At 60.3% G+C, this 57125-nt stretch carries 54 protein-coding genes and 3 pseudogenes (2 of these 57 only partly in view); 14 read left to right on the top strand and 43 right to left on the bottom strand.

Features of this window, described 5'->3' with window-relative positions; all coding sequences use genetic code 11:
- Window positions 1–671: the 5' portion of an efflux RND transporter periplasmic adaptor subunit gene (locus BLW24_RS25010; protein WP_090387939.1), read on the bottom strand. Its footprint begins 451 nt before the window's first position; only the first 671 of its 1122 coding nucleotides appear in the window; its start codon is at window positions 669–671; the stop codon falls past the left edge of the window.
- Between the two features lie 91 nt (window positions 672–762).
- On the opposite strand from BLW24_RS25010, the gene BLW24_RS25005 reads away from it, so the two are divergent.
- Window positions 763–1410 carry a TetR/AcrR family transcriptional regulator gene (locus BLW24_RS25005; RefSeq protein ID WP_090387938.1) on the top strand — a complete coding sequence of 216 codons (648 nt, stop codon included), beginning with the start codon at window positions 763–765 and terminating at the stop codon, window positions 1408–1410.
- A 109-nt stretch (window positions 1411–1519) separates the two neighbouring features.
- Here the strand turns inward: BLW24_RS25005 and BLW24_RS25000 are convergent, their stop codons facing one another.
- Window positions 1520–2308, bottom strand: a complete 789-nt coding sequence (locus BLW24_RS25000) for a class I SAM-dependent methyltransferase (RefSeq protein WP_090387937.1) — start codon at window positions 2306–2308, stop codon at window positions 1520–1522.
- Window positions 2309–2414: 106 nt separating this feature from the next.
- Between BLW24_RS25000 and BLW24_RS24995 the strand changes: the two genes are divergently transcribed.
- Complete coding sequence (locus tag BLW24_RS24995) at window positions 2415–3179, top strand: hypothetical protein (RefSeq protein WP_244161301.1); 765 nt, start codon at window positions 2415–2417, stop codon at window positions 3177–3179.
- Window positions 3180–3207: 28 nt separating this feature from the next.
- On the opposite strand, the gene BLW24_RS24990 is transcribed toward BLW24_RS24995, so the two are convergent.
- From BLW24_RS24990 to ppc, 7 genes are all read right to left on the bottom strand, one after another.
- The gene (locus BLW24_RS24990; protein WP_090387936.1) at window positions 3208–4068 is read right to left on the bottom strand and encodes a DUF72 domain-containing protein; all 861 of its coding nucleotides are present in this window, start codon (window positions 4066–4068) and stop codon (window positions 3208–3210) included.
- A gap of 3 nt (window positions 4069–4071) precedes the next feature.
- The gene (locus tag BLW24_RS24985; RefSeq protein ID WP_090387935.1) at window positions 4072–4413 is read right to left on the bottom strand and encodes a hypothetical protein; all 342 of its coding nucleotides are present in this window, start codon (window positions 4411–4413) and stop codon (window positions 4072–4074) included.
- A gap of 133 nt (window positions 4414–4546) precedes the next feature.
- On the bottom strand, window positions 4547–5227 hold the full coding sequence (gene tsaB / locus BLW24_RS24980; protein WP_090387984.1) for a tRNA (adenosine(37)-N6)-threonylcarbamoyltransferase complex dimerization subunit type 1 TsaB: 681 nt from the start codon (window positions 5225–5227) through the stop codon (window positions 4547–4549).
- A 175-nt stretch (window positions 5228–5402) separates the two neighbouring features.
- Window positions 5403–6188 carry a 5'-nucleotidase, lipoprotein e(P4) family gene (locus tag BLW24_RS24975; RefSeq protein WP_090387934.1) on the bottom strand — a complete coding sequence of 262 codons (786 nt, stop codon included), beginning with the start codon at window positions 6186–6188 and terminating at the stop codon, window positions 5403–5405.
- Window positions 6189–6420: 232 nt separating this feature from the next.
- On the bottom strand, window positions 6421–7401 hold the full coding sequence (locus tag BLW24_RS24970) for an IS5 family transposase (protein ID WP_090375425.1): 981 nt from the start codon (window positions 7399–7401) through the stop codon (window positions 6421–6423).
- Between the two features lie 175 nt (window positions 7402–7576).
- Entirely contained in the window at window positions 7577–8224 is a 648-nt protein-coding gene (gene adk, locus BLW24_RS24965; protein WP_090387933.1) for an adenylate kinase, read from the bottom strand.
- A 245-nt stretch (window positions 8225–8469) separates the two neighbouring features.
- Window positions 8470–11106, bottom strand: coding sequence for a phosphoenolpyruvate carboxylase (gene ppc, locus BLW24_RS24960; protein WP_090387932.1), 2637 nt, complete (start codon window positions 11104–11106; stop codon window positions 8470–8472).
- A gap of 159 nt (window positions 11107–11265) precedes the next feature.
- On the opposite strand from ppc, the gene BLW24_RS24955 reads away from it, so the two are divergent.
- Window positions 11266–11607 carry a pilin assembly protein gene (locus tag BLW24_RS24955; protein ID WP_090387931.1) on the top strand — a complete coding sequence of 114 codons (342 nt, stop codon included), beginning with the start codon at window positions 11266–11268 and terminating at the stop codon, window positions 11605–11607.
- 2 nt (window positions 11608–11609) lie between these two features.
- Here the strand turns inward: BLW24_RS24955 and BLW24_RS24950 are convergent, their stop codons facing one another.
- The 7 genes and pseudogenes from BLW24_RS24950 to prfB form a co-directional block, all read right to left on the bottom strand.
- The gene (locus BLW24_RS24950; protein ID WP_090387930.1) at window positions 11610–11915 is read right to left on the bottom strand and encodes a PA3694 family proteiin; all 306 of its coding nucleotides are present in this window, start codon (window positions 11913–11915) and stop codon (window positions 11610–11612) included.
- A gap of 92 nt (window positions 11916–12007) precedes the next feature.
- Entirely contained in the window at window positions 12008–12754 is a 747-nt protein-coding gene (locus BLW24_RS24945; protein ID WP_090387929.1) for a TIGR00266 family protein, read from the bottom strand.
- Window positions 12755–12958: 204 nt separating this feature from the next.
- Window positions 12959–14254: a flavohemoglobin expression-modulating QEGLA motif protein gene (locus BLW24_RS24940; protein ID WP_208600247.1), complete on the bottom strand. Its 1296-nt coding sequence runs from the start codon at window positions 14252–14254 to the stop codon at window positions 12959–12961.
- Window positions 14255–14271: 17 nt separating this feature from the next.
- Window positions 14272–14822 (bottom strand): annotated as a pseudogene (locus BLW24_RS24935) (hypothetical protein).
- A gap of 30 nt (window positions 14823–14852) precedes the next feature.
- Window positions 14853–15566 carry a TetR/AcrR family transcriptional regulator gene (locus tag BLW24_RS24930; RefSeq protein ID WP_090387928.1) on the bottom strand — a complete coding sequence of 238 codons (714 nt, stop codon included), beginning with the start codon at window positions 15564–15566 and terminating at the stop codon, window positions 14853–14855.
- A gap of 127 nt (window positions 15567–15693) precedes the next feature.
- Window positions 15694–17196 carry a lysine--tRNA ligase gene (gene lysS, locus BLW24_RS24925; RefSeq protein ID WP_090387927.1) on the bottom strand — a complete coding sequence of 501 codons (1503 nt, stop codon included), beginning with the start codon at window positions 17194–17196 and terminating at the stop codon, window positions 15694–15696.
- 77 nt (window positions 17197–17273) lie between these two features.
- A protein-coding gene (prfB, locus tag BLW24_RS24920) for a peptide chain release factor 2 (protein ID WP_108486710.1) occupies window positions 17274–18369 on the bottom strand; the annotation gives its coding sequence in 2 pieces (ribosomal slippage) (window positions 17274–18296 and window positions 18298–18369; 1095 coding nt in all).
- Window positions 18370–18754: 385 nt separating this feature from the next.
- On the opposite strand from prfB, the gene BLW24_RS26755 reads away from it, so the two are divergent.
- The 3 genes from BLW24_RS26755 to BLW24_RS26915 are packed head-to-tail and all read left to right on the top strand — an operon-like array spanning window position 18755 to window position 20319.
- Complete coding sequence (locus tag BLW24_RS26755) at window positions 18755–19432, top strand: PDC sensor domain-containing protein (RefSeq protein ID WP_244161299.1); 678 nt, start codon at window positions 18755–18757, stop codon at window positions 19430–19432.
- Between the two features lie 48 nt (window positions 19433–19480).
- A complete protein-coding gene (locus BLW24_RS26750) occupies window positions 19481–20140 on the top strand; it encodes a GGDEF domain-containing protein (RefSeq protein WP_276326470.1) in 660 nt (219 codons plus the stop codon).
- Window positions 20113–20319, top strand: coding sequence for a diguanylate cyclase domain-containing protein (locus BLW24_RS26915; protein WP_276326469.1), 207 nt, complete (start codon window positions 20113–20115; stop codon window positions 20317–20319). The genes BLW24_RS26750 and BLW24_RS26915 overlap by 28 nt, the downstream gene beginning before the upstream one ends.
- A gap of 3 nt (window positions 20320–20322) precedes the next feature.
- Here BLW24_RS26915 and BLW24_RS24910 read toward each other — a convergent pair whose 3' ends face one another.
- Both BLW24_RS24910 and BLW24_RS24905 read right to left on the bottom strand, forming a co-directional pair.
- On the bottom strand, window positions 20323–21117 hold the full coding sequence (locus tag BLW24_RS24910; RefSeq protein ID WP_139272759.1) for a hypothetical protein: 795 nt from the start codon (window positions 21115–21117) through the stop codon (window positions 20323–20325).
- Window positions 21118–21208: 91 nt separating this feature from the next.
- Complete coding sequence (locus BLW24_RS24905) at window positions 21209–21946, bottom strand: tellurite resistance TerB family protein (protein ID WP_090387925.1); 738 nt, start codon at window positions 21944–21946, stop codon at window positions 21209–21211.
- 136 nt (window positions 21947–22082) lie between these two features.
- On the opposite strand from BLW24_RS24905, the gene BLW24_RS24900 reads away from it, so the two are divergent.
- Window positions 22083–23063: an IS5 family transposase gene (locus BLW24_RS24900; RefSeq protein ID WP_090375326.1), complete on the top strand. Its 981-nt coding sequence runs from the start codon at window positions 22083–22085 to the stop codon at window positions 23061–23063.
- A 431-nt stretch (window positions 23064–23494) separates the two neighbouring features.
- Window positions 23495–24157: a transglutaminase-like cysteine peptidase gene (locus BLW24_RS24895; protein WP_090387924.1), complete on the top strand. Its 663-nt coding sequence runs from the start codon at window positions 23495–23497 to the stop codon at window positions 24155–24157.
- 5 nt (window positions 24158–24162) lie between these two features.
- Here the strand turns inward: BLW24_RS24895 and recJ are convergent, their stop codons facing one another.
- The 12 genes from recJ to bacA form a co-directional block, all read right to left on the bottom strand.
- Window positions 24163–25875: a single-stranded-DNA-specific exonuclease RecJ gene (gene recJ, locus BLW24_RS24890; RefSeq protein ID WP_090387923.1), complete on the bottom strand. Its 1713-nt coding sequence runs from the start codon at window positions 25873–25875 to the stop codon at window positions 24163–24165.
- 70 nt (window positions 25876–25945) lie between these two features.
- Window positions 25946–26485, bottom strand: a complete 540-nt coding sequence (locus BLW24_RS24885; protein ID WP_090387922.1) for a YaeQ family protein — start codon at window positions 26483–26485, stop codon at window positions 25946–25948.
- 108 nt (window positions 26486–26593) lie between these two features.
- Window positions 26594–27928 carry a DEAD/DEAH box helicase gene (locus BLW24_RS26745; RefSeq protein ID WP_244161298.1) on the bottom strand — a complete coding sequence of 445 codons (1335 nt, stop codon included), beginning with the start codon at window positions 27926–27928 and terminating at the stop codon, window positions 26594–26596.
- A 22-nt stretch (window positions 27929–27950) separates the two neighbouring features.
- Window positions 27951–29327 (bottom strand): hypothetical protein, encoded by a 1377-nt coding sequence (locus BLW24_RS26740; RefSeq protein WP_244161297.1) that lies wholly within the window; start codon window positions 29325–29327, stop codon window positions 27951–27953.
- Window positions 29327–30013 (bottom strand): phospholipase D-like domain-containing protein, encoded by a 687-nt coding sequence (locus BLW24_RS24875; RefSeq protein ID WP_090387921.1) that lies wholly within the window; start codon window positions 30011–30013, stop codon window positions 29327–29329. The genes BLW24_RS26740 and BLW24_RS24875 overlap by 1 nt, the downstream gene beginning before the upstream one ends.
- Window positions 30014–30574 carry a rhomboid family intramembrane serine protease gene (locus BLW24_RS24870; protein WP_090387920.1) on the bottom strand — a complete coding sequence of 187 codons (561 nt, stop codon included), beginning with the start codon at window positions 30572–30574 and terminating at the stop codon, window positions 30014–30016.
- Window positions 30571–35805, bottom strand: coding sequence for a DNA repair ATPase (locus tag BLW24_RS24865; protein WP_090387919.1), 5235 nt, complete (start codon window positions 35803–35805; stop codon window positions 30571–30573). Before BLW24_RS24865 ends, BLW24_RS24870 begins: the two co-directional genes overlap by 4 nt.
- Window positions 35806–35903: 98 nt before the next feature.
- Window positions 35904–36143, bottom strand: a complete 240-nt coding sequence (locus BLW24_RS24860; protein WP_090387918.1) for a hypothetical protein — start codon at window positions 36141–36143, stop codon at window positions 35904–35906.
- A gap of 114 nt (window positions 36144–36257) precedes the next feature.
- Window positions 36258–38309 carry a flotillin family protein gene (locus BLW24_RS24855; protein WP_090387917.1) on the bottom strand — a complete coding sequence of 684 codons (2052 nt, stop codon included), beginning with the start codon at window positions 38307–38309 and terminating at the stop codon, window positions 36258–36260.
- Window positions 38310–38336: 27 nt separating this feature from the next.
- Complete coding sequence (locus tag BLW24_RS24850) at window positions 38337–38981, bottom strand: OB-fold-containig protein (RefSeq protein ID WP_090387916.1); 645 nt, start codon at window positions 38979–38981, stop codon at window positions 38337–38339.
- Between the two features lie 56 nt (window positions 38982–39037).
- Entirely contained in the window at window positions 39038–39739 is a 702-nt protein-coding gene (locus BLW24_RS24845) for a PspA/IM30 family protein (protein ID WP_090387915.1), read from the bottom strand.
- Window positions 39740–39743: 4 nt separating this feature from the next.
- Entirely contained in the window at window positions 39744–40373 is a 630-nt protein-coding gene (gene bacA, locus BLW24_RS24840) for a biofilm formation regulator BacA (protein ID WP_090387914.1), read from the bottom strand.
- Window positions 40374–40399: 26 nt separating this feature from the next.
- Between bacA and BLW24_RS26115 the strand changes: the two genes are divergently transcribed.
- Window positions 40400–40570: a hypothetical protein gene (locus BLW24_RS26115; protein ID WP_167360458.1), complete on the top strand. Its 171-nt coding sequence runs from the start codon at window positions 40400–40402 to the stop codon at window positions 40568–40570.
- A 106-nt stretch (window positions 40571–40676) separates the two neighbouring features.
- Window positions 40677–41907: pseudogene (locus tag BLW24_RS24835) on the top strand (CaiB/BaiF CoA transferase family protein).
- Window positions 41908–41989: 82 nt separating this feature from the next.
- On the opposite strand, the gene BLW24_RS24830 reads toward BLW24_RS24835, so the two are convergent.
- The 6 genes from BLW24_RS24830 to xerD all read right to left on the bottom strand — a co-directional run bounded on the left by BLW24_RS24830 (window position 41990) and on the right by xerD (window position 47716).
- The gene (locus BLW24_RS24830) at window positions 41990–42724 is read right to left on the bottom strand and encodes a substrate-binding periplasmic protein (RefSeq protein ID WP_139272758.1); all 735 of its coding nucleotides are present in this window, start codon (window positions 42722–42724) and stop codon (window positions 41990–41992) included.
- A 39-nt stretch (window positions 42725–42763) separates the two neighbouring features.
- Window positions 42764–43024 (bottom strand): ribosomal protein L7/L12, encoded by a 261-nt coding sequence (locus BLW24_RS24825; protein ID WP_090387911.1) that lies wholly within the window; start codon window positions 43022–43024, stop codon window positions 42764–42766.
- 91 nt (window positions 43025–43115) lie between these two features.
- Window positions 43116–44525, bottom strand: coding sequence for a threonine synthase (gene thrC / locus BLW24_RS24820; protein ID WP_090387910.1), 1410 nt, complete (start codon window positions 44523–44525; stop codon window positions 43116–43118).
- A gap of 58 nt (window positions 44526–44583) precedes the next feature.
- Window positions 44584–45888 carry a homoserine dehydrogenase gene (locus BLW24_RS24815; RefSeq protein WP_090387909.1) on the bottom strand — a complete coding sequence of 435 codons (1305 nt, stop codon included), beginning with the start codon at window positions 45886–45888 and terminating at the stop codon, window positions 44584–44586.
- A 113-nt stretch (window positions 45889–46001) separates the two neighbouring features.
- Window positions 46002–46727 carry a bifunctional protein-disulfide isomerase/oxidoreductase DsbC gene (dsbC, locus tag BLW24_RS24810; RefSeq protein ID WP_090387908.1) on the bottom strand — a complete coding sequence of 242 codons (726 nt, stop codon included), beginning with the start codon at window positions 46725–46727 and terminating at the stop codon, window positions 46002–46004.
- Window positions 46728–46819: 92 nt separating this feature from the next.
- Complete coding sequence (gene xerD / locus BLW24_RS24805) at window positions 46820–47716, bottom strand: site-specific tyrosine recombinase XerD (RefSeq protein ID WP_090387907.1); 897 nt, start codon at window positions 47714–47716, stop codon at window positions 46820–46822.
- Window positions 47717–47799: 83 nt separating this feature from the next.
- Between xerD and BLW24_RS24800 the strand changes: the two are divergent.
- Both BLW24_RS24800 and BLW24_RS24795 read left to right on the top strand, forming a co-directional pair.
- A pseudogene (locus tag BLW24_RS24800) lies at window positions 47800–49646 on the top strand (cation:proton antiporter).
- A 97-nt stretch (window positions 49647–49743) separates the two neighbouring features.
- Window positions 49744–50418: a cyclic di-GMP-binding domain-containing protein, MshE-related gene (locus BLW24_RS24795; RefSeq protein ID WP_090387906.1), complete on the top strand. Its 675-nt coding sequence runs from the start codon at window positions 49744–49746 to the stop codon at window positions 50416–50418.
- A gap of 73 nt (window positions 50419–50491) precedes the next feature.
- Here the strand turns inward: BLW24_RS24795 and rplS are convergent, their stop codons facing one another.
- The 5 genes from rplS to ffh all read right to left on the bottom strand — a co-directional run bounded on the left by rplS (window position 50492) and on the right by ffh (window position 54059).
- Entirely contained in the window at window positions 50492–50842 is a 351-nt protein-coding gene (gene rplS, locus BLW24_RS24790) for a 50S ribosomal protein L19 (protein ID WP_090387905.1), read from the bottom strand.
- A 40-nt stretch (window positions 50843–50882) separates the two neighbouring features.
- Window positions 50883–51635: a tRNA (guanosine(37)-N1)-methyltransferase TrmD gene (gene trmD / locus BLW24_RS24785; RefSeq protein ID WP_090387904.1), complete on the bottom strand. Its 753-nt coding sequence runs from the start codon at window positions 51633–51635 to the stop codon at window positions 50883–50885.
- Between the two features lie 5 nt (window positions 51636–51640).
- Window positions 51641–52177: a ribosome maturation factor RimM gene (rimM, locus tag BLW24_RS24780; RefSeq protein ID WP_090387903.1), complete on the bottom strand. Its 537-nt coding sequence runs from the start codon at window positions 52175–52177 to the stop codon at window positions 51641–51643.
- A 5-nt stretch (window positions 52178–52182) separates the two neighbouring features.
- Entirely contained in the window at window positions 52183–52434 is a 252-nt protein-coding gene (gene rpsP / locus BLW24_RS24775) for a 30S ribosomal protein S16 (RefSeq protein ID WP_090239277.1), read from the bottom strand.
- A 251-nt stretch (window positions 52435–52685) separates the two neighbouring features.
- Window positions 52686–54059: a signal recognition particle protein gene (ffh, locus tag BLW24_RS24770; protein WP_090387902.1), complete on the bottom strand. Its 1374-nt coding sequence runs from the start codon at window positions 54057–54059 to the stop codon at window positions 52686–52688.
- Between the two features lie 156 nt (window positions 54060–54215).
- On the opposite strand from ffh, the gene BLW24_RS24765 reads away from it, so the two are divergent.
- Both BLW24_RS24765 and BLW24_RS24760 read left to right on the top strand, forming a co-directional pair.
- A complete protein-coding gene (locus tag BLW24_RS24765; protein ID WP_090387901.1) occupies window positions 54216–55016 on the top strand; it encodes a cytochrome C assembly family protein in 801 nt (266 codons plus the stop codon).
- Between the two features lie 10 nt (window positions 55017–55026).
- Window positions 55027–56316 (top strand): HlyC/CorC family transporter, encoded by a 1290-nt coding sequence (locus BLW24_RS24760; RefSeq protein ID WP_090387900.1) that lies wholly within the window; start codon window positions 55027–55029, stop codon window positions 56314–56316.
- On the opposite strand, the gene BLW24_RS24755 is transcribed toward BLW24_RS24760, so the two are convergent.
- Both BLW24_RS24755 and purT read right to left on the bottom strand, forming a co-directional pair.
- Window positions 56282–56995 carry an SGNH/GDSL hydrolase family protein gene (locus BLW24_RS24755; protein ID WP_090387899.1) on the bottom strand — a complete coding sequence of 238 codons (714 nt, stop codon included), beginning with the start codon at window positions 56993–56995 and terminating at the stop codon, window positions 56282–56284. The two genes, BLW24_RS24760 and BLW24_RS24755, sit on opposite strands and share 35 nt — an antisense overlap.
- A 15-nt stretch (window positions 56996–57010) precedes the next feature.
- Window positions 57011–57125: the final stretch of a formate-dependent phosphoribosylglycinamide formyltransferase gene (purT, locus tag BLW24_RS24750; RefSeq protein ID WP_090387898.1), read on the bottom strand. It continues 1067 nt past the right edge of the window; 115 of the gene's 1182 nt are visible here — the last part of the coding sequence; the start codon falls outside the window, past its right edge; the stop codon is at window positions 57011–57013.

Genomic DNA, 57125 nt, shown 5'->3' with positions numbered 1-57125 from the left:
GCGACATCCTGGCCGACCTTGAAACGCTCGAAGGCTTGCTCCGGCAGATTGATCAGCACTTCACGCTCGCCGTCAGCGGCCAGGGTAAACACGGTTTGCCCAGCGGCGACCACCTGACCAACCTCAACCATGCGCTGCGCCACCACGCCGTCCTGGGAGGCACGCAGCACGGCGTAACCGGCCTGGTTGTTGGCCACGTTGAATTCGGCGCGCACCTGCTTCACCCGCGCCTCACCGGAGCGATAGGTGTTCTCGGCATTGTCGTATTGCGAACGGCTGACCAGGTTGCGTGCCAGCAGCGCCTTGTAGCGATCACGCTCGGCACGCACCAGCTGCAGGTTGGCCTCGGCCGCTGCCACCTGGGCGCGGATGGCTTCCAGCTGCAGGCGCACGTCCTGCGGGTCCAGCTCGGCCAGGGGCTGATCCTTCTTCACTCGCGCGCCGACATCGACCAGACGCTTGGCCACCTTGCCACCGATACGGAACGCCAGCTCCGGCTCCAGGCGCGCGCGCACCTCACCGGGGTAGGCATCCATCAGATCGCCCGCCAGTTGCGGCTGCACCACCATGGCCGGGCGCACGGCAACCTTGGCGGGCTCGCCATTGCCGCAGGCAGCAAGCAACAGGATAAGACTGACAGGCAACGCAACAGACAGTGCATGACGAAACATGATGACCAACCTTTGTGGAGGCTTTTGAATAATTAAACTGACAGGTATAGTAAAAATAGCAAACTCACTAGTCCAGTATTAAAAACGACCAATGCCAAACAAAGTGTTACCAACCAGCGGCCCCGGCCGCCCGAAAGACCTGGCCAAGCGCAAAGCCATTCTGGAAGCGGCGAAGACCCTATTCCTCAGCAATGGTTATGACGGTAGCAGTATGGATGCGATTGCCGCGGAAGCCGGGGTTTCCAAGCTCACGGTGTACAGCCACTTCACCGACAAGGAGAAGCTGTTTGCCGCGGCGGTGCAGTCCAAATGCGAGGAGCAACTGCCTGAGCTGCTGTTCGAGCTGAACGACGAAGTGCCGGTGGCACAGCTGCTGCTGAATATTGGCCGGGGCTTCAATGAACTGATCAACAGCCGTGAGTCGGTGGAACTGCACCGGGTGATGGTGAGCCTGACGGCGCAGGACTCCAAGCTCTCGCGGATGTTCTACGAGGCCGGCCCGCAGCGCGTGTTGCACGGTATGGAAGAACTGCTGCGCAGCGCCGACCAGAGCGGCAAGCTGCGCGTACCGGATCCGCTGAGCGCGGCGGATCAGTTTTTCTGCCTGATCAAGGGCGGCGCCAACTTCCGCCTGCTGATCGGCTGTGGCGAGGCCCTGCAGGGCGCCGAGGCCGAAGCGCATGTGCGCGATGCAGTAGAGGTGTTTCTGCGCGCGTTCCGCGCCGAGCAAGCCTCGTAGGTTGGCACTGAGCCTGCGAAGCCCAACGCCAGGACGCTGAATGTGTTGGGCTTCGTGCCTCAACCCAACCTACGCAATGCGGCGCCTAACCCGTGAACAAGCTGCAAACTTACTCGCTGGCGGCTTGCAGTTTCTTCTTCGGGTAGATGTCGTAGCGGCTGGATTTACCTTCCAGGGCATACCCCGGCTTGGCGCCTTCAATCAGCGGGGCCTTGCGCGGGCGCTTGACCACGACCCGATGACTGGCCAGGTTCAGCGCCGCTTCCAGCAACGCAGGCGCATCCAGGTCATCGCCGACAAACGGACGGAACAGGCGCATCTCTTTCTTCACCAACGCGCTCTTGTCACGGTGCGGGAACATCGGGTCGAGGTAGATTACCTGCGGGGGCTCCCCCTGCCAGGCGCGCATCAGCTCGATGGCATTACCACCCCGCAGCTGCATCTGCGCGGCAATAGGCGCCACATCACGATCCAGCGCGGCGCGCGCCAGGCCATCTTCCAGCAGCGCGGCAATCAGTGGCTGACGCTCGATCAAGGTCATACGGCAACCCAGACTGGCCAGCACAAAGGCATCGCGGCCCAGGCCCGCCGTAGCATCCAGCACCGTCGGGCGCACCCCGGACTGCACCCCTACCGCCTTGGCGATCATCTGCCCACTGCCACCACCGAACAGCCGGCGATGCGCCACCGCGCCTTCGACAAAATCCACTTTCACCGGCCCTGGCGCCTGCGGGCCCAGCTCAACCAGCTGCAAGCCGCCCTCGCCCAGCTGCAAGGCAAACTCGCTGTCGCCGCCCAGCGGTAAACCCAGGCGCGCGGCCCAGGTTTCTGCTGCCGCCTGCAGATGGGGAGCCAGGGCTTGCATACGAATTCTGGCTATTAGCCGCTCATCACTCATCAGAAAATGTGCTCAAAAATCACTCAACTGACTGCAAAAGCAGCCGATAACCTGCCTGAGCGGCATTTTGCCAGACCCGGAAGCTTCCAGCCGCACCGAGTTCGCCATGTTTGATGTGATTTCCGCCCCACGCAGCGCCGCGCCATCGGCCGCCAACACCAGCTCAATTAGCGAGACGCTGGAGGATGGCAAGCGCGCCTCCCTGGATTACCAGATTCTGCGGCGCACCCTGATGCCCGATGAGGTGGAAGCCGAAGCGCCTGCCAAGGCGCCGGAAACACCCAGCGAGCCGCCCGCTGTCACCGCCCAGGCCAGCGACTTTCAGGAAATGGCAGCCCAGCGCGAGCTGGAGCTGAACGTCAACATCAACGCCGAACCGAAGAAAACCGATCCACTGGTGCTCGATCTGGCCGGCAACGGCTTCAGCACCAGCGGCCTGGCCCGCTCGGTACGCTTCGATCTGGATGCCGACGGCAAGCTCGACCAGATCAGCGTGCCCACCGGTGACGATGCCCTGCTTGCCTATGACCGCAACGGCAACGGCCGCATTGATGATGGCCGCGAGCTGTTCGGCGACCAGAATGGCGCAGCCAACGGCTTTGCCGAACTGCGCAAATACGATGATAACGGCGACGGCCGTATCGACAGCCAGGATGCAATCTTCGAGCGCCTGAGCCTGTTGCGCTTCGATGCTCAAGGCCGGCAATCCAGCCAGTCGCTGAGTGAAGCCGGTGTCAGCGCCATCAACCTGCAAGCACGCGACGTGAAGATTGCCCTGGGCGCCTATGACGAAATCGCCCAACTCGGCCGCTTCGAATTCGCCGACGGCCGCAGTGGTCAGGCCGCGGACCTGCTGCTCGCGCAACGCTGATCAAGCACCTCTGGTTATTTAGGCAGGCTCAAAGCAGGCCCAACTGTTCGACCTCATCCTCTAGCTGTATGTGTGGCAAGGCCGGCAATCCCGGCAAGCGCTGCATCAGCTGCTGATGAAAGCGCTGCGCAAGCTGCGGTGCCAGGCGGTTGTCCGAGGTGTGCAGAAAGACGTAAGGCGTGCGACCTTCCTCGATCCAACTCGCCACCTTGTCCAGCCAGGGCGCCATAAAGGGATCATTAGCCAGCAACTCGGGATGGCCAATAAAGCGCAGCTGCGGAGCCTGGCTAAAGGCTGTGGGCCGCAGCGGCAGGCGCGGCTTCTTCGCCTGGGCATGCAATACGGCCGGGGCTGTAGATACGCAGCTGAACAGCGCCCGAGAATCCAGACAGATACGTTCAATACCCCGGCCATGCAGCAGACGATTGAGGCTGCGCTCCTCCTCACCTTTGGCAAAGAACGCCGGATGACGCACCTCGACGGCCAACTCCTCGGCCTGCCAGGGCTCGATAAACGCGCTCAGCTCCGCCAAACGCTGCGGGCCAAAGCTGGCGGGCAGTTGTAACCAGAACGGCGCCACCCGCTTACCCAGCGCCGCCAGCAAGCGACAGAAATCCTCGGTGGCGCCTAGCTGGTCACGCAGGTCGCCGTTATGGCTAATGTCGCGCGGCAACTTGGCACAAAAGCGCAGATGCCCCGGAATGCGCTCGGCCCAACGGGCCACGGTATCGACGGAGGGCTTTGCATAGAAGGTGGTGTTGCCCTCAACGGCGTTGAACACCTGGGCATACAACGGAAGAAAGTCGGTGCTGCGACTGCCGTCTGGATACAAGGAACCGCGCCAGGCGGGCTCGCTCCATGACGGGCAACCGAGGTAGTAAGGCAGCATCAATTAGGCGTAAAGATCGAGGCCTAGCACCTGCTGGGCATCTGTCTCGCTGGCGAAACTGGCAGTTGAGCTATAGCTGGCCAAGGCCTGGGCGGCACGGTTGTTCAGCGGCGGCTGGTACAGCTGGTCTTGCAGACGCGATGGCAGGCTGTCGCTGCTGGCATTACTGGCTTCAACCTTGCGCGCCTGGGCGACCTGCTCAAAGCCCTGGGTGCTGGCGGGTGATGCGGGCTGCTCACGACGCTCCTCAATCTCGCGCTGCGCTTCGCGAAATGGCGTAACCGCAGAGCCTGGGCGGGCACTGCGGTCTGGCGAATAAGAGGAAGTAAAACCGTCGATACGCATCAGTTACTGCTCGGCTTGCTTAGCCAACGATGGACACAAGTGATGGCAATTTAGCCCCCGTAGACCGGCTTGGCAATCAAGCGCGGCGCAACACGGCAATATGCGCGACAGAAGGTGCCCGATGCCTAGCGGTTTAAACCGAGACTTTGGGCGTGGCCACCTGATCACGCAGGTAAACCGGCTGCGCCAGGTCAGCATCCAGCGCTTCACCGCGAGCCCAGGCAAAACGCGCCAGGTTGAGCAGGTCTTCGGCATGCGGCAGCATGGCGACATCCTGCCCAGTAACCGCAACTGGAATACGTGCGGCAAAGGTGCCCCAGCCAGTACCGGCGGCAAACCAGTCACCGCTAGCATCAACAGGCAAGCTGGCGTGTTCAGGAGGCAATACAGCCTCGACGCCGGCCAGGCGCATCTCACCCTGCTCGGCGCGGTAGCAGCCCCAATAGACCTCATCCATACGCGCATCAATGGCTGCAGCCACCTGCTGCGCACCATGCTCACGCAGGCTGCGCTGCGCCAATACGGCCAGATTGGACACCGGCAACACCGGGCGTTCCAGGGCAAACGCCAGCCCCTGCACCACGCCGATGGCAATCCGCACACCGGTAAAAGCGCCTGGGCCACGACCAAAGGCAATCGCATCAAGCGCCGACAACGGCACTTCGGCATCAGCCAGCAGCTGCTTGATCATCGGCAGCAGACGTTGGGCATGCAGACGCGGAATCACTTCGTAGTGGCTGAGCACCTGGCCGTTATGCAGCAGGGCAACGGAACAGGCTTCGGTGGCGGTATCCAGGGCCAGGAGAGTGGTCATTGCATTCGGACAGGTGACGAAATGGACGGGCATTAGACCGGCTTGAGGCATTTTTTTCCAGCGCAATCACTGCCACTCGCGCCTGCCACTCGCGCCTGCCACGCGAACGAACTCGCCGGATAGTTGGCACGCACCGGGCCCGAACGGACCCAGTGCGAACTATGTAAACAATGGCTTACCAGGGCTCGATAACGGTTTTGGCATCCCAGCCTTGCAAAGGCGCCTTGGACCAGGTGCCGTAGCTCGCATTGGGGAAGACAATCCACTCGGTGCCCCACTTGCTCGCCTCAGCAGCCACGGTGGCACGCTGATCGGCCAGTGGCGTCTTGCGGAAACGCCCATCGAAGTCATGCAGGGTGTCACCCAGCAGCAGCACGATCTTATGATCGGCACTGACAATGGCGCGACGCTCGACCTTGGGCGGGCCCAGCAGCAGCACGCTGTCTTCAGAGATCTGCGGCAACCCCAGCTTGCTCAGGGTGGCCAAGGTGTACTTCTTCTGCTCATCGGCACGGTCGGAGATATAGCGAATGGTCACCCCGAGCTTGTCGGCATGCTGCAGGAACTGCTTGGCGCCGGGAATCAGCGCCGGAGTGCCGTCGCGCTCCCAGGGCAGCCAGGTGTCCCAGGCGTCATAGGTGTGACAGTTGGCCAGGTCACGCGCCAGCAGCGCGCTGTTATCAATGACGGTTTCGTCCAGGTCGGTGACGATGGCCAGCTTGGACGGATCTTTCGCCGCTGCCACAGCCGCATCCAGCTTCAGGGTGGCGATGTTATAGGCCTGCAGTTGCAGGGCCTGAACTTCCGCCGATTGCTGCTGGAAACGCAGGCCCATGGTGAACTCGGCAACACTGCAATCAGTCTTGAGCTGCGCCGGGGTTTCGGCAAACACTGCCGGGCTCCCCGCCAGCACTAATGCAAGGCCCAACCAGATAGCACTCTTTGCTGTTTTCTCGGTCATTGAACGCGCTCTCTTCCTTAGTGTGGGTTAAGGCTTGACGTCTATGACCATCGCATCCTGGTATAGACCAAACCGATGCTAACTTAGGGATGGTCTGAAGTAGCCATGTATTTCTGGCTGACTTCAGCCCCGCCGATTTTGAAAGCGGCAAATCGATCAAAAACGATCAGATTACCCATTCATTTCTGTGTTTTTAGCCGCCGCGAGTAGCTCGCGGCAGCCATTTCCCGCATTACAGGCGCACCTCTCCTGCATTGGTCAGTAAATGTCGGCGTGCCATCCACAGGTTCGACAGCGCGAACAGCGTCACCAGTTGCGCCGTGTTCTTGGCCAAGCCACGGAAGCGTGTCTTTACATAACTGAACTGACGCTTGATCACCCGGAACGGGTGCTCAACCTTGGCGCGCACCTGGGCCTTGGCCTTCTCGATCTTGCGTTTGGCTTTGTACAGCGGGCTGCTCTTACCCAGCTTCTTATAGGTGCTGCGGCGGGCAGCAACCTGCCAGATCACCTCGCGCCCATCATGTTCGGGGCGCTTTTCGACGCCGGTATAACCCGCATCGGCGCACACCACGTTTTCCTCGCCGTGCAGCAACTTGTCGACCTGAGTGACATCCGCCACGTTGGCCGCCGTGCCTACCACGCTGTGTACCAGCCCCGACTCGTCATCCACGCCAATGTGCGCCTTCATGCCGAAGTAGTATTGGTTGCCCTTCTTGGCCTGGTGCATCTCTGGGTCGCGTTTGCCGTCCTTGTTCTTGGTCGAACTCGGCGCATTGATCAGCGTGGCATCGACGATGGTGCCTTGGCGCAACGACAGGCCACGGTCGCCAAGATAGCCATTGATGACGGCCAGGATGCCGGCAGCCAACTCATGTTTCTCCAGCAGACGACGGAAGTTGAGGATGGTGGTTTCGTCGGGGATACGTTCCAGACTCAGCCCGGCGAACTGCCGCAGGATAGTGGTCTCGTACAGCGCTTCTTCCATCGCCGGGTCGCTGTAGCCGAACCAGTTCTGCATCAGGTGCACACGTAGCATCGCCATCAGCGGATAGGCCGGCCGACCGCCTTCACCCTTGGGGTAATACGGTTCGATCAGTGCGATCAAACCCTTCCACGGCACCACCCGATCCATCTCGATCAGGAACAACTCTTTGCGGGTCTGCTTGCGTTTGCCGGCGTACTCGGCATCGGCGAAGGTCATTTGCTTCATCGGAAAACTCGGCGGGTGGCGTCCGGGCATTTTGCCAAAATCAGGAAGTCTTATTCAGAGTTTCCTTAGGTGAGCAAGGTTACTGTTCTATGAACGACGCTCAGCGAACCCAGCGCGCCAACCGCAGAAACGACAACGGCCCGCAAAGCGGGCCGTTGGCTGACTGCAACAAGGCTTAGCTGAGCGCAGCGAGCACCTTGGCTGTGATCTCGTCGACCGAGCCAACGCCGGCGATAGCGCTGTACTTAGGCGTACCGTCAGCGGCGGCGAGCTTCTGATAGAAGTCCACCAGCGGTTTGGTCTGCGAGTGATAGACCGACAGGCGATGACGCACGGTTTCTTCTTTATCGTCGTCACGCTGGATCAGCGCTTCACCGGTTTCGTCGTCAATACCGGTGACTTTCGGCGGATTGTGCTCGGTGTGATAAACGCGACCCGAAGCAGGGTGCACGCGACGGCCAGCGATACGGCCGACGATTTCTTCGTCATCAACGGCGATTTCGACTACGTTGTCGATGGTCACGCCAGCTTCTTTCAGGGCTTCGGCCTGAGGAATAGTGCGCGGGAAGCCATCGAAGAGGAAGCCATTGGCGCAATCGGCCTGGGCGATGCGCTCCTTGACCAGATTGATGATCAGGTCATCGGAAACCAGACTGCCGCTGTCCATCACGCTTTTGGCAACCAGGCCCAGTTCAGTGCCGGCCTTGACCGCAGCACGCAGCATGTCACCGGTGGAGATTTGCGGAATACCAAATTTCTTGGTGATGAAACCAGCTTGGGTACCTTTACCGGCACCGGGCGCCCCCAGCAAAATCACACGCATCGATGTGCTCCTCAAGATTTAAGTAAAAATCGTCGGACTCGCCTCGTGGGGCCAATCTCAGAATTGTTCAAGCAGCGCTGCCAAACTAGGCCAGAGTGCCGAAAGGCCGCTCAAGATACACAGCGCACCCATAGCGCACAAGCCACCGAAAGTCGGATACACCTGCGACCACTTCTAGCAGGTAGTGCTTTCTGCCGCGCACTACATCTGCACGACCGAAAGCACGACTGCCCTTATCAATCCACTTAGCCGGTATTACGCAACCCGGCCGCTATACCCGCCACACTGACCAGCAACGCCTGTTCCAGAGGGCTGTCAGCCTGATTGCCGCGCAGCCGCGAGCGCGCCAGCAGCTCGGCCTGGAGCAGGTGCAACGGGTCCAGGTAGGTGTTGCGCACACTGATCGACTCCAGGGTTTCCGGGCTGTGCGCTAACAGCTGCGACTGACCGGTCAAACCCAGCACTGCGACGACCGCCTGCGACAATAGGCCGCGTAGATGCGCACCCAGCGGACGCAGGGCTGGCTCGACCAAACGCTCGTCATACAACTGGGCGATGGGCTCGTCCGCCTTGGCCAGAACCATTTCCAGCATGTCGATGCGGGTGCGAAAGAACGGCCAGTGTTCGCGCATCTGCCCGAGCAGCTCGCCTTCGCCGCGTTGAAAGGCGTTGTCCAGTGCCGCTTCCCAGCCCAGCCAGGCTGGCAGCATCAGGCGCGTTTGCGTCCAGGCGAAAATCCAGGGAATCGCCCGTAGGCTCTCGACGCCACCCTCGCGGCGCTTGGCCGGGCGGCTGCCCAGGGGCAAGCGACCCAGCTCCTGCTCCGGCGTGGCCTGACGGAAATAGTCGACGAATTGCGGGTGTTCACGCACCACCGCGCGATAGGCACTGACGCCATCACTGGCCAGTCTATCCATCAGCGCACGCCAGGCCGGCTCCGGGCTGGGCGGCGGCAACAAGGTAGCCTCCAGCACGGCGGCGAGATACAGATTGAGGTTCTGCTCGGCGATATCCGGCAGGCCGAATTTGAAACGAATCATTTCACCCTGTTCAGTGGTGCGGAAACGCCCCGCTACCGAGCCAGGCGGCTGCGACAGAATTGCCGCATGCGCCGGGCCGCCACCGCGCCCCACGGTGCCGCCACGACCGTGGAACAGCAGCAGTTCGACATCCTGTTCGCGACAGACCTGCACCAGGGTTTCCTGAGCACGGTACTGCGCCCAGGCCGCCGCGGTGGTGCCAGCGTCCTTGGCGGAGTCGGAATAGCCGATCATCACCTCCTGCGGCCCGTGCAAGCGCGCGCGATAGCCATGCAGCGCCAGCAGCCGGCTGATTACCGGGCCGGCGTTGTCCAGGTCAGCGAGCGTTTCGAACAATGGCACCACGCGCATCGGCCGTTGCAACCCGGCTTCCTTGAGCAGCAACTGCACCGCCAGCACATCGGAGGCCGCACCGGCCATGGAGATCACGTAGGAACCCAGCGATGCAGCAGGCGCGCCAGCTACTTCACGGCAAGTGGCCAGCACCTCTTCGGTTTCGCCGCTGGGTTTGAAGTGGCCGGGCAACAGCGGCCGGCGGTTCTCCAGCTCTTTCAGCAGAAACGCCAGGCGCGCCTCTTCATCCCACTCAGCGTAACGGCCCAGACCGAGGTAATCGGTGATTTCACTCATGGCGGCGGCGTGGCGACTGGAGTCCTGACGCACATCCAGACGCACCAGAAACAGACCGAAGGTTGCCGCGCGGCGCAGGCAATCGAGCAGCGGGCCATCGGCAATCACACCCATGCCGCATTCATGCAGCGACTGGTAGCACAGCGTCAGCGGCTCCAGCAGCTCGCGGTTGTCCTGCAGCACGGCTGCGGGCGCCGGGATCGGCTCATGCAGCGCGGCCTGGGCCCAGCTGCGGGTAGCACGCAAATGCTCACGCAGCTGTTTGAGCAGACTGCGATAGGGTTCGGCACTCGCCCCCACCCGCGCCAGCAGCGCCGGGCTGGCCTGCTGCATGGACAACTCGGCCGCCAGGTTATCGACATCGCGCAGGTACAGGTCTGCTGCCATCCAGCGCGCCAGCAACAGCACTTCGCGGGTAATCGTGGCCGTGACATTCGGGTTGCCATCACGGTCGCCACCCATCCAGGACGCGAAGCGAATCGGCGCAGCATCCAGCGGCAGGTGCAACCCGGTGGCGCTATGCAGCACCTGGTTGGCCTTGCGCAGCACATTGGGAATGGCGTGCCAGAGCGAATGTTCGATCACCGCAAAACCCCATTTGGCTTCATCCACCGGGCTCGGCCGGCTGCGGCGGATTTCTTCGGTGTGCCAGGCTTCGGCAATCAACCGCTGCAGGCGCTGCTTGACCTGCTCACGCTCGACCGCCGAGAGGTCGCTATGGTCGCCGGCTGCCAGCTGCTCGGCCATCGCGTCGTATTTCTGAATCAGCGTGCGCCGCGCCACTTCGGTGGGGTGCGCGGTCAGCACCAGCTCGATATCCAGGCGGCCGAACTGGCGGGCCAGGGCCTCGCCCTTGTGACCATTACGGGATAGTCGCTGCAGCAGGTCGGCGAGAATATTGTCTTCAAACGGCTGCGCTTCACCCGGCGCGCGGCGGCGCACGCGGTTGTACTGCTCGGCGATATTGGCCAGGTTGAGAAACTGGTTGAACGCCCGCGCCACCGGCAGCAGCTCATCATCTTCCAGTTGGTTGAGGGTTGCACTGAGTTGCTCTGCACCCTCCTGCGAACCACGGCGCGAGGCCTTGGCGCCCTTGCGAATGCGCTCGATCTTGTCGAGAAAAGCGGCGCCATGCTGCACGCTGATGGTGTTACCCAATAGTTCGCCGAGCTGGTGGACGTCCTCGCGCAGACGCGCGTCGATTTCTGCCATGAGTGTTACCTCCGCTGATCCTGTCTCCAGAGTGCCCAGCGCGCCAACTTCTTACAAGTGCGCGACGCCTTGGCCGCACTTATCGGGGCAGGCACTAGTCTTAGTTAAGCAAGCCCGCCCAGATTGAAACGGCGGGCATAGAACAGACACGAGGCAATCATGAAGATTCGCGAGCTTGTTCAGCACTGGCAGGAAAATGCCCAGGGGCGGCTGAGCGCAACGCCTTATCAGATACGACTAGACCTGGAAGCCGAAGCGCGCCTGGCAGCCTTGCAGGAAATGTACCCCAAGCACCACATTGAAGAGCTGATCGGGGAATTGCTCGGCGCGGCACTTGATGAGCTGGAGGCCAGCCTGCCTTACGTCCAAGGCAGCAAGGTGGTGGCCAGCGATGAACAGGGCGACCCGCTATATGAAGACGTCGGCCTGACGCCGCGCTTCCTTGCCCAGTCACGCCGGCATTTGCAGCGTCTTAGTGAACAGCAGAAGCAGGCGGGCTGAGCTTACTGACCTTCGCTGCAACGCACGGCCTGCTTGCGTTGGTCGACCAGTACGCCACTCAGGCCCTTCTGCTCCAGATCAAACAGCACCAGCACGCCATCGATGCACTGGGCGACCTGGCTGGCAGGTTTGAGCGAGACCTTATAGTCCTCACCCGGCACCGTCTTGAGCATGGTGAACTCGGACAGCAGCAAGGCATCTTCCGGCTTGGCGATATGCAGGTAGCCGTAATAACCGAGCACAGCCACCGTGGCGCAGATGCTGCCAATACCGGTAAGGATCAGCGGGATGGGGTTTACTTCACTCATAACAGGCTCTCGGTTTTTTCAGTTAGCGGGCTAAGCACAGGCGGCGCAGCTTGCAGCAAACATTCACGCCTGCAAAGGCCCAGATTGCCGCATCATTTACCGCCCGCGCGCACTTCCTCGCGGGCCTTGAAGGTCGCTTCATAGATGCACTCGGCCAGGCGCGAGAACGGCAGGCTCTGCACCCACACCGTACCAGTGCCCTTGAGGGTCGCGAGGAGGATGCCCTCGCCGCCAAACAGCATGCTTTTCAGGCCGCAGGCCAAGGCGATGTCGTAGTCGATGCCGCTGGTAAATGCCACCAGGCAACCGGTGTCCAGGCGCAGGGTTTCGTTGTTCAACTCCTTGCGAATCACCGTGCCTCCAGCATGCACAAAGGCCAGGCCGTCACCTTCGAGCTTCTGCAGAATAAAACCCTCGCCGCCGAAGAACCCGGCGCCCAGGCGTTTGTTAAAGCTGATACCGACAGCTGTGCCGCAGGCAGCGCAGAGAAAGGCGTCTTTCTGGCAGATCAGCGTGCCGCCATGCTCGGCCAGCTGGATCGGCACCACAGTGCCGGGGTACGGCGCAGCAAAGGCCACGCGCGCCGGAGTTTTACCGGCATTGGAGAAGCGCGTCATAAACAGCGACTCACCCGTGAGCATGCGCTTGCCCATGCCCCACAGTTTGCCCAGCACCCCCGTGGCCGCACCATCGCCCAGGCGTGTTTCAAAGCGAATGCCGTCGGTCATGTAATTCATTACACCGGCTTCGGCGATCACCGTTTCGCCCGGATCGAGAATGACCTCCACGCTCTGCGCAGAGGCGCCAAGGATTTCGTAGTCGAGTTGATGGCTGGGCATGCAGGGCTCCTGGCAATTAGACGAGGATTCGGTGAAGGCTCCCCGGATGCCATCCGGGCTGCAAAACGACCTGACCTCACTGGATGAAAGCGTCGCGAGCGAAGAGCAGGCAAGGCAAAGATGAGGCCGGAAAGCGGAGTTTACTGCTGTAAATGAGCATCTCCGGCCTCATCTTCAACGCCGCATGATCGAGCGCAGCAGCTTTCAGAGGATATTGGCGTAGTCGGCTTCGATCCGATCAAGGCTTAGGTGGTTCAAAAAATTGGAGAAGCACATCCAGGCCGACAGCGAATTGAGGTCACTGAATTGCGGCGGCAGGTACTTGGGTGCAACAACCTGCCCTTCATCCACCAACTGGCGTAGGGTGCGCATGTCTTCCAGGGTGGTCTTGCCGCAGAATAACAGCGGAATCTGCTCCAGCTTGCCTTTGCGCACGGCCAGCTGGATGTAGTTGTAAATCATGATGAAGCCTTTCAAATAGGACAGATCCTTGGTGAAAGGCAGGCCGTTGGGGGTAGAGCCCCGGAACACGCGGCTGCCGTTGCTGTAGCTGTCTTCCTGACTGAAGCCTTGTTCGCGGTAGAAATCGAAGACCTGCAGGAAATCCGCGCCCTCTTCGGCCATATGGATGGCACGGGTGCGATTGGTCAGCTTGCGTAGACGGGTTGGGTAAGAGGCGAAGGTGATCACTTCCATCAAAATCGCCAAGCCTTCCTGGGTCACCGTGGACGAGGGCGGGCCCTTGGCCAGAAAGGTGCAGACCGGTTGGCTTAAGCCATTCAGGGTGGTGGCCACATGCACCAGCCCCTCATGCACTTCCAGGGCTTTTACATCGCGCTCATTGAACATCGCATCGGCGCGGATCTTGATGTAATCGGCACCAGCGGCCGCATCGGCGAGAATACCGTCGGACTCAAACACCCGAATAGTACTCTCCTCCTCACCAAACACCTTGTTCAGACGATGCTGCAGCAGGTTGACGGCCTCTTTGGCGGTCAGGGTCTTGGCTTCGTCCTTGAGGTCGCCGCGCTTGTCGATGTTATTGAGGAAGTCGGAAAACATCAGGCCCAGGTCGGCCAGAGTCGGATCGCCTGCATGGAAGGCGTCGGAAGCCGCGCCGTAGAGCTCCTGGCTGATCAGACCAAAGTCCTCGGTGCCGCGTGCTTCAAGCATGCGAATGACCATGCGGTACTCGCGGCACATGCGCCGCATGATCTTGCCCACCGGGTTGAACTGGCCGAGCTGGCGGGTGATGTCACGCTCGATATTCTGGAACTCCAGCTTCTTTGCCGACGTATCAAAGGGCAGCGGCCGGTTGGCGTAGTAGGCATGGTCGACGGCGGGCAGCTTCTTGCCTTTATGCTTGAGAAACTCGCTGCGGATCGAGTCATCCCATTTCACCGCGTCCAGCACGCGAATCGGCGTCTGCGCTTCGACCAGACGGTCGGACAGCGCGCGCACGATCAACTGATAATCGTCCAACCCGGTGTGACTGTTCATGCGCTCCCCATCACTCACTAGTCGCCCGCCCGCTGATAACGCGCGACCTCGATAAATACATCCGAATTGGCCTGATCGTCGAGGTAGCTGAACACCTGCTCCAGCGGACTGCTGATCAGCACGCCATCGCCTTCAGCGCCATCAATCACCTCACCCTGCAACGCGCCCTGCTCCAGCTCCTGAAGGACCCGGTCGACATCCAGGTTGTAGATCACCAATTCATTGTTGGTGGTCAGCTCGAAGCCAGCGATGGCGAAGTTTGCCCCCAGGCTTTTCGGCAGGCCGGCCGAAAGGTACCAGCGACGGCCATGGTGGGCCACGGTGAAGCCGTATTCTTCAACACTGTCGAGGTTATCCAGGCTGTCGACATAAGCCCGCGCCTTATAGACGTTGGAGCCGGCACGGGTGATCTGCAGATACAGCTGCTCGCCCCACTCGTCTTGCGCGACCACTCGCCGAGCAAGGGAATCGGGGCAGCTTCATTGGCGGGAATCGGGTCCTTGAAGGTCACCAGACAGCCACCAAGCAGCAGGAAGGACACGGCAAGCAGCGCGCGCCAGGCTTTCATTCAGCTCTCCTTGTGAACGGATTTAGTGGGCTATAGCCCCAGCACCAGATGCATATAACGTTTAAGCATGGCCAACATCTCTTCACTGTCCAGATGATCGACACCATCGAGCAGGCCCTGATACTCCATGCGCACAATAATCGCCGTCAAGAGCTTGGCATCCTGCTCCGCCTGCTGCGAACCCAGCACCTCGAAGAAGTGCGTCACGCCTTGCAGCAGAATCTGCCGATGGGCGCGCAACAGCCCGTGCAGGCGCGGGTTAAGCAAAGCCTCCTGCTGAAAGGCCTGCTCGGCCAGCAGGTGTTCACGACGAGTCAGCAACTGCTGGCGCACATACTCCACGGCTAACCGGGCAATCTCATTGGCCAGACGCCGACGCGCCTCGGCGCTGCCATCCAGGCGGCTAACCTGCTCACGCAGCAGCCCTTCGGTACTGCTCCAGAACTGGCCCATGTGCGCCGCGCTGCGCTCAACGAACTGAGCGAAGGTATCGGTGATCAGATCGTTGATGTCTTTGAAGTAATAAGTAGTCGCCGAGAGAGGTACTTCGGCTTCTGCAGCCACCGCACGATGGCGGACGGCACGTACGCCTTCACGCACGATAATGCGCATGGCGGCATCGAGAATGGCCTGACGGCGCTGTTCACTGCCCTGTCGGCTGGCTTTGCGGCCGTGGTACTGCACGCTCTCAGCGACGGCGTTGGCCACCAGGGTGGCGCTTTCTTGGGCGGGCTTAGCTGTCACAGCAGGACGATCCTCTGTCGTTTATTCAAGATTACTAATGACTTAGTCAGTAAATCGCAAAAACAATCCATCTGCAGGCAATAAAAAGTCAGGTAATAAAAAGCCGCCCGGAGGCGGCTTAGCAACATCAGGCCTGCGGGCGCATGTGCGGGAACAGGATCACGTCGCGAATCGACGGTGAATTGGTCAGCAGCATCACCAGACGGTCGATACCAATACCCTCACCGGCTGTCGGCGGCATGCCGTACTCCAGGGCGCGGACGAAGTCGGCGTCGAAGTGCATGGCCTCGTCGTCGCCGGCGTCCTTGTCGGCCACCTGCTGCATAAAGCGCGCGGCCTGGTCTTCGGCATCGTTGAGCTCGGAGTAGGCGTTGGCGATTTCGCGGCCGCCGATAAACAGCTCGAAGCGGTCGGTGACGCTCGGATCGTCGTCGCTACGACGGGCCAGCGGCGAGACTTCGAACGGGTAGCGGGTAATGAAGTGCGGCTGCTCCAGCTTGTGCTCGACCAGCTCCTCGAAAATCATCACCTGCAGCTTGCCCAGGCCTTCGAAGCCGAGCACCTTGGCGCCGGCCTTCTTGGCGATCTCACGAGCGCGGTCGATGTCGTTGAGATCGGCAGCGGTGATTTCCGGGTTGTACTTGAGGATCGAGTCGAACACCGACAGGCGCACGAACGGCTCGCCGAAGTGGAACACCTTGTCGCCATAGGGCACGTCGGTAGTTCCCAGAATCAGCTGGGCCAACTCGCGGAACAGCTCCTCGGTCAGGTCCATGTTGTCTTCGTAGTCGGCGTAGGCCTGGTAGAACTCGAGCATGGTGAACTCGGGATTGTGCCGAGTCGAAACACCTTCGTTACGGAAGTTGCGGTTGATCTCGAACACTTTTTCAAACCCGCCAACAACAAGCCGCTTGAGGTACAGCTCCGGGGCGATACGCAGGAACATCTGCATATCCAGGGCGTTGTGGTGGGTCTCGAACGGCTTGGCCGCAGCGCCGCCGGGAATGGTCTGCAGCATCGGCGTTTCGACTTCGAGGAAGTCGCGCTTCATCAGGAAGCTGCGGATGTGGGCGATCACCTGGGAACGCACGCGGAAAGTCTGGCGCACATCTTCGTTGACGATCAGGTCGACATAGCGCTGGCGGTAGCGCTGCTCGGTGTCGCTCAGGCCGTGGTGCTTGTCCGGCAGCGGGCGCAGCGATTTGGTCAGCAGGCGCACGTCGGTCATTTCCACATACAGGTCACCCTTGCCGGAACGAGCCAGAGTGCCAACGGCGGAGATGATGTCGCCCATGTCCCAGGTTTTCACCCCGGCCAGGGTTTCTTCGGAGAGGGTCTTGCGGTTGACGTAGAGCTGGATGCGTCCGGTCATGTCCTGAATCACCATGAACGAGCCACGGTTGAGCATGATGCGCCCGGCCACCTTGACCGGAATGGCAGCCTCGGCCAGCTCTTCCTTGGTCTTCTCGGCGTACTGTTTCTGCAGGTCGGCGCAGTAGTTGTCGCGGCGGAAGTCGTTGGGGAAGGCATTGCCCTGCTCACGGATGGCAGCAAGCTTTTCCTTGCGCTGGGCAATCAGCTTGTTTTCGTCCTGTTGCAGTTCGTTCTGGTCGAGTTGTTGGTCGCTCATGGTCGTCTATCTGCCTGGCATCTAAATCAAAGGGGTTACTGGCCGGAGCGAGCTGAGCTCACTCCGGCGGGAACGGATCAAAGGCCCTGCTTCAGGCTGGCCTCGAGGTACTGGTCGAGGTCGCCATCGAGCACCTTCTGGCAATCGCTGCGTTCGACGCCAGTACGCAGATCCTTGATGCGCGAGTCATCAAGCACGTAGGAGCGAATCTGATGCCCCCAGCCGATATCCGACTTGGAGTCTTCCAGGGCCTGAGACGCGGCGTTGCGCTTCATCATTTCCAGCTCGTACAACTTGGCCCGCAGCATTTTCATGGCGGTGTCCTTGTTGGCGTGCTGCGAGCGCTCGTTCTGGCACGCCACCACGGTGTTGGTCGGTACGTGGGTGATACGTACAGCCGAATCGGTGGTGTTGACGTGCTGACCACCGGCGCCGGAGGAGCGATAGGTATCGATGCGCAGGTCCGACGGATTGATCTCGATCTCGACCTTGTCGTCGATCTCGGGCGACACGAACACCGCCGAGAACGAGGTGTGGCGACGGGCGCCTGAGTCGAACGGGCTCTTGCGCACCAGACGGTGCACGCCGATTTCGGTACGCAGCCAACCAAAGGCGTATTCGCCTTTTATATGCACAGTGGCGCCCTTGATACCGGCGACTTCACCTTCGGACAACTCGACGATCTCGGCGCTGAAACCGCGCTTGTCAGCCCAGCGCAGGTACATGCGCAGCAGGATATTGGCCCAATCTTGCGCTTCTGTACCGCCGGAGCCGGCCTGGATGTCCAGGTAGCAGTTGTTCGGGTCCATCTCGTGGCTGAACATGCGGCGGAATTCCAACTTCTCGAGAATTTCGCGCAGGCGTTCGATTTCAGCAGCGACGTCGTCGACCGCGCCCTGGTCGTCTTCTTCGACGGCCATATCGAGCAGGTCGCGCGAATCGGCCAGGCTGCCGGTCAGATCGTCGATGGTTTCGACTATCTGCGCCAGCGTGGCGCGCTCACGGCCCAAGCTCTGGGCGTATTCGGGTTTGTTCCAGACGTTCGGGTCTTCGAGTTCGCGGTTTACTTCGACCAGACGATCATGCTTGTGATCGTAGTCAAAGATACCCCCGAATAGTCTGGGTGCGCTCGGACAGGTCCTTGATGCTATTAAGGATCGGGTTGATTTCCATGGCTGGCAGCACTCGTAGGTCAAACTTTCGGAAAAGCCGGCGAGTATACCCCAGTCGAATCAGCCCTTGCAGCCCGCAATTGGCGCTGGCGCACAACAGTGCAGACCAACGGCGCACTATACTCAGAACCTGTCGACTATCTGCTGCGCGTCGGCCGTGCTGCGTTAAAAACCGCCTCGGGATGCTCATGTACAGCTCGTACACTCCGCTCCCTCGCCTGTTTTTGCCTTGCCCGGCTCTAGCTCGCGAGATCGTCAACAGGTTCTAAGGCCTGCCTTTACACTGCCTGTCCGCCCACAGGAGCCGTCGTGCCATGAGTTCATCGCACAGCCTGCGTAGTCGCTTTGCTATTTTGATCGCCCTGCTGGTTGCCAGTCTGAGCTGATTGCTCGGCGCCCTGATTGGCCAGGACGCCAGTCAGCGTATCCGCGAGGAAGTCGGCCGCGACCTGGCCGAAGTCTCCTTTATGATGGTCGACCGCCTGGACCGTGACATGCAGAGCCGCGCCGCCATGCTCCAGGTGATCGGCAAACTGCGCGCACTGCGCCAGCCGGACGATATCGTCGAGGTTCGCGTATTGCTCGACCGCCTGCAGACCGAGTTCCCCAGCATCGCCTGGATCGGCTTTACCGACACCAAGGGCACGGTGCTGGCCTCCAGCGATGGTGTGCTGGAAGGTGCCAGCATCGCCCAGCGCCCGGTTTTCATGGAAGCGCAGAAAACCGTGTTTATCGGCGACGTGCATGAGGCCGTGCTACTGGCCAAGCTGCTGCCCAACCCGACTGGCGAGGCGATGAAGTTCGTCGACATCAGCCTGCCAGTGTTTGCCGCGGATGGCAGCCTGGTGGGCGTGCTGGCTTCGCACCTGTCCTGGTCATGGGCCGACGAAGTACGCCTATCCATCCTCGAACCGATCCAGAAGCGCCGCAATGTCAAGTTCTTCGTGATCGGCCAAGACCGTACCGTGCTGCTCGCCCCCAAGGAAATGATTGGCCAACGCCTGCACCTGCCGGCCCTCAACGAAGTGGCGCAACGCCAGGACCTCTGGGCCGTGCAGGAATAGCCGGACGGCAAGCAGTACCTGACGGGCCTGGCGCTAAGCCAGGGCCATATGGATTACAAAGGCCTGGGCTGGACGGTGATCGCCCGCCAGCCACTGGATGAAGCCTACGCCCCGGCGCGCGAAACAACGCGCTACATCCTGCTCTGGGGCAGTGGCCTGGCGCTGCTGTTCGCCCTACTCGGCTGGCTGGTGACCGGTTATTTCACCCGCCCCTTGCGGCAGATTGCCGAAGCGGCGGATCGCCTTAGCGCTGGTGAAATCAGCGTTATCCCTGAACTGAAAAGCACCCGCGAGATCGAGATCCTCAGCAACTCGATTCGCCATCTGGTGGAAAGCCTGACCCACCAGCAAAACGCCCTCGGCGTCATGGAAAACCTTGCTCACCAGGACGCGCTCACCGGCCTGCCCAATCGAGTCGCCCTGGAAAGCTACTTACCACGCGCACAGCAACGCAGCCAGGCCAACAGCAATTGCCTGGCGTTGTTCTATCTGGATCTGGATGGTTTCAAGCCGATCAACGACCAGTTCGGCCATGCCGCAGGCGATCAGCTGCTACGTGAAGTGGCGGTACGCCTGCGCAGCTGCCTGCGCGAAGGCGATCTGGCCGCACGCCTGGGTGGTGACGAGTTCCTGATGGTGCTCCAAGTGCCCAGCGGTGAAGCCCTGAGTCAGGCACAACGGTGGCCGAACGCACCCTCGCGGCGCTAAGTGCGCCGGTCGATCTGGGCAACAATCAGGTTATGGTTGGCTGCAGCATCGGCGGCGCGCTATGGCCGCTGGACAGCAGCAACCTGGCCGAAGCACTGGAACTGGCCGACCAGGCCCTATACCGGGCGAAGCATGCAGGCAAGAACTGCGCAGTGTTCCACTCGGCCTACAAGCAATGAGGCTTATTTAGCCCGTAGGCGCAGCAACTGGTCCGCCATTTCGGCCGCATGCCGCTCGACCACCAGCGGCACCAGGTTGTCGTTGTAGCCGACCAGGCGCGAGTAGATAAACTTCCAGCGCGTCTGCGCCCGCTGCAAACGCTGTTGCTGCTCGCCGGTCAATTCAGTCGCCAGGGTGGCGAGTTCGGTATCGACCTGCTTGGCCAGCACGTCGATATCCTGATTCAGGTAATGCTGCTGTTGCTCGGGCAGGGTCTCGATATCACCAACATAAGCCCGCGCGGTGTAGCGCGCCGCCAGGTATTGCACCTTGGCCGGCAGGCTTTGCAAACGCAGATCCGCCGCAGACAATGGCTGCGCCAGGCCTTTCAGCAGTTGCTGCTCAAGTGCCTCCAAAGCCGCCACCAACTCGCGCTGAGCCTTGCTGTACTGGAGGTTGAACTCCCAGGGCAGGTCCGGCTCACTGGGGTTATAGGCTAGGGTTTGCTCGACCAATGCAGTAAAGGCTGCCAAGGGTGACTGCAACTGCTCCATCGCCAAGCGCGCCGAATCGGTCAGCGGCTGCGCCTGCAAGGTCGTCAGGCTTTCCCGCAGCTTGCTCAGGTCGGCCTGCACCTTGGCCGCCAGCTCGGCATGTCCGCCTTCACCGCGATGGATAAACAGATCAGTACTGGCGCGAAACACCTGCACCTGCGCCAGCTGCACTTGAGTCAGCGCCATATCAGGCGCGGAATGCACGATTGCGCTGAAAAGAACCAGCGCCAGACTCAGCAAACAATTGGTGTAGGTACGGCGCATCGGGCGTCCATCCATAGCGAGGAAAAACGCCAATTATAGGGAGGCCGCCGGTTAGCGGCCACACCCCTTGGCAAATGGCCGCTACGCGGTATTAGCCGGCCACCAGCTCTTGACGCACCTGAGCCTCAAGCTCGGCCTTTAGCGCCGGATCGAGCTTGAGCTGGCGAGCCAGCTCTTCCAGATAGGCGCGCTCCATAAAGTGCTCTTCATCGACCATCAGTACGCTGGCGATATACATTTCTGCGGCCATTTCCGGCGTACTGGCCGCGCGGGCAATTTCGGCGGGGTCCAGCGGCTTGTTCAATTCGGCCTGCAGCCAATGCTGCAATTCGGCGTCACTGGTGAGCTTGACCAGCTCGCCTTCGATCAACTGCCGCTCGCGAGCATCGACATGGCCATCGGCTTTGGCCGCGCCGACCAGTGCCTTGAGAATTGCCTGACTGTGCAGCTCGGCCTGCGGTGCCGGCAAACGATCCAGGGTTTGTGGCTCACCCTGCGGCGCATTGGCCTGCTGCGCCTGCCAGTTGTTGTAAGCCTTGTAGGCAACCACGCCGAGCGCGGCCAGGCCACCATAGGTCAGCGCCTTGCTACCCATCTTGCGTGCACTCTTGTTGCCCAGCAGCATGCCCAGCGCACCGGCGGCCAGCGCGCCACCACCCGCCCCCTTGAGCAGCGTACCCAGATCACCGCCCTGGCCACCTTTACCGGTGCCGCCAAGCAAACCGCCCAGAGCCCCACCTAAGCCACCGGTCGAGCCGCCTGCGGATTTCTGCTGCATCAGGTCCTGGCCGGATTTCAACAACTGATCAAGCAAGCCACGGGTAATCATCAAGCGCTCTCCCTAAAAAGTTGTGCAAACACACAGACTGATTCTAGAGACGGAGGTTTCTCGCCACCTAAGGATGGTCTGAAAAAGACTTCCTGATTTTGGCAAAATATCCGCACTCCACCCGCCGAGTTTTCCGATGAAGCAGATGACCTTCGCCGACGCCGAGTACGCCGGCAAGCGCAAGCAGACCCGCAAAGAATTGTTCCTGATCGAGATGGATCGGGTAGTGCCATGGAAAGGGTTGATCGCTTTGATCGAGCCGCATTATCCAAAGGGTGAAGGCGGCCGACCGTCCTATCCGCTGATGGCGATGCTGCGAGTGCATCTGATGCAAAACTGGTTCGGTTACAGCGATCCGGCGATGGAAGAGGCGCTGTACGAGACCACCATCCTACGCCAGTTTGCCGGGCTGACTCTGGAGCGCATTCCTGACGAAACCACCATCCTCAACTTCCGCCGCTTGCTGGAAAAACACGAACTGGCTGCCGGCATCCTGGCCGTGATCAATGGCTACCTGGGTGACCGTGGTTTGTCGCTGCGCCAAGGCACCATCGTCGATGCCACGCTGATCAACGCGCCGAGTTCAACCAAGAACAAGAACGGTAAGCGTGACCCTGAGATGCACTCAACCAAGAAAGGCAATCAGTATTACTTCGGCATGAAGGCGCACATCGGGGTGGATGACGAGTCTGGCTTGGTGCACAGCGTGGTGGGTACTGCCGCCAACGTGGCGGATGTCACCCAGGTCGATAAGCTGCTGCACGGCGAGGAAAACATGGTGGGGGCCGATGCCGGATATACCGGTGTCGAGAAGCGCCCCGAGCATGAGGGCCGTCAAGTGATCTGGCAGGTTGCAGCACGGCGTAGCACTTACAAGAAACTCGGTAAGCGCAGCGCGCTGTACAAAGCCAAGCGCAAAATCGAGAAGGCCAAGGCCCAAGTGCGAGCCAAGGTCGAGCATCCGTTTCGGGTGATCAAGCGTCAGTTCGGTTATGTGAAGACGCGCTTCCGTGGCCTGGTCAAAAACACGGCGCAACTGGTGACTTTATTCGCGCTGTCAAATCTGTGGATGGCGCGCCGACATTTACTGACGAATGCAGGAGAGGTGCGCCCGTAATGCTGGAAATGGCTGCCGCGAGGTGCTCGCGGCGGCTAAAAACACAGAAATGAGCCGGTAATCTGATCGTTTTTGATCGATTTATCACTTTCGAAATCAGCAGAGGCTGACGTCAGCCAGAAATGCATGGCTACTTCAGAGGATCCCTAACGTCAGAGTGCTTCGAAAGATTGCCAACGGACGTGAAAACCAGGGAAACCGGCTATTCGTCGGTTATCCGCCTGCAAATATGTCAAAGAGTGGTCACCATCACATTCTGACGATAGTCGTTCTATATTTGACGCCGATAGGATGGCGCTACAAAAAATTACCGGGCGCAATTTTTAACGTCGCGCAGCGACGGCCCGCAGGGTGCCCGCCAAGGATGGCGGGCACACAAACCTCAGCAACGGCAAAAGGCTATCAAGAGCCGACGCCGGAGACTTCGCGCCATGCCACCACGCGCCAACCGCTACGTTCACCGCTTGCTGCTTGCCAGTTGCTGGCTATTCAGCCCAGTGCTGGTGGCCGATGCACCGAGCACTCAGCACAGTGCCCTGGCGGCGGCGCTCTGTGATACACGCCTGGCCAGCTGGCTCAACCTGCTCGACAACTCAGCCAGCGATAACGAGCGCGCCCAGCTGGAGCGGGTCAATCACTTTATCAACCGTTCGGTGAGTTTTGTCAGCGACCAACAGGCCTGGGGCGCCGATGACTATTGGGCCACACCGGCACAGACACTCAGCTTGGGCAAAGGCGACTGCGAAGATTTCGCCATCGCCAAATACTTCAGCCTGGTACGTATGGGTGTGCCGAGTGAGAAGCTGCGCCTGACCTTCGTCAAGGCGCTCAAGCAGAATCAGGCGCATATGGTGCTGGCCTATTACCCCAGCGCCAGCGAGCAACCGCTGATTCTCGACAACCTTGACCCGCGCATCCGCCCAGCCAGTGAGCGTGATGATCTGTTGCCGGTGTATTCCTTCAATAACCATGGTGTGTTTCTGGCCAAGTCACCGCAGCGCGTCAGCCAGCCACCGCAGTTTCTCGCGCGCTGGAATGAGTTAAGCGAACGAGCGCTGGCCGATGGCTCAGCCGCGTCCGCACCGCAGGGCTAGCCCAATCACCGCGGGCTGATATGGGCGATCAGCAGCTGCACACTTTCCTGCCCACGGTACTCATTGACGTCCAGCTTGTAGGCCAGCTCGACCCAGCGCACAGTCGGGTTCGGCCAGATTTCGCGGTCTACACCAAAGGCGATGCCATCGAGCTGCACGCTGCCACATTCGCTTTTCAGCACCACCTTCAGATGCCGCTCGCCGACCACCCGTTGCTGCACCAGCTGAAATACGCCATGAAACAGCGGCTCGGGGAAATGCTGCCCCCACGGCCCGGCATTGCGCAGTTCCTTGGCCAAGGGCAGATGGAACTCTTCAATGGACAGGGCGCCATCAGACAACAAGCGGCCGGTCAGATCGTCTTCACACAGCTGGCGGCGCACCTCAGCATCGAAGGCGGCGGCAAAGGCGGCAAAATTCGCCTGTGGCAGTGACAGCCCCGCCGCCATGGCATGGCCACCGAACTTGCTGATCAGCTCAGGGTGTTTGGCGGCGACCGCATCCAACGCATCACGGATATGAAAACCCGGCACCGAACGCGCCGACCCTTTCAGCACGCCATCGCCAGCATCGGCAAAGGCAATGGTCGGACGGTGATAACGCTCTTTCATCCGCGAGGCGAGGATGCCTATTACTCCCTGGTGCCAGTCTGGCTCGAATAGACACAGACCAAAGGGCATATCTTCCAGTGGCTGGTCCTTGAGCTGGGCCAAGGCCTCGCGCTGCATACCCTGCTCGATGGCCTTGCGGTCCTGATTAAGCTGATCCAGCTGAACCGCCATATCGCGGGCCAGCGCCTCGTCTTCACAGAGCAGGCATTCGATGCCCAACGCCATATCATCCAGGCGCCCCGCCGCATTCAGCCGTGGACCAAGGATAAAACCCAGGTCGGTGGAGGTAATGCGCCGATGATCACGCCCCGCCACCTCAAGAATTGCGCGCAACCCCGGTCGTGCCCGCCCCGCACGAATCCGCGCCAGGCCCTGATGCACCAGAATGCGGTTGTTGGCATCCAGCGGCACCACGTCGGCGACGCTGCCCAGGGCCACCAGATCAAGCAGCTCACCCAGGTTCGGCTCCGGGCGCAGCGCAGTAAACCAGCCCATTTCCCGCAGCCGCGCACGCAGGGCCAGCAGCACATAGAACATCACCCCAACCCCGGCCAATGCCTTGCTGGGGAACTCGCAACCTGGCTGATTGGGATTGACGATGGCATCCGCTGCCGGCAACTCGGCACCGGGCAAATGGTGATCGGTTACCAGCACGGTCAAACCAGCGGCCTTGGCCGCCGCTACACCTTCGACGCTGGAAATACCGTTATCCACGGTGATCAACAGCTGAGGCTCGCGCTCCAGCGCCACCGAGACGATCTCCGGAGTCAGGCCATAGCCGTACTCGAAACGATTGGGCACCAGGTAATCGACATGGGCCGCGCCGAGCATGCGCAGCCCCAGCACACCAACCGTACTGGCAGTGGCACCATCGGCATCGAAATCGCCGACGATCAGCATCCGCTGGCCTTGCTGCAACCCCTGCACCAGCAGTTCCACGGTTTCTGGCATGCCCTTGAGCTGCTGATAGGGGATCAGCCGCGCCAGGCCCTTATCCAGCTCGGCAGCCGATTGCACGCCGCGGGCAGCGTACAGGCGGGTCAGCAACGGCGGCAGAGCGCCTAGATCAGGCAGGGTGGCGGGTAGCGGGCGGGACTCGATACGCATGGGGCGGGTTCTCAACATCATGACGGAGCGAAACGTAGGATGGGGCGGGCCGCGTAGGTTGAGCTAAGCCTTAGCGTTCGCCAGCAAGCCACTCAATCGGCAACTCATGCTGACCGCGCTCATCGGTCACGAACAGCTCGCCGTCGCTGATCATCACGCTCCAGTTCAGTGAGCGCGGCATATCCAGCGCCAGGCTAGCCAACGCCTCCTGATCCAGCGCCACCACATTGATATTTTTCAGGCTGCGCACCGGGGCGAGCGCCTTGGTCTGCCATACGCGCAGATTGCCGTAGGCCACCAGGCTGAATTTCTCGGTACGCCGCGAACACCAGGTGATGCGCTCACTGTCAGGCTGGCCGACTTCGATCCAGTGCAGCACGCGGTCATCAAGACTCTTTTCCCACAACGCCGGCTCATCCACATCCGACAGGCCGCGACCGAATGCCAGCTGCTCGTGATAGAACAAGGCATAGGCCACCAGGCGGGCCGCAAGGCGTTCTTCGGTTTCCGAAGGGTGTCTGGCCACGGTAAAACGCAGGTTTTCATAGACGCTGCGGTCCATGTCGGTGAGGTTCAGCTCGATTTTATAAGTGGTAGACGGCAGGGCCATGGACGGGGCTTCTTGGCTATTCGGAAAGGCCGCAAGTCTACCCTGAATCCAGGCCGATTGCCTTGAACAGGGATGGATGGCCGCAGGCAACGCCGCGCAGAAACGTTATTACAAACGCTGTAACAGCGCCTGCAACGCCAACTCCGGCTCAAGCCTCCACAGGCCATAACTGAGTGGCAGAGTTTCCAGACCCGCGCGGGCCAACACCAGGTAGCGTTCCAGTTCGAGAAAACCCTCGCCCTCGCCGGGAAAACCGATCAGGTCGATGGCCAGGCACTTGTCGCCACGCTGGCAGAAGATATCCAGCAGCAGCCCGGCCAACGGGTAGCCGGCCCAGGTGCTGACACCATGAGCTTCGAGCGCGGCGCAGACCTCGCGCTGAAAAGCGTCCTCAGCGGTCGTTGCGCGGGCTGCTGGCGCGAACGGGCGAATCGACTCCAGATAACGGCGCAGCAGGTTCTGCGCCGGCAACTGCTGTTCGTCGCCGCTGAACAGCAGCACCTGACGCTCACGGGCGCGGGTGATGGCAACGTTGAACATGTCCGCACGATTAAGGTAGGTAGCAACCTGAGCACCGCCGCCGTGCATGGCGAAGCTGATGATCATCAGGTCGCGCTCCTCGCCCTGAAAGCCGTAAGGCGTGGCGATCAGCAGGCGAAAATCAGCCAGTTGCTCGAGCGACAGCGTGGCAGCGACCTGCTTGCGAATCGCCTCGACCTGATCGCGAAACGGCGACAGCACGCCGACGCTCGGTTTGACCGGGCTGGCGGCATAGCGCGCCATATGTTCGCCGAGCAATGCCAGTACCCGCGCCACCTCGGCCGGATTGACCCCGTTGGCGCCGCGCTCGCCGCTCAGCCGTTCGAGCTGCAGGCTGTCGCAGCCCTCCTGCCCCGGGCGCTCTTTCATCACCCGTAAACGATTGGCGTAGAACTGCTGGTTGCTGAAACGAATCAGTGCGGGGCGGCTGCGAAAGTGCTCATCGAGAAAGATCACCGCTTGCTGATGGGCCAGTTGCAGGCCCATGAGATCCAGCACGCTATTGGTTCTATAACTCCAGCGCTCACCCTGCTCGGCCGGCACATGCGCACGGCTGGCAAGGCGCGCCTCAGCGGCGATGGATAAAAACGAGATATGCCGCAACTGCCGCGCATCGCCTGCCACCACCGCGCGCTTGCAACGCTGGAAGGCCGGCAGCGCCGAGGCGATATCGCACTGAGTCGCCTCGTCCATCACCATCACATCGAACAAGCCGGCGCGCAGCGGCAGCATGCGGTGCAGCTCGTCGAGGGTCACCACCCAGATCGGGAACGCCGCCAACAGGCGCGCCGGATCGATATCCTCGAACAGCGCCAACTGCCGCTGCGAGTTGCGCGCGCGGATCGCCTGGTTGTAATGCACGAATGTCTGCCGATCCTTGGCCAGCAAGCGCTGCAAGCCCAATGCCCGGCACGTATTCAGGTATTCAGGTATTCAGGTATTCACGACTGAGTCGCTGACGACGCTGCTGACATTCGCGCAACTCATCGAGCAGCGCCCAAGGCCGCGCGCTGACAGAGATGCGCTGGCGCACCCAGGGCACCTGCAACCAACGCTGCCAGAAGCTCAGGCTGCCACGCTCGGCGCGCAACAACAGGCGACTCCAGGCCAGCGCCTGCTCGCCGCGGCGGCGAAAAGCCCGGCTCAGGCGCTGCTCGTTGCGTTGCAGGCTGCTGAGTTCACGGCGCTGCTGGCGCTCGCTGCCCTCCTGGACCGTTTCGAGTTCGCCCTGCAGGGCCCGCGCCAGGCGTTCGCGCAGCCCTTTGAGCTGGCCCTGACCATCGCACTCCAACACGCCGTCACGCAGGCCGAAGTCGTCACGCAGCTTTTGCGCGATAACTTTCACCACCTGTTCGCTGCGACTGACCAGCAATACGCTTTCGCCTTGCAGGTAGCGATCCAGCGCCAGGGCCGCCAGGGTGTAGCTTTTGCCGGTGCCCGGCGGGCCGCTGATCTGGCTCAAGGGATAGCGCGCGGCATTAGCCAATGCGCGGCATTGGGCAGCGCTAAGTTGCGCCGGCAGATTTTCCGGCGAACTGACAGCGGCCTCACTTGCTGCTGGCGCCGGCTCGCCGAGTAACTGGCGCAGCGGCGGCGACAGCTCGCTGGCCGCCTGCAATTGTTGCAATTCGTGGGCGATGCCACGGCTGCCGGTGCCACGTGGCACCAGCGCAACCATGGCCCCAGACTGCAGCGAGAGACTGCGCCGACGTTGCGCCTTGTCCAGCACGGCCACATCGGCCAAAACGGGAAAACCGGCAGCTGCGACAACATCCGGCACCCGGGTATTGGCCACCACCCAGGACAACAGTTCGCCCAGAGCCAGGCTATCCAGCGGCTCGCTGGGCAGCACCAGCCCGGCAAACGCATCCTGCTCTTCGCCGCCTAGCAAGCGCCGCAACAGTCGCCAATTACCGTGGGGCTGCTGCAGATCGATAGTCAGCAAATGGCTCTGCGCGTCAGCTGTGCGCTGCAATCGCGCTTCGTAATAGAACAGCGGACCGCAGACCGGTACGGCGGATGCATCGGCCAGGGTCAGTCGCCGGCAAATCGGCAGCACGCCGTAAATCAGCTGCAGTTCGCGCTGATAGAGGCTTTGCTGGCGCTCCAGGGCAGTGCCCAATTCCGCATTCAACGGCAGGCTGAGCAAACCACCACTGACCAGCTCTTCGCGACCGCCCAACCAGGCCCAGCGCTCGGCCGGCAACTTACTCAGGTTATCCAGATCCAGCTCGCGGCTGTCGGCCAGGTAGCAACTGCGATAGAAGCCGATAAGCCGGTGAACGGGCGACGAGTCGTCCATCAGTTATCCACGTAACGCGCCCACAGGCTTTCAAACTCACGACTGAAAGCCGCCAACAGCTGTGGGTTGTCGACCACCATAAAGTTCTCTTCGTTGCTAGTGCTGGCGCTACGGGTCCAGTTGAAGCTGCCGTTGAGCAGCAGGCGACCGTCGAACAGAGCGAACTTGTGGTGCATATGGAAGGGGCCGCTATCGATGCGCAGCGGCACGCCCTTGTCGCGCAGCCACTGCACATCGCTGCCAGCGTCGAACTGCTTCTCGTTGTCGCTGATTACCCGCACGGCCAGGCCGCGCTGGTGACAGGCGAGAATTTCCTCGCTAAGCAGATCATCTGAGATGGTGTAGACGCAGATATCCACAGTCTTGCGCGCCTGCCGGCACAGCTCGCGGATCTTGCGCCGGCATTCCTCGCCGGGGCTGAAATGGGCGCTGGCCAGGTTGCTGGTAGGCGCGATATTGGCGTCCAGGGTCTTGATTACCTGCTCCAGCCACTTCAGCGCCAGCTCGGCATTCTCCGACTGGCGAATCAGCTCACGGACCAGGGCAAAGGCGCGGTTACGCATATAACGCACCTGATCGGGGGTCAGTTCGCTGCCGAGCTGGCGCAGCTCATCACGCTCCTCATTGCTCAGGCGCAGATCGACCAAACTGTCACGCAGTTGCTGATCGAGACGATTGAAATCCATTTAACCTCCTTGCCGTGCGCGCGGCGTGTAGCGCCAGGCCGCATAGAGCCCACCGCACAGCGCGCCGGCCAGATGATATTCGAATGACACGCCTTGCTGCGGCAGCAGACCGAAGACCCAGCCGCCATGCAGAAAGAACACCAGCACCGCCAGCAGCAGATCGAGCCAGCTGCGGCGAAACCAGGCCCGCGCCAGCAGCAATGCCCACAGCCCAAACAACCAGCCGCTGGCACCGACGTGGATACCCTCGCGACCGAACAACCAGACCAACAGCCCGCTGCCAAGGATGATAAACAGGCTGGCCTGGATAAAGTCGCGGCGCGATTCGAGCAAGGCCAGCAGCCCCAGCACCAACAGGCCGCTGAGGTTGCTCAACAGATGCATCCAACCGCCATGCAGCCAGGGCGCAAACAGCACGCCCGGCAATGACTCAAGCCGCCGCGGAATAACACCCCAGAGATTCAGGCTGTAACCACTCAGGCTGTTACCCAGCTGCAGCACCAGCATCAAAGCAGCAATGCCAAGCAACAGCTGCACGCGCGGCAACAGCCCGGCCTTCATGGTGTTTCGCTTTCGCTGTCGCCGCCCAGGCGCTGTTCATGGCCCAGTTGCTCGCCCAGATCACGCAGCTGGGTGGAGATTTCCAGCATGCGGTTGTGGGTGCGCAGGTCGATATCGATCTTCTTGTCCATGGCGTGGATCAATGGCAGAAAGCTGTTCTGCAGACTGTCGGCCAGACTCTCCAGCACCTTCTGCACGGCCGGTTGTGGCGGCGTGATCACCTCCACCTGCGGGCGCAGCTTGCCCAGACTATCCAGGCCGGCGAGCAGCTCGGCCCAGGGAATCGTCGGCGCTGCGGCTTGCTCGCCCGGTGCCAGCTTGGCCAGGCCACGCACACCCTCGACCAGATCATTGAGCTGCGCCACCACCCGTCCGCCAACATCGGTATCGCTGCCGCCCATGGCCTTGTTGCGCATAAAGTCGCGCTTGATCTGCGCCCAGCGCTCGGCCTGCGCGTCGGTCATGTTGCCACGCAGTTCGGCAAGCTTGAGCAGATTTTCCTCCGCGCCGGTGGTGAGCAGCTGGGATTCGCCCTGGTAGTGATCGGCAATCAGCTGCAGCACCTCGGTGTCGTTCATCACCGCGCTGATCTTCTCCGCCATCTTGTTCATGTTGCGGTAGCTGCCCTGCAGCTTGAACGGCGGCTCGGTGCGGTACTGATCGGCCTGGGCGGCGCTGGCGATGTACTGCTGGTTGACCCGGCCGACCACATCGCGCACCTGCATCAGGCGCTGCAAGGTGGTGACGATTTCGTTGACCTCAGCGGCGCTGTAGCTGTGGCGCAGTTCATTGCTGGAGAACGGCTTGCCTTCGGCCTTGGCGACGAAGCGATAGACGTCAGCCATATCGCGGGTGGCCAGCGGCGCCAGCACCGGGTTGGAGGTGAGGCCGTTCTCGATGTAGGACAGCGCAAAGGCTTCCTGCATGCCGCCCAGGGTGTCGCCGAGGTTATAGATGTCGGCGCGGTTGGCCAGCATATCCGGGATCTTGAACACGTCGCCGGACTCGGTATAGGGGTTGCCCGACATGATCACGCAGAACTTGCGCCCACGCATGTCGTAGGTACGGGTGCGGCCCTTCCACACGCCTTCGATACGCCGCGTGCCATCACAGAGCGAGATGAACTTCTGCAGAAATTCCGGATGGGTGTGCTGGATATCGTCGAGATAGAGCATCACGTTGTTGCCCATCTCCAGCGCCAGGTTGAGTTTTTCCAGCTCCTGGCGCGAGGTGGCGTCCGGCGCCTGGGCCGGGTCCAGGGAGCGCACTTCGTGACCCAGCGCCGGGCCGTTGATCTTCATAAAGATCAAACCGAGGCGGTGCGCGACGTATTCCATCAAGGTGGTCTTGCCGTAACCCGGCGGCGAAATCAGCATCAGCAAACCGGACAAATCCGAACGGCGGTTCTCCCCAGCGGTGCCCATCTGCTTGGCCAGGTTGTCGCCGATCACGCCGAGATAGACATCGTTGATCAGCTTGTTGCGCACGAAGGAGCTGAGCGGCTTGGGCTTGAACTCATTGAGACGCAGCGCCTCGCGCTCGCGCGCCACCACTTCCTGGCGCAATGCCTGGTAGCGCTGCAAACCGGGCAGAAACTGCTCGCGATGTACACGCAGGCGGGCGAAGAAATCGTCCACCGCCAGCACCAGTTGCCGTTCGCTCACTCGTGGGTGTTCGCCCATCAAGTCTTTGGCGGTAAAGCGCAGATCCACCTCGGTGATGCGCTTGGGTAGGTCCTCGGCAAGCAGCGTCAGGGCCACGGCTTCAGGCACATAGGCACTGAGCGCGGCGAACTCCTCGGCCGCGCAAAGGCCGCGCAGCCAGTTCTCCACCAGCGCCCATTGCGCCGCTGGGCGATCCTGCAGTTGCGCCAGGGTTTGCTGATAGACATCCCACATATGCGCCGTCTGCAAACGCGCCTGCAAACCGGCCAGCACCTCGCGGGCGTATTTGCTGAAAACGAACTCGATGCGCTCTGCGGCCAGCTCCTGCACCAGGTATTCCGCCGCCTCTGCCAGCGTCGCCGGAGTCAGGCTTATGCCCTGCTGGGCGATATAGCCGGCCATGGCCTCGGCAATTTCCGCCTGCAACTGCAACAGGCTGTCGCGCTGGCCAAACAACTGCTGGATATGCCGGGCACTGCGCGCGCGCTGCGGCCATTGCTTGGCCTCGTCGCGGCGTTGCACCTGGTTCCAGAAGAAACTGGCGAAACCGCGTGGCAGTGCGCCGTAGCTAAGCAACCCGGCACTGTCGCGCAGCGGCAACAATTGGGTGAGGATCAACGCCGCATCGTGATCGTGGATGCCCTTCTCGTAGCCTTCCTTGTAGCGCGGCGCGGCAAAGTCGCGAATGCTCTTGGTCAGCACATCCAGCTGAGCTAGCTGCTGTTTGAGCAGATCCAGGCTAAGGCCATCGCGTCCGGCATCGGCGGCGGCCAGCACTTCGCCGGCCAGGTACTCGGCGCGGTACAGCGTGGCGGACTCGGACTCCAGGGACACCTGCCAGTAGTCGCGCAGCGCTTCCAACTCAGCATTCTGTAGCGGTTCGAGGAACTCAGTGCCGGTCAGGTGCAGGTAGAGCTGATCGCCGCGCGGCATTAGGGTCAGGTCCAGCTCCTGGGTGTTGACGCTGAAGCGGTGGCGCGGACCGAGCTTGATAACGTTGCCACCCTCTTCAAACAGCTCGCTCTTGTCGCGCAAGCTACGCACCGCCTGATCGCGGGCGGCCTTGAGGCGCGACTCGACATCCTCGGCCTTGACGCTGTCCTTCAGCTCGCGCAGGCGCTCGGCCAGTTCGCGCAGCTTGAGAATCAGCGGATCGGAGGCGAAGAAGGCGTTCAGCTCATCCGGCTGGGTCAGGCGCGCAGTGCGCCGTCCGAGGCTTTCGAGGATGCGCCGTGCGGCATCGAGCAGGCCCTGAGCCTTGCGCTGACGTTCATCGAGAAGCGCCTGTTTGTGCGCTTCGAAGGTTTCCAGCAGCTCCTCGCGCTTGCTCAGAATGTCGCCGAGGAACTGCTCCTGATCGCCGAACTGGCTTTCCAGCTCTTCCAGCTGTACCAACAGCCGCGACAGTTGTTCGTCGCAGCGCTCCGGGTCCTGGGCCATGGCCAGGGCATTGGTGATGCCCTGGCTGAACAGTTTGAACTGGGCGCCGAACTGCGCCACGGTTTCTGCCGAACCCAGGCCCTTGCGGCGCTGTTCGGCACGGGCCTTGGCCTGGTTAAGACGGGCATAGACTTCGGAAATCGATTCGACGATTTCGGTACGCTGGGTAGCATCGTCAATCGGCAGCGAAGCCATCAGGCTGGACAGCATATCCAGGTTGCCGGCCATAGCCTGCAACGCCACCAGCGGCTCATTCAGTTGGCTGACGCTTTCGGCCTTCTGCGCCTGGGCGTCGAGCTGAGCCAGCTGCTGCACATAAGGCTCCAGCGCCGCCTTACTGGCGAGGAACTCCGAGGTGGCGGCCGCGACCTGCTCCTGGGCCGTCAGCAGCTCGGTTTCCATGGCGTCGATGCGCGCCACGTCGATATAGCGGTAATCGCGAATGGTCAGCAGCTGGCCACGCTGGGCGTTGATGCCATTGAGCGCGTCGACAAAGTGCTGCACCTCATCCCAGCTATCGATCAGCAGGCTGGATAACAGCGCCTGCTGCCGGGTTTCCGCCTCGGCCATGGCGCGAGCCGATTGCTGGCGAATGCTCTCGACCTTCTCGAATTCGTCGAGCACCAGTTCGCCAGTTGCGGCGATTTCACGCAGCAGCGGCGCCATGCCCTGGCACTGAGCATCGCCCAGCCAGTGGTAGACGTCGAACAGGCGGCGAGTGTTCTGGCACAGCTGGGTATAACGCTGCACCGAGACTTCCGGGGTTTCGATTTCGCGACTAAGGCCCAGCAGGTCGGAGACGCCACGCACCAGTTCGGCGTTGCCGATGCGCCCGAAGAAGCCGCTGCGCACCGGTTGGCGAGCGGCGAAATCATCGCTGCAGAACGGTGTTTGCCAGACCTGCATCGGGTGGATACGGGTCGGCTCGGTGCCTTCGGCGGCGAAGATCACCATACGCCCGTCTTCCAGGCGCGCGTAGCCGTGACCGAAGATCGGGTTGTGCAGCTGGCGATTGATCATGTTGTAGGTGAACAGCGCCGAGCGGCCTTCTTCCGGGTGGTAGAAGATGTACTGCACGTCCTCGTCATTGGACGAGCGCACCGCGCGCTTGAAGCGCATACCAGCCATGGGCTGTTCGAAGGCCTTGGACTCGCCATTCTGCAGGTAGTAGCCACCGGGGAAGATGATGCCGTGGTCTTCCGGCAACTGCACGCAGGCCAGGCCGATGGCGTCGATCCGCTCGACCTTGCGCGTCAGGCTGTTGAACACCAGATAGCGCCACTCTTCTTCGCGGTATGGCAGGACTTTCAACAGGATCAGGCTGCCGAGCCTGGCGTACTCGATCTGTGCGTCGTCCAGCGACTGGGTCTTGTCCAGCACCGCCTCGCGGTAGATGCCCAAGCCGTCTTCGGTGTTGTTCTCGACCTTGACCGTTAGGTCGCCACCGATGGTCTCGACAAAGATGGTGTCGAGGATATTCATATGCGGATGGCGGCCATTGACCACCATCTCGCGAGAGGTTTTCTGCCACTCGAAATCGAACGGCGCCGGCAGCGCGATATCGCGCTCGCCGCGGTTGTCGATATAGCGAACCTCTTTGCCGCCGTCGGAGATCGACCAGCGGAACACCCGGATATCGCTGATTCGCTCGCCGATCTGGAAGCTGGCCAACAGCTTGCCGTCACGCACCAGCAGTTGCAGCAGGCGGGTGTTCTTGTAATAGGTGTAGAGCTCGTTGAAGTCATTAACGAAGCTGCTCTGGCCGAGAAAGCTGTCGGCCAGCGCCACGCTCTCGGCTTCATAGCCTTCGTCCTGCTCGCTCAGGCGATACAGGGAGAACACGTCCTCGACGCGGGTTTCCTTTTTCAGGCCGAGGAACACGTTGTAGCCAAACAGCAGGTTCTCGCCGACCTGGACGATATCGCGCGCCGTGCAGTTGTTTTCGGTACGGATGCGTACCCGTCCGACCACCTCCATCTGGCTGCTGCCGAACTCCTGCAAGCGCTGAGCATTCAGCGCCTCGGTAGTCTGCCGCAGGCGCTTGTGCAGCACCTCATAGGCACCGCCTTCGGCGACGGCCTTGTCCAATACATCCTGTGGTTGGGCTACGGCTGGAGCATCCGACATCGTGGTCTTCCTGAATCTGCGCTGTCTGCTAGCAAGGTGGGGTGAAGCGAAGGGGCGGTTTCACGAGCCCCAACAGCAAAGCACATGGCTCTACTTTTTTAGGCACCAATCTTTTGGGCAATTTCGGCCAGTTTGTCGCGCATCGCCTGATCGAGCTCTTCGGGCTTGATATGCGCAATGATCTTCTTCAGCACTCGAATTTCATTGTCATCAATCACCCCGTCGCGCTCGGCAATATTCAGCAGCGCGCCCAGCTCCTGCACATCCAGACGGCCGTCATTGGCAAAGCACTGGATCGAACGAAACGACATTTCCAGATAATCCCGTGGTTCTGACATAAGGCTTCCTAATTAGAGATAAACGGGCCATTCAAGGAGTTGGCTTTCGCCAACCCCAAGAGGACATCCAACTTATTGGTAAGACGCTGGTTTTCAGCCATTACCGGCAAACACTTAGCTCTCGCTGCTATCCACAGCCGCTGGCGTCTTGCTTTCGCCGACGCGGCCGTTGAGCAGGCGGGCCAACACGTCCTGCACCACCGGGCTCTTGCCGACCACGCCTTCGATGGCCTTGCCCACCGACAGCGACTTGGCGAAGGAGTTGAAGAAGTCGCCTTCGCCGCCGACGATTTCGATCTTCGCCTTGGCCAGCGCGGTGGACAGCACCTCGGCCTGATCCTTGGCGATGTCCTTGTTGGCCGCGATGGCGGCCATGGCGGCCATGGCTTCCTCGAAGTTCTTCTCCAACTGCATGCGGAATTCTTCGTGCTGACGAGCGCTGTCGCTGAGCGCATCGAGCGCACCGAACTTCTTGCCCAGACCTTCGGCCTCGGCATTCAGACGCTCCAGTAGCACGTGGGCTTCGGCCATACCCAGATCCTGGGTGGCTTTGGCCTTGGCCGCACCGAGCTGCTCTTCGCCGCGCGCCTGGGCGCCGAGTTTCTCTTCCAGCACCTTGGCATCGGCCAGGCCGTCTTTTTCCTTGGCGGCAGCTTTGGCTTCGGTTACCCGTGCCTCGGCCAGGCCCTTTTCCTGCTCACCCTTGGCTTCGGCAATCAGTTGCTCAGCCTGCACACGGGCTTCGGCCAGGCCTTCCTTCTCCTTGGCTGCGGCGGTGACTTCACGCACCCGCGCATCGGCCAGACCAGGGGCGGCGCGCTCAGCTTCAATACCTTCGGCCATTTTCTTCTTGGCTTCGGCCTGCTTGGCGGCGGCTTCCAGTTCGGCCAGAGCGAGATTGTTGATTTCCACGGCCTTGTGCTGGGAGCGGGTCTCGTCGGCTTCGGCCTGCTTGACCTGACGCACCAGCTCCTGCTCGGCTTCGGCCTGGGCGTTGAGCACCATGACTTGTTTGGCCCGATCCGCTTCGGATACTTCACGCACTTCCTTGATGCGCTCCTCTTCCTGAGCCACAGTCTTCTCGACCGCCACGCGCTCACGGATCACCCCGGCGATGTTCTTGCGCTCGACTTCCAGGGCTTTTTCTTTCTCGATGCGCTGCAGCTCGACTTCGCGCTCACGGGAAACGATTTCCAGGTCCTTGGCCCGGGTGACTTTTTCTACCTCGATCACCACCGCACGCTGGCGATTCTGCTGCGCCACTTCAACCTCGCGCTGATGGTTCTCGGCGCGGATATCCAGCTCCTGCTGGGTAGTGATGCGCGCCTGCTCGGCTTTCAAGCGCTCTTCTTCCTTGACCTTGAGGGTCTCGGCTTCTTCGCGGGCGCGGATGGTTTCGATCTCGCGCTTCTGCCGCGCCTCGGCATCAGCCTGCTGACGCTCGAGAGCCAAGGTCGCCTCGCGGGTTTCCACATTCTTCTTGATCGCCAGCTCTTCATTGCGCTCCAGGTCATTGGTGATGACGTTCTGCGCAGCAGTCAGCTGAGTGATCTTGCGGATACCCTCGGCATCAAGAATATTGCTCGGGTCGAGCGACGCCTTGGAGGTCTGCTCCAGGTAATCAATGGCCACATCTTCCAGCACATAGCCGTTAAGGTCGTTGCCGATCACTTCGACGATACGGTCACGGAAGTCCTGGCGATTCTCGAACAGCTGGACGAAGTCGAACTGCTTGCCGACGGTTTTCAGTGCTTCGGAGAACTTGGCGTTAAACAGCTCGTTGACCGCACTGCGGTCAGAAGCACGCTCTACTCCGATGGCCTTGGCCACCTTGAGCACGTCCTGCTGGGTTTCATTAACCCGCAGATAGAAGGCCACGGTGATATCGGCACGCATATTGTCCTTGCAGATCAACCCATCCTTGGCGCGACGGTCCACTTCCAGGGTGATCAGGGAGATCTTCATGAACTCCTTGAGGTTGATCACCGGGTACACCAAGGCACCGGTGAAATGCACCTTGGGCGTCGAAGACATGTCGTTGACGATCAGCGCGGTACCTTGCGGCACTTTGATATAGAAGGCTTTGAACAGGACGAAAAAGCCAAAAACAACCAGAAAGAACAGACCTAAACCGGTCAGAAAAGGCATTAGCAGCTCGAGGCTCATTACAATCAATCTCCTTTGATAAACGGGCTAGATGCCCTTGAACTCGTCTTCGGTAATCACCCGATAGGCGTGTTCGACCTCCAGGTACTCCAGCAATACCACGCGATCGCCACGCTTTAAGCCATGTGTCTCATCGGCGCGTACACGCAGAATCAGTCCAGCACCACCATCCTCAAGCGTCGCCTCACCCTGAGCTGCAGTTACTCGCCCACTGCGCACGATGGCCACCTGCCCAAGCACGGACTTGCTGGTGGTGGCTTCCAGCTTGAGAAACAGCGGGCGCAACGGACGCACCAACAGGCTCACTAAGGGCACCACGGCAATCAGCGCAGCGGCGATCACCAGCAAACCCAAGGGGTAACGCAAAATGCCCAAAGGCAGAAAGCGCAACAAAAACAGCTCAGCGAAATAGCAGAGGAACCAGGCGAAAAAGAACAGCAAGGTGAGAACCAGCGTCACCGGCACGCCGTTCAGGCCCAGTTTGAGTAACAGGCCGGCCAAACCTTCAGGTTGCAGCGAATGGTTTTCCAGTGCCGAGTCGACTTCGATATCCAGCAGATCGACATCGACAATCCCCATGGCAGCGACCAGCCAATACAGAATCGCCACGCAGAGTGCAAAGCTGAGCAGCACTACGGGAAATGACAGCGCGGTCTGTATGAATAGCTCCATCTTCTTTACATCCTAGTAGTCGAAGAAGCGGGAGCCGAAGCCCCCGCATTAGCCGCTCAGGCTTCGGGTTTAGCTTTGTTTTTCAGGCGTGCCAGTACGCTATCAGCACTGGCGTTATCCGGCACGATACCGGCAGCACGCAGCTTGACCTCCAAGGCGTCATCCGGCGCGCTGGTTGCGGCCAGCTCCGCACTGGCTTCCATCATGGCTGCACGCTCGGCCTGCTTGAGCTTGATGCGCTCCAGCGACTCAACCGCGGTATGCAACTTGGCCTGCGAGCCACCATAGCGCTGCGCCACTGCCATCTGGGCTTTCTGCACGCTTTCCGTGGCCTTGACCGTATCGACCTGTTGTTTCAGGCGTTTGATATGCCCTTCTGCCTGGGTCACGGCTTTGCGCAACTGCGCCACACTGGCCGCAAAACCATCGGCCTGTTCACGGTCGCTGGCTTGTTCGGCTTCCAGATTGGCGATCTTCTCGGCAACTTCCTTGGCCAGGGTTTCATTACCCGCATCTAGGGCCTTGAGCGCGTACTGCTCGTACTCGGCGATCTTCGCCGTGCTCTTGCCCAGGCGATCACTTGCCAGTTTCTGTTTGGCCATAATCTCAGCCAAGGCTTCCTTGGACTTGCGCAGCTCTAGATCGGCGTCGCGGATCTCCTGATCGAGAATACGCAGCGCCTGACCGTCAACCACGGCCTCACCCACTTCATTGGCGCCGCCACGCAGCGCTGTCAGCAATTTGCTCCAGACGTTCATAGCATCACTCCTTAGCGTCGGCCTTGAGGAAGCCTTCATAGGCTTCGGTGGCCTTGATCACGTTGTCGGCCAGCAATTCGATCTCGAACACCACGTCGGTCAATGACGACGCCGAACTCAGCGCACCAAACATGGTGTAGCAAGGCTGGCCGTCCGGCAGGGTTTCCAGGCCGATAGAAGACAGCGGAAACAGTTTGTGTGTGCGCAGCACCTGCTCATTGAACGCCGCGCTGTCGCGCACATCGGCGGCAGGCCACAGCAGGCCCTCGACCACGATCTGCTCACCATAGACGGCAATAAACAGCGGCAGATCGCCATAGTCGTGCATGGTCACGTGCAAACTGGCATCCGAGCTTTGAATCAGCTCAATGCTCGCTTGCCCGCCCTTGAATAGCTCAGCGGCCGATAGCGCATCGTATAAAGCCTGTGCAGTCCAAACCTGCGGCATGCTCATACCCTCCTCCTTTTCCATTGAAGCCAGCTTTAATGAGTGCGGCTGGCGAAGTTTCCGCTCGAACGCCATAAGCAGCGGGGCATGCTCTGGCAGTATCCAGACTTCCTTCTTGACCAACCCCTGCTCGCGCAAACGCTGACGAAAAAGACGCTGGTAATGGGCTGATGATTTGTTTTCCATGGACACAGACTAGACCTACACATGTAATGAATCAACACATCACATGTAATATTTTAAAACGCATGTTTGTTGATTTTCAGGCACGCGCAAGCAAACCGCTCAAGAGCAGCGCCGCAAAGAACACACAGGGAAAAATCGCAGGAGGGAAACCATCCAGGGCCAGCGGTGCCGAGCATCCATTCGTGACGGCAATTTAACGCCATATCGCCCACCAACTAAACAGCTAAATCTGCAACCCCATCGCAGCCGCAACGCCTGATAGCGGACATTGAAATATGACGCAGCACTCACAATCGAATAGCCTTGGCCAGCCCGCCACCCAACGGAAGCCCTTATGAGCACAGCCAACAAACCCCTCGCCGACCTGAAAGTGATCGAACTTGGCACCTTGATCGCCGGCCCATTTGCATCGCGCATCTGCGCCGAGTTCGGTGCCGAGGCAATCAAAGTCGAGTCACCGGATGGCGGCGACCCGCTGCGCAAGTGGCGCAAGCTGTACGAGGGCACGTCGCTGTGGTGGTTTGTACAGGCGCGCAACAAGCAGTCGATCACCCTCAATCTCAAACACGAGGCCGGCCGTGAGGTGCTGAAGAAGTTGCTCAGCGAGGCGGACATTCTTATTGAGAACTTTCGCCCAGGCGTACTGGAAAAACTCGGCCTGGGCTGGGAGGTGCTGCACGCACTGAACCCCAAGCTGGTGATGGTGCGCCTTTCCGGCTTCGGGCAGACCGGACCGATGAAGGATCAACCGGGTTTCGGCACCGTGGGTGAATCCATGGGCGGGCTGCGCTATATCACCGGTTTCGAGGATAGGCCGCCGGTACGCACCGGCATCTCGATTGGCGATTCGATCGCCGCGCTGTGGGGCGTGATCGGCGCGCTGATGGCACTGCGTCATCGCGAGGTCAACGACGGCAGCGGGCAGATGGTGGATGTGGCGCTGTATGAGGCGATCTTCGCCATGATGGAGTCCACGGTACCGGAGTTCGATGTGTTCGGTTTTATCCGCGAGCGCACCGGCAATATCATGCCCGGCATCACGCCCTCCTCCATCCATACCAGCAGCGATGGCAAACATATCCAGATCGGCGCCAACGGTGATGCGATCTTCAAACGTTTTATGCAGGCCATCGGCCGCCAGGACCTGGCCGATGACACGACGCTAACCAGCAATGATGGTCGTGACGCCCGACGCGATGAGATCTATGGCGTGATCGACCGCTGGGTCGGCTCGCTGCCGCTGGAGCAGGTGCAGGCAACCTTGAATCAGGCTGATGTCCCCGCCAGCCGCATTTTCAGCGCCGATGACATGTTCCACGACCCGCAATTTCTCGCCCGAGAAATGCTTCTATCGGCCAAGCTGCCCGACGGCAAAGCCTTCAAGATGCCCGGCATCGTGCCCAAACTGAGCGACACACCGGGAGAGGTGAACTGGGTCGGCCCGGAGCTGGGCGAGCACAATGAACAGGTGCTGAGCGGGCTGGGTTATAGCCGTGAGCAGATCGCCCAATTGCATAGCGATGGCGCCATCTAATCAGCAGCCCCAGCAAACGGGCTCTAGCTAGCAGGCCGCTTTAACGCAGGACTGCCAACGCAGGCAGTGCTCCAACAACCCGCTAGAGGTGAACGCCGCATTTGGCGTAGATCCCCTCAATAACGCCGCGCCGCTTGAGCGTCAAAATGGCCGCATCCAGCTTATCCAGCCAGGCTTCGTGGCGCGGATGAACGCGCATGCTGACATCAAAAGAGCTCATTACATCGCCGATCTCGAGATGACGGTAATCCGGGGGCTTTGCCAGGCTGTATTGCGCAATCGCCTTGTTGACCACAATTTGATCAAACCGCGATTTCGCCAACATTTCCAGCAGCTGCGCTTCATTCAACGCGTTGCGCCGATCAAGCTGTCCCGCCTCAATCAGCGCGCGCAAATCAGGGCAGGCATAACCACGAACCAGCCCTACTGACTTGCCGCGTAAATCCTCAGGCCGCGCCACCGGGAAAGCCTTACCCGGGGCAAACATCATGACATCAACAACCTTGCCGAACGGCACCGAAAACACTCCGGGGGTCGGCTGACTGCGCACCCAACCCGGATAGACTCCCGGCTCGATATCGAGCTGCCCACCATTGAACAGCAGGCCAATACGCGGATAGGGGTAGCACTGCACGCTGAAGGTGTCACCCGTGAGCTTGCCTAGCTCATCGAAGATATCCTGATAGATACCGATTTCCCCCTGTTCGATCATCATCGGCGGGTAGTTATAAAAGCCGACTTCAAAGGTAGCGGCGTTGACGCCAGCCAAGGGACAGACACCACACAGCAGAAAAACCACATTGCTCAACCACTTCACGCCATCACCCTACTACCCCTACCGCACAATGCACTGCCGCTAGAACGCGCCTAACAACCAGGCGACTGCGGCGCCCAGCACAAGCAAGCCTAACAACCAGAAGATACCGCCATGCCCGCCCGACTGCACTACCGAGACACCATCCGGCTGTCGCTCAAGCGTGTAGCCATCCACGGCCTCCTTGGCCTCTTTCAAGCCAATACCCTTGAGCTCACGCAGCAATTTGATTGCCTCGATTTTCTGCCCACGCTCAAGCGCCGCTATCACCTGCACCGGCAAATCCTGATCAAACTCAGCCATGACACACTCCAGCCCAAACAAACTACCCAGAGCATAGCCGCAAAAAAAGCCGGCCCCTTGCGGGTACCGGCTTTGTCGACCAGCGCCTGGTTTACAGCGGCTTGCCGCGATTGCCGTGCTGAGCCACGAAGCTCTGTACGGTTTTCAGATCATTGGCCAGTACCGTGCAGCGCTCCTCGCGCTCGAACAGATCCGCCAGATGCGCGGGCAGCGCCGGCGCCTGACCAACACCGGCCTTCTCCACCGCCTCGGGGAACTTGACCGGGTGCGCAGTGCCAAGGATGACCATCGGCGTCGCCAGACTGCGGCGGCACTCACGAGCGGCACGCACGCCAATGGCGGTATGCGGATCGAGCAGCTCGCCGCTTTCCTTGAACACCTCAGCAATGGTTTCGCAGGTCTGCGAATCGTCCACCGCCAGGGAGTCGAACACCTTGCGCGCCTCGGTCCAACGGTCTTGCTCGACACTGAAACCACCACCCTGCTTGAAGGTGGCCATCAGCTCGGCGATTGCCGCGCCGTTGCGACCGTGCAGGTCGAACAGCAGACGCTCGAAATTCGACGAGACCATGATGTCCATGGACGGCGACAGGGTCGGGTGCAGTTCATCCTTCACATACTGATTGCCGCTCATAAAGCGATGGAGGATGTCATTGCGGTTGGTGGCGACGATTAGCTGACTGATCGGCAGGCCCATGTTGCGCGCCAGGTAGCCGGCGAAGATGTCGCCGAAGTTACCGGTCGGCACCGAGAACGCGATGGAGCGCGATGGGCCACCCAGCTGCAGGGCTGCGTGAAAGTAGTAAACAATCTGGGCCATGATCCGCGCCCAGTTGATCGAGTTGACTGCAACCAGACGGGTGCCCTTGAGGAAGCTCTGATCAGCAAAGCTGTCCTTGACCATTTCCTGGCAGTCATCGAAGTTGCCTTCGATGGCGATGTTATGGATGTTGTCACCGAGAATGGTGGTCATCTGCCGACGCTGCACCTCGGACACACGGTTGTGCGGGCGCATGATGAAAATGTCAACGTTGTCGCAGGCCTTGCAGCCCTCGATGGCCGCCGAGCCGGTATCACCGGAGGTCGCACCCATGATCACCACGCGCTCGTTGCGCTTGGCCAGTACATAGTCGAGCAAACGGCCGAGCAACTGCAGGGCGAAGTCCTTGAAAGCCAGGGTCGGACCGTGGAACAACTCCAGCACCCACTCGTTGCCGTTCAGCTGACGCAGTGGCGCGACGGCGCTATGGGCGAACACGCCGTAGGTTTCTTCGAGGATCTTTTTGAAGTCGGCATCCGGAATGCTGCCGGCGACAAACGGGCGCATTACCCGGAAGGCCAACTCGTGGTACGGCAGGCCGGCCCAGGAGGCGATCTCTTCCTGGGTGAAACGCGGCAGGTTTTCCGGCACATAGAGGCCGCCATCACTGGCCAGGCCAGCGAGCAGCACATCTTCAAAATTCAGGGCCGGTGCCTGGCCACGGGTACTGATATAGCGCATAGGGGCAAACCTTCGGTTGAATCTTTAAAAGCCGCAGCAGCCTGCGGCCAGAGGCTGATTAGTTCAACTGCTCGACGCGGATACGCACAACGCTGCCGACCACATCGTCCAGCACTTCAAGGGCGCTGATCGCCTCATTGATCTGCGCTTCGACCACACGATGAGTGACCAGGATCATCGGCACCAGACCATCTTGCTCCTCGACTTCCTTCTGCATGATCGACTCGATATTGATCCCGCGCGCCGACAGGATGCTCGCTACCTGAGCCAGCACGCCCGGGTGGTCCTTGGCCTGAATGCGCAGGTAATAAGCACTCTCACAAGCTTCGATCGGCAGAATCGGGTGATCGGACAGCGAGTCCGGCTGAAAGGCCAGGTGCGGCACGCGATTGGTTGGATCGGCCGTTAGCGCGCGAACCACGTCAACCAGATCGGCGATAACCGAGGAAGCAGTCGGCTCCATACCGGCGCCAGCGCCATAGAACAATGTACTGCCAGCAGCGTCGCCATTGACCATGACAGCGTTCATCACGCCATTGACGTTGGCGATCAGGCGGTCCGCCGGGATCAATGTCGGATGTACGCGCAACTCGATACCCGCATCAGTGCGACGGGCCACACCCAGGTGTTTGATGCGGTAACCCAGTGCTTCTGCGTAGTTCACATCAGCCGTGGTCAGTTTGGTGATGCCCTCGGTGTAGGCCTTGTCAAACTGCAGCGGAATACCAAAGGCGATCGAAGCCAGGATGGTCAGCTTGTGTGCAGCGTCGATGCCTTCGACGTCGAAGGTCGGATCGGCTTCGGCATACCCAAGCGCCTGCGCCTCGGCCAGCACGCCATCAAAGGTACGACCCTTTTCGCGCATTTCGCTGAGGATAAAGTTGCCAGTACCGTTAATGATGCCGGCCAGCCAGTTGATGCGGTTGGCCGCCAGGCCTTCACGAATGGCCTTGACCACCGGGATACCACCGGCAACGGCGGCTTCGAAGGCGACGATCACACCCTTCTCGCGGGCTTTGGCGAAGATTTCATTGCCGTGCACGGCAATCAGCGCCTTGTTCGCGGTGACCACATGCTTGCCGTTGTCGATGGCCTTGAGCACCAAGTCCCTGGCCAGGGTGTAACCGCCGATCAGCTCGATAACGATATCGATCTCAGGGTTGTTCACCAGCTCGAAGACATCGCTGGTCAGGCTAATACCGGTGGTGTCGTACTGCGGCTTGGGCGAGCGAATGGCAATCTGGGCGACTTCAATGCCACGCCCTGCGCGCCGGGTAATTTCCTCGGCGTTTCGCTTGAGTACATTCAACGTACCGCCACCGACGGTACCCAGCCCACAGATGCCTACTTTCACCGGGTTCACACTGAACTCCCCATCTGCACTGCGTAAAACGGCCGGAGCAAGCCCCGGCCGTAGAAAAAGAGCCGCACCATACGAAGCGGCTGTTTATTAGTCAATCAGGCGCGAGCCTCAGATCACTTGGATTCCAGGGCTATTTTCGCCAGCTGCGGTGCTGGTTGATAGCCGGGAATGATCTTGCCGTTGGCCAACACGATGGCCGGCGTACCGCTGACCCCGATCATCTGCCCGAGCGCGTACTGCTTGGCTACCGGGCTGTCGCACTGAGCATCTGCAACGCTTTGGCGGCTCTTCGCGCGATTCATGGCATCCTGCTGGTCCTTGGCGCACCAGACATTCGACAACTCTTTTGCCGCCGCGCTTTCCAGCCCCTGGCGCGGGAAGGCCAAATAACGCACCTCAACACCCAGGAGGTTCAGCTCAGGCACTTCGCTGTGCAGCTTCTGGCAATAGCCACAATCGGTGTCGGTAAATACAGTGATATGGGTTTTCGGCTGCTTGGGCGCAAACACCACCATTTCCGAGACTGGGATGGCATCCAGCAGCTTGACCACACCCTTGCTCTCGGCAGCCTCGGTCAAGTTAACCGGCTTGCCATCCTTGACCTGAAACAGGTAGCCCTGCAGCAAAAACTGACCATCTTCGCTGGCATAGAGCTGGCGGCCGCCTTGCAGCTGTACTTGGTACAGACCGGTCATCGGGCTTTCGGCAATGGCCTCGATTGGCAGCCCAGGGTCAATCGCCTTGAGAGTACTACGGATCGCCTGATCAGGATCAGCGGCAACACCCATAGTGCTGACTAGCCCCAAGGCCAACGCGACAACAATGCGGTTGAAACGCATACAAACTCCCGACAGAAGATGACTTAATAAAGGATGACGCAGCCTACCATATAAGCCCACAGAGACCGACCACTGCAGGCTGGACGGCGCGCTCAGCCGCGCGGGTGGTGCCGCGCATGCAACTCCTGCAGGCGCGCACGAGCAACATGGGTATAGATTTGCGTAGTTGAAAGATCGCTATGCCCCAGCAGCATCTGCACCACACGCAGATCAGCGCCATGATTGAGCAAATGGGTAGCGAAGGCATGGCGCAGGGTGTGCGGCGACAGGCTCTTGGCAATACCCGCTACCCTAGCCTGGTGCTTGATGCGATACCAGAAAGTCTGCCGGGTCATCTGCTCGCCACGCAGGCTCGGGAACAGCACATCGCTGGGCTTGCCATCGAGCAGAAATGGCCGCGCCTCCTTGCTGTAACGCTCAATCCAGGCGATCGCCTCTTCACCCAGCGGCACCAGGCGCTCCTTACTGCCCTTGCCAAATACCCGTAGCACGCCCTGACGCAGATTGACTTGTTCCAGCGTCAAGCTAATCAGCTCGCTGACGCGCAAGCCACAGGCATAGAGCACCTCAAGCATCGCACGATCGCGCAAACCAATCGGATCTTCCAACTCAGGAGCGGCCAACAGAGCCTCGACATCGGCCTCGGACAACGACTTGGGTAGTGGTCGCCCCAGTTGCGGTAAATCCACCTGCAGCGTCGGGTCACGACTGATTAACTGTTCACGCAAGAGAAACCGGTAGAAGCCGCGCAACCCCGAGAGCAAGCGCGCGGTAGAGCGCGCCTTGTAGCCTTCATTCAGGCGCCAGGCCAGATGATCAAGAATCAACTCACGCCCCGCGTCGGCCAGTTGCACGTCACGCACCTGCAACCAACCATTAAACAGCGCCAAATCACTGCGGTAGGCAGCGCGCGTGTGCGCCGACAGCCCTTTCTCCAGCCACAGGGCTTCCACGAAACGGTCAATCAAGGGGTGGTCGATGGCGGGCATACGGAACTATGGCGGCAGGTTAAAGCAGGTTAGTCTTTCACAGCTTGGCCATGCAGGGCCAGGGCTCACCACAAGGACCCTTGATGAACGAACAGCATATTCTTCTGGCCTTTGCCGCCATCGGCGTAAGCGCCCTCGCCTGTCAGTGGCTAGCCTGGCGCTTACGCCTACCCGCCATCTTGTTTCTGCTGATAGCCGGGATACTTGCGGGACCTGTACTGGGTTGGCTGGACCCTCAATCCCTGTTCGGCAGCTTGTTATTCCCATTGGTCTCAATGGCCGTGGCACTGATTCTGTTCGAAGGCAGCCTAACCCTTCATTTATCCGAGTGGCGCGAGATCGGCAGCGTAGTAAGGCGCATGGTAACCGTGGGCGCACTGGCCACCTGGGGGGGGGGGGGGGGGGGGGGGGGGGGGAGGGCAGTGCTGCAAGCACGCACTACCTGCTGGGTTTTGAGTGGGAGATGGCACTGCTGTTCGGCACCCTGACACTGGTCACCGGCCCCACGGTCATCGTGCCTATGCTTCGTGTCGTCCGCCCGAAAGCCTCCGTCGCCAACATTGCGCTGGGAAGGCATTGTTATTGACCCGATTGGCGCGCTACTCGCCGTTGTCGTGTACAGCTTTATCATCGCTAGCAATGAAGGCAATGGCTGGAGCAATGGCCTGGTGACCTTCGCTGGCGTGATCGCCTGCGGCAGCGGATTCGGGATCGCCAGCGGCTGGGCACTGGGCCAGGTGTTAAAGCGCCAATGGCTGCCGGACTACCTGCATAACCTGGCCGTATTGGCCACCGTGCTGGGGGCGTTTATTGCCGCGAACGCAGCCATGCATGAGTCTGGCCTACTCGCCGTGACACTGATGGGCATGTGGCTGGCGAATATGAAGGGCGTCGACGTTCGGCATATTCTGCACTTCAAGGAAAACCTCAGCGTGCTGTTGATTTCCAGCCTGTTCATCCTGCTGGCCGCGCGCCTCGACCTGGGCGCCCTACTCGCCCTGGGCCCGGCGGTATTGATACTGCTGGCCATCATCCAGTTTGTCGCCGCCCACTCAACGTGGCGCTGTCCACCTTTGGCTCCAGCCTGAACTGGCGCGAGCGAGCACTGCTGGCCTGGATATCCCCGCGCGGCATCGTGGCTGCGGCCGTTTCAGCCATTTTTGCCATCCGCTTGGAGGAACTGGGCTATGACGGCGCCCAACTGCTCGTGCCGCTCACCTTCGCCGTTATTATTGGCACCGTGGTCTTGCAGAGCGCGACCGCGCGGCCGCTGGCCAAACTCTTGAAGGTGGCAGAACCAGCCCCAAGCGGGTTTCTTATCATCGGGGCCAATCCGGTGGCTCGGGCACTCGGCACAGCACTGCAAGACCTCGGTAACCGTGTCCTGCTGTGCGACCCCAGCTGGGAAAACATCAGCGCCGCCCGCATGCAAAAACTACCGACCTACTTTGGCAACCCCACCTCACAGGATGCTGAAGCCCACCTGGATCTGGTCGGCCTTGGGCACTTACTCGCACTATCACCGTCCAGTGAACTGAACGCGCTGGCGTGCATGCATTTTTGCCACGACTTTGCCGCAAATCGCCGCTTTACCTTGCCCACAGGCACTGAAAGCCGACGCAGCGACAAACATCGCAGCCGCGACACTGTGCGCGGTCGCCCCCTGGGCAGCCAGGAGCTGAGTTTCCCGCAGTTTGCCAGCCTCTTAAGCAAAGGCGCAGAGGTACGCACGACGACACTGACCAACACCTTTGACTGGCCGGCCTACCAGAATCTTCATGGCGACAAAGCTGTGCTTCTACTTGCTTTCGATCCAGGCGGCTGGATACATGTCGCAACCCGACCGTTTGAAATTTTGCCGGGTCCGGACTGGATCCTAGTAGCCCTGATTAATGACCCGCAGGCTCCATCCAGTAACGGCAAGCTCTAAAAGCAACAATATCGTCACCCTATCCTTGGATGGGTGACAGATATCAATTTGCAGCCCATGATTGCATCACGCCACTACAGCACAACGGTGCCTACGCATGCCCAGCCAACAGCATTCACGTCTTGGTCAGATTCTGATCAGCAAAGGACTGATTAACCGCGGCCAGCTGGATGCTGCCATTCAACTGCAACTCACCAACCATAAGCGCCTCGGCGAGACGCTGATCGAGCAAGGCTGGCTAACAGAACGCCAACTGAAAAAGGCCCTCAGCAAGCAGAATAACCTGCGCCTGGCGGCCACACTGGTCGCCGCCCTGCTCACCCCCTTCCAGATTGCCAGTGCCGATGCGCCGCGCAATCTGCCCAGCGCGATTAGCCAGGAGCAAACACCGAGCGGCTTGCGCCCACTGACGGATATGGAAATGAGCAATGTCAGCGCACAGGGCCTGGACGATGTGCTGCAGGGCCTGTTTCTCCAAGCCGGCAGTGGTGACGGCCTAGGCACTGTTGGCCAGCTGAGCAAACTGGTGATGCCGGTACTGAGCAGCCTTGAGGCGGAAACCTCTATGAAGGATGTGCAGTACGACACCAGCAAACTGACCTCGGTGATCAATGCCGACGGCTCGGTGAATGTGCGCCTGCCCAGCTCGATTGGCGAGCTGCGCTTCGACAATATCCGCGTCGCTGGCGCCCCTCAGGGCCGGAGCATGGGCAGCCTGAGCCTGCACGACATCGACCTTTCGCAAGCCTCGCTGAAAATCAGCTTGCACTAGCCACACTTGATAATGGGAACCTAGAAACGAAAAAAGCAGCCCGAAGGCTGCTTTTTTATTGGAAAACCGAGACTTAGCCCAGTTTTTCCTTGATGCGTGCTGCCTTACCGGACAGATCACGCAGGTAGTACAGCTTGGCTTTACGTACGTCACCACGACGCTTAACGGCCAGGCTGTCGACCAGCGGGCTGCAGGTCTGGAAAGTACGCTCGACGCCAACACCGTTGGAGATCTTACGAACAGTGAACGCACTGTTCAGACCACGGTTACGCTTGGCGATTACAACGCCTTCGAACGCCTGCAGACGCTGACGGTCGCCTTCTTTCACTTTAACCTGGACAACAACAGTGTCACCTGGTGCGAAAGTCGGGATCTCTTTGCCCATCTGTTCAGCTTCGAGCTGCTGAATAATCTTGTTGGTCATGCTGCGCTCCTAAGACAGGCCTCGGCCGGTCATCGATACATTAACTATCGTCCCGCTGGCGGACGTATTCCTCCAGCAGCTTTTTCTCTTCTCCAGAAAGCGAGCGGCTTTCCAGAAGATCGGCGCGTCGTTCGTAGGTCCGACCAAGGGACTGCTGCAAACGCCAGCGCCGGATGTGTTCGTGGTTGCCACTAAGCAACACTTCGGGAACACGTTTATCCGCATACACCTCCGGACGGGTGTAGTGCGGGCAGTCGAGCAGGCCATCCGTAAAGGAGTCCTCCTCGGCCGAATCTGCATGACCCAATGCACCAGGCAAAAGGCGCGTTACCGCGTCGATCAGCACCATGGCCGGCAGCTCACCGCCAGACAGGACGTAATCCCCAATCGACCATTCTTCATCGACATGCGCCTCAATAAAGCGCTCATCAATGCCTTCGTAGCGGCCGGCAATCAGGATTAACGCATCCTCATTGGCCAGTTCGCGTACTGCTGACTGCGTCAGCTGGCGACCTTGCGGCGACAGGTAAATCACCTTGGCCGCACCACCTGTAGCTTGCTTCGCCTCAAGCAAAGCATCTTCAAGCGGCTTGATCTTCATCACCATGCCAGGGCCACCACCAAAAGGCCGATCATCCACGGTGTGGTGACGGTCAGTGGTGTAGCTGCGCGGATTCCAACAGGTCAATTGCAACAAGCCCTGTTTCACCGCCCGGCTGGTAATGCCGTATTCACTGATGGCAGCAAACATTTCCGGGAACAGCGTAATGACTTCAACGCGCAGATTAGGCATCAGGCTTAGAAGTCCGCATCCCAGTCGACCCGCATTTCGCCAACACCCAGATCAATCGACAACACGCATTGCTCGGAATAGGGCAACAGGCGCTCACGACCATCCAGACTGTCGGTGCAGGGTTTAACCACCAGCACATCGTTGGCACCAGTTTCTAACAAGTGATCAACCTTGCCGAGCAATTGCCCTGCTTGATCAATAACCTTGAGACCTTCCAACTGGTACCAGTAATACTCACCATCAGCCAATTCAGGGAACAGGCTGCGCGGCACACAGATCTCATAACCGGCGAGAAGTCGCGCTTCTTCACGATCATCAAGACCCTTGAGCTTCGCGACCAGGAATTTGTCACTCCCGCGTCCGCTGACCAGCTCTACCTGCTTGACACTGCCTTCGCGCCTAAGCGTCCAGGACTTGTACTCCAACAGGTTTGCAACAGGATCAGTAAAGGAATACACCTTCACTTCACCGCGAACGCCATGTACAGAGTAGATCTTGCCGATAACGATCAAATCATCGGTAGAAACAGGCGTCGCGCTCATATTGCTTAGGCCGCAGCCTTAGCAGCGTCCTTCAACAACTGAGCAACACGATCAGAAGGCTGTGCACCAACGCTCAGCCAATGGGCCAGGCGGTCTTGCTTCACGGACAGGCGAACTTCCTGACCACGGGCGATCGGGTTGAAGAAACCGATTTCTTCTTTGTGCGAACCGTCGCGTGGGTTACGGCTGTCGGTCACGTTGATTTTGTAGAACGGGCGCTTTTTGGAGCCGCCAAGGGCAAGACGAATCGTTAGCATGTGAACATAGTTCCTGTAGTCGGTGCTGCAAATCTAAATGCACGGCGGGCATAGGGTGCCCGAAAGGCCGCACATTCTAAGGAATATCCGGACTTTTGCAAATGGCTTTTTCAGGCGCATAGGGCCGCGCAGTCAAGATTTGCTTGAGGGCCGCAGTCCAAACCGGCCAATCAGCTCCCGCAAAAGGCGGGTTTGCTGTAAATCCCCGCTTCAGCGGGGCCTGCGCCGACATCGCTGTCGACGTGGGTTCCTTACATCTTCGGCAGGCCGCCAGGCATCATCCCACCCATGCCGCGCATCATTTTGGCCATACCGCCTTTGGCAGTGAATTTCTTCATCATCTTCTGCATCTGCTTGTGCTGCTTGATCAGGCGACCAATGTCCTGCACTTGAGTGCCGGAACCCATGGCAATGCGTCGCTTGCGCGAACCACTGATGATTTCCGGATCGCGACGCTCCTGAGGCGTCATCGAGTTGATGATCGCCTCCATCTGCTTGAACTGTTTCTCAGCCGTGCCTTGGGCATTGCCCATCTGCGCCAGATTGACGCCGCCCATCTGTGGCAGTTTGTCCATCAGGCCGCCGAGGCCGCCCATGTTCTTCATCTGCTGCAGCTGATCGCGGAAGTCTTCGAGATCGAAGCCCTTACCCTTTTTCAGCTTCTTGGTGAGCTTCTCGGCCTTTTCGCGATCCAGGGTCTGCTCGGTCTGCTCGATCAGGCTGAGCACGTCGCCCATACCGAGAATGCGCGAGGCAATACGGTCTGGATGGAAGGGCTCCAGCGCCTCGGTCTTCTCGCCCATACCGATAAATTTGATCGGCTTACCAGTAATCGCTCGCACCGACAACGCCGCACCGCCACGCGCGTCACCATCGACCTTGGTCAACACCACACCCGTCAGCGGCAGTGCATCATTGAAGGCCTTGGCTGTATTGGCAGCGTCCTGCCCGGTCATGGCGTCGACCACGAACAGAGTCTCGACCGGCTTGATCGCCGCGTGCAGCGCCTGAATCTCTGCCATCATCTCGGCATCGATGGCCAGACGACCGGCGGTATCGACGATCACTACATCAATAAACTTGAGCTTGGCTTCCTTGATCGCTGCCTCGGCAATCGCCACTGGCTTCTGGCTGAGATCGGAGGGGAAAAAGGTCACGCCAATATCATTGGCCAGGGTTTCCAGCTGCTTGATTGCCGCCGGACGGTAAACGTCGGCCGACACCACCATCACGGTCTTTTTCTTGCGCTCTTTAAGGAAGCGCGCCAACTTGCCAGCGGTGGTGGTTTTACCCGCCCCCTGCAGACCGGCCATCAGCACCACGGCTGGCGGCACGGCATTCAGCGCGAGGTCTTCGTTGGCCGCCCCCATCAACTCTTCGAGTTCGGCGCGAACGATCTTTACGAACGCCTGGCCCGGCGTCAGGCTCTTCGACACTTCGGTGCCGACCGCACGATCCTTGACCTTATTAACGAAGTCCTTGACCACCGGCAAGGCAACGTCAGCCTCTAGCAAGGCCATGCGCACTTCACGCAGGGTGTCCTTGATGTTGTCTTCACTCAGCTTGGCTTTGCCAGTGACATTTCGCAGCGTCTGCGAGAGGCGGTCAGTCAGATTTTCGAACATGCGCGTTCCTTTCAGGCTCTATCGAACCGAGGGTGGGCTTGCAACAGGTCGCGGATTATAGCGAAGACTGCAAGGCACCGACACCGCCAGACGCTTTCGTGGCGCACGGGTTATATGCCACACTGCGGCTCTTCCGGGTTTGCCTGACAAGGATTTATGCACCCTCTGCTACCCAGCCTAGCCGCCGCCTGCCTTTATACCGGCGCCACAGCCTATCAAGGTTGGCGTATTGCCCAGCGCAGCGCTCCCGACAAACGCCTGCTAGCCCTTTTGGGCGTGTTTGCGCTGTTCTTCCACGGTGGCAGCTTGTTTGTGCAGATGTATCATTCAGATGGCCTGGCCTTAGACTTCTTTAATGCCGCCAGCCTGATCGCTTACGCGGTCATCGCGCTGACCCTAATTGCCTGTATCCGCATCCCCGTTGAAAACCTTTTATTGCTGCTGTTCCCGCTAGGCGCGCTGACCGTGATACTCGCGCAATTTATGCCGAGCGGAACGACTCAGCTGATCAACGAACAGCCCGGCATTCTGATCCACATCCTACTCTCGGTGATTGCCTACGGCATGCTCACCATTGCGGTATTCCAGTCGCTGCTGGTTCTACTGCAAGACCATCAACTGAAAAACAAGCACCCCTCCGGGCTGATCAAGAACTTCCCGCCCCTGCAAACCATGGAAAGCTTGCTGTTTGGCTTCCTCTGGGCTGGCTGGGCGCTGCTGTCGCTCTCGCTGCTATCTGGCGCGCTATTTATCAGTGACCTTTTTGCCCAGCACTTGGCGCATAAAACCATTCTCTCGTGCTTTGCCTGGGTGGTATTTGCCGTGCTGTTGTGGGGCCGCCACCAACTCGGCTGGCGCGGCCACAAAGCCATTCGCTGGACCCTGGCAGGCTTCTGCCTGCTGATGCTGGCCTACTTCGGCAGCAAGCTGGTTCGCGAATTTATCCTGCATATCTGAGACCCCTTCCGTGGACGACCTTCACTCCGGCTACCTGCTTGGGCTGCTGATTTTTCTGATTCTGTGCTCGGCATTCTTCTCCAGCTCGGAGACCGGCATGCTCAGCCTCAACCGCTATCGCCTCAAACACATGGCCAAGGAAGGGCATAAGGGCGCCAAGCGCGTCACCACCCTGCTCAGCCGACCGGATCGACTGCTCGGCACCATTCTGGTTGGCAACAACGCGGTCAACATCCTCGCCGCCTCCATCGCCACTGTGCTGGCCGTGGATATCTGGGGCGAAGCCGGGATCGCAATTGCCACCGCTGGCCTGACCATCGTGGTGCTGATTTTCGGCGAAATCACTCCAAAAACCCTGGCCGCACTGCGCCCGGAACTGGTGGCCTTTCCCGCCAGCCGCGTACTGCTGCTGCTTCAACGCCTGCTTTATCCGGTGGTCTGGGCCACCAGCGCCATCAGCAACGCGCTGCTGCGCCTGCTCGGCGTAGACCCCTCGCAACGCGCCAGCGACAGCCTGTCCACCGAAGAACTGCGCAGCGTGGTGCGTGAATCTGGCGCCGGCATGCCGAAAAACCGCCAAAACATGCTGCTCGGCATTCTTGACCTTGAGCGGGTGACGGTGGATGACATCATGATTCCACGCAACGAAGTCACCGGCATCAACCTGGATGACGACATTGAAAGCATCATCAGCCTGCTGACCAATACAACCCACACCCGCCTGCCGGTGTTTCACACCGATATCAATCAGATCGAAGGCATCGTGCATATGCGCCAGATTGCCCGACTGCTGACGCACAACGAGCTGAGTAAAGAGGCGCTACTCGCGGCCTGCAACGAGCCGTATTTCGTGCCTGAAGGCACGCCGCTGTCGACTCAGCTGATCAATTTTCAGAAGCAGAAACGCCGGATCGGTATCGTCGTCGATGAATACGGCGACGTGATCGGCATCGTCACACTGGAAGATATCCTCGAAGAAATCGTCGGTGATTTCAGCAACCAGGACACTCTGCGCAGCCCGGATATCCATCCTCAGGAAGACGGCACCCAGGTAATCGACGGCGCGGCTTATATCCGTGAAATCAACAAAGCACTGGACTGGCACCTGCCCTGCGATGGGCCGAAAACCCTCAACGGTCTGGTGACCGAGGCGCTGGAAAGCATCCCCGACAGCGCCGTGTGCCTGAAGATCGGCCCTTACCGCCTGGAGATTCTGCAGTCGTCAGACAACCGGGTAAAAAGCGTGCGCGCCTGGCAAACCAAGCCTAAGACGCACACCGAGCAGCCGGCGCAAGACTAACGGCCAGCCCCTGCGCCCACACGCGATAGCCCAGACCTGACGGGTGATAACCATCGCGCGCCAGGTACTCGGCGGAAAACTCCAGCTCAACCGCGTGATGCCCAGCCCCCAGGCTCGCCGCCAGCCGGCGCAGGCGCGCATCCAACAAGCCGGCACGTATGCCGAGCAAACGCCGCAACAACCAGGGCAAGCCAGAGAAATGCTGCAGTGGCGGCACACTGCTAAACGCTACCCGAACACCGCGAGCGGCCAACGCTTCAGCCATGCCGCCAAGTACTGCCTCCCAACGCGGCAATGGGGTCAAATGAGTGGTGTCGTTGACGCCGAACACCAGCAGCGCCAGATCAAAGGGCTGATCGAGCACCTGCGGCAACAGCCGCTGATGGGCCTGCGCGGCGGTAATGCCGTTTTCACCGCAAGCACGCCAGGCAACCGGACGACCGCTGCGCGCAGCCAGCGCCGCAGCCAACTGCCCTACCAGCGCGGCATCCAGCTCATCCACACCCACGCCAACCACGGTCGACTCACCCAGCACCAGCAGACGCAATGGCTCACCCGGTAGATCCGCGCCCGCCACGCCACTCAATGGCCCTGCAGCTGGTGGTAGGCGCAGTGCGCTACGACGCGTGCGCACTGCCAGCGGCAGGCGCCAACAGCGCCAAGCCCAGCCACCAGGCATAGGTGCGCAACGCACTCACAGCTCGACCTTGACCGCCTGCGCCGCACGCGCAGCCTTTGCGCGCGCCGCTTGTAACGACTCATCTCGCGCCAGCGCCACGCCCATACGGCGCTGGCCGCTGACCTCCGGC

The sequence above is a fragment of the Pseudomonas anguilliseptica genome (genome assembly GCF_900105355.1).
Taxonomy (GTDB): Bacteria; Pseudomonadota; Gammaproteobacteria; order Pseudomonadales; family Pseudomonadaceae; genus Aquipseudomonas; species Aquipseudomonas anguilliseptica.
This window is presented reverse-complemented; position numbering and strand designations above follow the sequence as displayed.

Bases quoted from the DNA above. Each gene is read 5' to 3' on its own strand.
- BLW24_RS25005 (WP_090387938.1), top strand. From the start codon at position 763: ATGCCAAACAAAGTGTTACCAACCAGCGGCCCCGGCCGCCCGAAAGAC.
- BLW24_RS25000 (WP_090387937.1), bottom strand. From the start codon at position 2,308: ATGAGTGATGAGCGGCTAATAGCCAGAATTCGTATGCAAGCCCTGGCT.
- BLW24_RS24995 (WP_244161301.1), top strand. From the start codon at position 2,415: ATGTTTGATGTGATTTCCGCCCCACGCAGCGCCGCGCCATCGGCCGCC.
- BLW24_RS24990 (WP_090387936.1), bottom strand. From the start codon at position 4,068: ATGCTGCCTTACTACCTCGGTTGCCCGTCATGGAGCGAGCCCGCCTGG.
- BLW24_RS24985 (WP_090387935.1), bottom strand. From the start codon at position 4,413: ATGCGTATCGACGGTTTTACTTCCTCTTATTCGCCAGACCGCAGTGCC.
- tsaB (WP_090387984.1), bottom strand. From the start codon at position 5,227: ATGACCACTCTCCTGGCCCTGGATACCGCCACCGAAGCCTGTTCCGTT.
- BLW24_RS24975 (WP_090387934.1), bottom strand. From the start codon at position 6,188: ATGACCGAGAAAACAGCAAAGAGTGCTATCTGGTTGGGCCTTGCATTA.
- BLW24_RS24970 (WP_090375425.1), bottom strand. From the start codon at position 7,401: ATGAAGCAAATGACCTTCGCCGATGCCGAGTACGCCGGCAAACGCAAG.
- adk (WP_090387933.1), bottom strand. From the start codon at position 8,224: ATGCGTGTGATTTTGCTGGGGGCGCCCGGTGCCGGTAAAGGTACCCAA.
- ppc (WP_090387932.1), bottom strand. From the start codon at position 11,106: ATGGCAGAAATCGACGCGCGTCTGCGCGAGGACGTCCACCAGCTCGGC.
- BLW24_RS24955 (WP_090387931.1), top strand. From the start codon at position 11,266: ATGAAGATTCGCGAGCTTGTTCAGCACTGGCAGGAAAATGCCCAGGGG.
- BLW24_RS24950 (WP_090387930.1), bottom strand. From the start codon at position 11,915: ATGAGTGAAGTAAACCCCATCCCGCTGATCCTTACCGGTATTGGCAGC.
- BLW24_RS24945 (WP_090387929.1), bottom strand. From the start codon at position 12,754: ATGCCCAGCCATCAACTCGACTACGAAATCCTTGGCGCCTCTGCGCAG.
- BLW24_RS24940 (WP_208600247.1), bottom strand. From the start codon at position 14,254: ATGAACAGTCACACCGGGTTGGACGATTATCAGTTGATCGTGCGCGCG.
- lysS (WP_090387927.1), bottom strand. From the start codon at position 17,196: ATGAGCGACCAACAACTCGACCAGAACGAACTGCAACAGGACGAAAAC.
- BLW24_RS26750 (WP_276326470.1), top strand. From the start codon at position 19,481: ATGGATTACAAAGGCCTGGGCTGGACGGTGATCGCCCGCCAGCCACTG.
- BLW24_RS24910 (WP_139272759.1), bottom strand. From the start codon at position 21,117: ATGCGCCGTACCTACACCAATTGTTTGCTGAGTCTGGCGCTGGTTCTT.
- BLW24_RS24905 (WP_090387925.1), bottom strand. From the start codon at position 21,946: ATGATTACCCGTGGCTTGCTTGATCAGTTGTTGAAATCCGGCCAGGAC.
- BLW24_RS24900 (WP_090375326.1), top strand. From the start codon at position 22,083: ATGAAGCAGATGACCTTCGCCGACGCCGAGTACGCCGGCAAGCGCAAG.
- BLW24_RS24895 (WP_090387924.1), top strand. From the start codon at position 23,495: ATGCCACCACGCGCCAACCGCTACGTTCACCGCTTGCTGCTTGCCAGT.
- recJ (WP_090387923.1), bottom strand. From the start codon at position 25,875: ATGCGTATCGAGTCCCGCCCGCTACCCGCCACCCTGCCTGATCTAGGC.
- BLW24_RS24885 (WP_090387922.1), bottom strand. From the start codon at position 26,485: ATGGCCCTGCCGTCTACCACTTATAAAATCGAGCTGAACCTCACCGAC.
- BLW24_RS26740 (WP_244161297.1), bottom strand. From the start codon at position 29,327: ATGGACGACTCGTCGCCCGTTCACCGGCTTATCGGCTTCTATCGCAGT.
- BLW24_RS24875 (WP_090387921.1), bottom strand. From the start codon at position 30,013: ATGGATTTCAATCGTCTCGATCAGCAACTGCGTGACAGTTTGGTCGAT.
- BLW24_RS24870 (WP_090387920.1), bottom strand. From the start codon at position 30,574: ATGAAGGCCGGGCTGTTGCCGCGCGTGCAGCTGTTGCTTGGCATTGCT.
- BLW24_RS24865 (WP_090387919.1), bottom strand. From the start codon at position 35,805: ATGTCGGATGCTCCAGCCGTAGCCCAACCACAGGATGTATTGGACAAG.
- BLW24_RS24860 (WP_090387918.1), bottom strand. From the start codon at position 36,143: ATGTCAGAACCACGGGATTATCTGGAAATGTCGTTTCGTTCGATCCAG.
- BLW24_RS24855 (WP_090387917.1), bottom strand. From the start codon at position 38,309: ATGAGCCTCGAGCTGCTAATGCCTTTTCTGACCGGTTTAGGTCTGTTC.
- BLW24_RS24850 (WP_090387916.1), bottom strand. From the start codon at position 38,981: ATGGAGCTATTCATACAGACCGCGCTGTCATTTCCCGTAGTGCTGCTC.
- BLW24_RS24845 (WP_090387915.1), bottom strand. From the start codon at position 39,739: ATGAACGTCTGGAGCAAATTGCTGACAGCGCTGCGTGGCGGCGCCAAT.
- bacA (WP_090387914.1), bottom strand. From the start codon at position 40,373: ATGGAAAACAAATCATCAGCCCATTACCAGCGTCTTTTTCGTCAGCGT.
- BLW24_RS26115 (WP_167360458.1), top strand. From the start codon at position 40,400: ATGAATCAACACATCACATGTAATATTTTAAAACGCATGTTTGTTGAT.
- BLW24_RS24825 (WP_090387911.1), bottom strand. From the start codon at position 43,024: ATGGCTGAGTTTGATCAGGATTTGCCGGTGCAGGTGATAGCGGCGCTT.
- thrC (WP_090387910.1), bottom strand. From the start codon at position 44,525: ATGCGCTATATCAGTACCCGTGGCCAGGCACCGGCCCTGAATTTTGAA.
- dsbC (WP_090387908.1), bottom strand. From the start codon at position 46,727: ATGCGTTTCAACCGCATTGTTGTCGCGTTGGCCTTGGGGCTAGTCAGC.
- xerD (WP_090387907.1), bottom strand. From the start codon at position 47,716: ATGCCCGCCATCGACCACCCCTTGATTGACCGTTTCGTGGAAGCCCTG.
- BLW24_RS24795 (WP_090387906.1), top strand. From the start codon at position 49,744: ATGCCCAGCCAACAGCATTCACGTCTTGGTCAGATTCTGATCAGCAAA.
- rplS (WP_090387905.1), bottom strand. From the start codon at position 50,842: ATGACCAACAAGATTATTCAGCAGCTCGAAGCTGAACAGATGGGCAAA.
- trmD (WP_090387904.1), bottom strand. From the start codon at position 51,635: ATGCCTAATCTGCGCGTTGAAGTCATTACGCTGTTCCCGGAAATGTTT.
- rimM (WP_090387903.1), bottom strand. From the start codon at position 52,177: ATGAGCGCGACGCCTGTTTCTACCGATGATTTGATCGTTATCGGCAAG.
- rpsP (WP_090239277.1), bottom strand. From the start codon at position 52,434: ATGCTAACGATTCGTCTTGCCCTTGGCGGCTCCAAAAAGCGCCCGTTC.
- ffh (WP_090387902.1), bottom strand. From the start codon at position 54,059: ATGTTCGAAAATCTGACTGACCGCCTCTCGCAGACGCTGCGAAATGTC.
- BLW24_RS24765 (WP_090387901.1), top strand. From the start codon at position 54,216: ATGCACCCTCTGCTACCCAGCCTAGCCGCCGCCTGCCTTTATACCGGC.
- BLW24_RS24755 (WP_090387899.1), bottom strand. From the start codon at position 56,995: ATGCCTGGTGGCTGGGCTTGGCGCTGTTGGCGCCTGCCGCTGGCAGTG.